The 57,671-nt window shown below is 27.7% G+C and carries 58 protein-coding genes, 2 riboswitches and 1 other annotated feature (2 of these 61 cut by a window edge); of the genes, 57 read left to right on the top strand and 1 reads right to left on the bottom strand.

Annotated features, from left to right (window positions below; genetic code table 11):
• From D3Z33_RS07950 to D3Z33_RS07775, 36 genes are all read left to right on the top strand, one after another.
• Window positions 1-1,255: the 3' portion of a stage V sporulation protein D gene (locus tag D3Z33_RS07950; RefSeq protein ID WP_201750466.1), read on the top strand. Its footprint begins 755 nt before the window's first position; only the last 1,255 of its 2,010 coding nucleotides appear in the window; its start codon lies beyond the left edge, outside the window; its stop codon occupies window positions 1,253-1,255.
• 137 nt (window positions 1,256-1,392) lie between these two features.
• The gene (locus D3Z33_RS07945) at window positions 1,393-2,862 is read left to right on the top strand and encodes a UDP-N-acetylmuramoyl-L-alanyl-D-glutamate--2,6-diaminopimelate ligase (RefSeq protein WP_160197231.1); all 1,470 of its coding nucleotides are present in this window, start codon (window positions 1,393-1,395) and stop codon (window positions 2,860-2,862) included.
• Between the two features lie 28 nt (window positions 2,863-2,890).
• Complete coding sequence (mraY, locus tag D3Z33_RS07940; RefSeq protein WP_201750465.1) at window positions 2,891-3,865, top strand: phospho-N-acetylmuramoyl-pentapeptide-transferase; 975 nt, start codon at window positions 2,891-2,893, stop codon at window positions 3,863-3,865.
• 13 nt (window positions 3,866-3,878) lie between these two features.
• On the top strand, window positions 3,879-5,255 hold the full coding sequence (murD, locus tag D3Z33_RS07935; RefSeq protein ID WP_160197230.1) for a UDP-N-acetylmuramoyl-L-alanine--D-glutamate ligase: 1,377 nt from the start codon (window positions 3,879-3,881) through the stop codon (window positions 5,253-5,255).
• On the top strand, window positions 5,239-6,339 hold the full coding sequence (gene ftsW / locus D3Z33_RS07930; RefSeq protein WP_201750464.1) for a putative lipid II flippase FtsW: 1,101 nt from the start codon (window positions 5,239-5,241) through the stop codon (window positions 6,337-6,339). Before murD ends, ftsW begins: the two co-directional genes overlap by 17 nt.
• A 5-nt stretch (window positions 6,340-6,344) precedes the next feature.
• Entirely contained in the window at window positions 6,345-7,448 is a 1,104-nt protein-coding gene (gene murG, locus D3Z33_RS07925; RefSeq protein WP_160197229.1) for an undecaprenyldiphospho-muramoylpentapeptide beta-N-acetylglucosaminyltransferase, read from the top strand.
• A gap of 80 nt (window positions 7,449-7,528) precedes the next feature.
• Window positions 7,529-8,782 (top strand): UDP-N-acetylglucosamine 1-carboxyvinyltransferase, encoded by a 1,254-nt coding sequence (gene murA / locus D3Z33_RS07920; protein WP_160197228.1) that lies wholly within the window; start codon window positions 7,529-7,531, stop codon window positions 8,780-8,782.
• 57 nt (window positions 8,783-8,839) lie between these two features.
• The gene (locus tag D3Z33_RS07915; protein WP_160197227.1) at window positions 8,840-9,592 is read left to right on the top strand and encodes a cell division protein FtsQ/DivIB; all 753 of its coding nucleotides are present in this window, start codon (window positions 8,840-8,842) and stop codon (window positions 9,590-9,592) included.
• Between the two features lie 16 nt (window positions 9,593-9,608).
• A complete protein-coding gene (locus D3Z33_RS07910) occupies window positions 9,609-10,334 on the top strand; it encodes a DUF881 domain-containing protein (RefSeq protein ID WP_160197226.1) in 726 nt (241 codons plus the stop codon).
• A gap of 18 nt (window positions 10,335-10,352) precedes the next feature.
• Window positions 10,353-11,075, top strand: a complete 723-nt coding sequence (locus D3Z33_RS07905) for a DUF881 domain-containing protein (RefSeq protein ID WP_160197225.1) — start codon at window positions 10,353-10,355, stop codon at window positions 11,073-11,075.
• Between the two features lie 52 nt (window positions 11,076-11,127).
• Window positions 11,128-11,421: a small basic family protein gene (locus D3Z33_RS07900; protein WP_130807399.1), complete on the top strand. Its 294-nt coding sequence runs from the start codon at window positions 11,128-11,130 to the stop codon at window positions 11,419-11,421.
• Between the two features lie 236 nt (window positions 11,422-11,657).
• Window positions 11,658-12,761 (top strand): cell division protein FtsZ, encoded by a 1,104-nt coding sequence (gene ftsZ, locus D3Z33_RS07895; protein ID WP_160197224.1) that lies wholly within the window; start codon window positions 11,658-11,660, stop codon window positions 12,759-12,761.
• Between the two features lie 192 nt (window positions 12,762-12,953).
• Window positions 12,954-13,853, top strand: coding sequence for a sigma-E processing peptidase SpoIIGA (spoIIGA, locus tag D3Z33_RS07890; protein WP_160197223.1), 900 nt, complete (start codon window positions 12,954-12,956; stop codon window positions 13,851-13,853).
• A 36-nt stretch (window positions 13,854-13,889) separates the two neighbouring features.
• Window positions 13,890-14,603, top strand: coding sequence for an RNA polymerase sporulation sigma factor SigE (sigE, locus tag D3Z33_RS07885; RefSeq protein ID WP_160197298.1), 714 nt, complete (start codon window positions 13,890-13,892; stop codon window positions 14,601-14,603).
• Window positions 14,604-14,753: 150 nt separating this feature from the next.
• The gene (sigG, locus tag D3Z33_RS07880) at window positions 14,754-15,527 is read left to right on the top strand and encodes an RNA polymerase sporulation sigma factor SigG (protein ID WP_160197222.1); all 774 of its coding nucleotides are present in this window, start codon (window positions 14,754-14,756) and stop codon (window positions 15,525-15,527) included.
• A gap of 81 nt (window positions 15,528-15,608) precedes the next feature.
• Window positions 15,609-15,875, top strand: coding sequence for a YlmC/YmxH family sporulation protein (locus tag D3Z33_RS07875; RefSeq protein ID WP_130807232.1), 267 nt, complete (start codon window positions 15,609-15,611; stop codon window positions 15,873-15,875).
• Window positions 15,876-15,971: 96 nt separating this feature from the next.
• A riboswitch (glycine riboswitch) is annotated at window positions 15,972-16,077 on the top strand.
• A gap of 3 nt (window positions 16,078-16,080) precedes the next feature.
• Window positions 16,081-16,154, top strand: a riboswitch (glycine riboswitch).
• A gap of 99 nt (window positions 16,155-16,253) precedes the next feature.
• Window positions 16,254-17,360: a glycine cleavage system aminomethyltransferase GcvT gene (gcvT, locus tag D3Z33_RS07870; protein WP_160197221.1), complete on the top strand. Its 1,107-nt coding sequence runs from the start codon at window positions 16,254-16,256 to the stop codon at window positions 17,358-17,360.
• A 20-nt stretch (window positions 17,361-17,380) separates the two neighbouring features.
• Window positions 17,381-17,764: a glycine cleavage system protein GcvH gene (gene gcvH, locus D3Z33_RS07865; protein WP_160197220.1), complete on the top strand. Its 384-nt coding sequence runs from the start codon at window positions 17,381-17,383 to the stop codon at window positions 17,762-17,764.
• A gap of 1 nt (window position 17,765) precedes the next feature.
• Complete coding sequence (gcvPA, locus tag D3Z33_RS07860; RefSeq protein ID WP_160197219.1) at window positions 17,766-19,109, top strand: aminomethyl-transferring glycine dehydrogenase subunit GcvPA; 1,344 nt, start codon at window positions 17,766-17,768, stop codon at window positions 19,107-19,109.
• Window positions 19,109-20,560 (top strand): aminomethyl-transferring glycine dehydrogenase subunit GcvPB, encoded by a 1,452-nt coding sequence (gene gcvPB / locus D3Z33_RS07855; protein WP_160197218.1) that lies wholly within the window; start codon window positions 19,109-19,111, stop codon window positions 20,558-20,560. The genes gcvPA and gcvPB overlap by 1 nt, the downstream gene beginning before the upstream one ends.
• Window positions 20,561-20,576: 16 nt before the next feature.
• Window positions 20,577-21,425, top strand: a complete 849-nt coding sequence (gene folD / locus D3Z33_RS07850; RefSeq protein ID WP_201750463.1) for a bifunctional methylenetetrahydrofolate dehydrogenase/methenyltetrahydrofolate cyclohydrolase FolD — start codon at window positions 20,577-20,579, stop codon at window positions 21,423-21,425.
• Window positions 21,426-21,524: 99 nt separating this feature from the next.
• Entirely contained in the window at window positions 21,525-21,728 is a 204-nt protein-coding gene (locus D3Z33_RS07845) for a hypothetical protein (protein ID WP_130807226.1), read from the top strand.
• A 103-nt stretch (window positions 21,729-21,831) separates the two neighbouring features.
• Window positions 21,832-22,287 carry a transcriptional regulator NrdR gene (nrdR, locus tag D3Z33_RS07840; protein WP_130807225.1) on the top strand — a complete coding sequence of 152 codons (456 nt, stop codon included), beginning with the start codon at window positions 21,832-21,834 and terminating at the stop codon, window positions 22,285-22,287.
• A 36-nt stretch (window positions 22,288-22,323) separates the two neighbouring features.
• Window positions 22,324-23,007, top strand: coding sequence for a response regulator (locus D3Z33_RS07835; protein ID WP_160197217.1), 684 nt, complete (start codon window positions 22,324-22,326; stop codon window positions 23,005-23,007).
• A 10-nt stretch (window positions 23,008-23,017) separates the two neighbouring features.
• A complete protein-coding gene (pnpS, locus tag D3Z33_RS07830; RefSeq protein WP_160197216.1) occupies window positions 23,018-24,778 on the top strand; it encodes a two-component system histidine kinase PnpS in 1,761 nt (586 codons plus the stop codon).
• Between the two features lie 12 nt (window positions 24,779-24,790).
• On the top strand, window positions 24,791-26,197 hold the full coding sequence (locus tag D3Z33_RS07825) for a sigma 54-interacting transcriptional regulator (protein WP_160197215.1): 1,407 nt from the start codon (window positions 24,791-24,793) through the stop codon (window positions 26,195-26,197).
• 186 nt (window positions 26,198-26,383) lie between these two features.
• Entirely contained in the window at window positions 26,384-27,427 is a 1,044-nt protein-coding gene (ord, locus tag D3Z33_RS07820) for a 2,4-diaminopentanoate dehydrogenase (protein ID WP_160197214.1), read from the top strand.
• A gap of 9 nt (window positions 27,428-27,436) precedes the next feature.
• Window positions 27,437-27,745: a 2-amino-4-oxopentanoate thiolase subunit OrtA gene (ortA, locus tag D3Z33_RS07815; protein ID WP_160197213.1), complete on the top strand. Its 309-nt coding sequence runs from the start codon at window positions 27,437-27,439 to the stop codon at window positions 27,743-27,745.
• Window positions 27,738-29,153: a 2-amino-4-oxopentanoate thiolase subunit OrtB gene (gene ortB / locus D3Z33_RS07810; protein ID WP_160197212.1), complete on the top strand. Its 1,416-nt coding sequence runs from the start codon at window positions 27,738-27,740 to the stop codon at window positions 29,151-29,153. The genes ortA and ortB overlap by 8 nt, the downstream gene beginning before the upstream one ends.
• Before the next feature lie 17 nt (window positions 29,154-29,170).
• Window positions 29,171-29,545, top strand: a complete 375-nt coding sequence (locus tag D3Z33_RS07805; RefSeq protein WP_160197211.1) for an ornithine aminomutase subunit alpha — start codon at window positions 29,171-29,173, stop codon at window positions 29,543-29,545.
• Window positions 29,535-31,748, top strand: coding sequence for a D-ornithine 4,5-aminomutase subunit OraE (oraE, locus tag D3Z33_RS07800; protein ID WP_160197210.1), 2,214 nt, complete (start codon window positions 29,535-29,537; stop codon window positions 31,746-31,748). Before D3Z33_RS07805 ends, oraE begins: the two co-directional genes overlap by 11 nt.
• Complete coding sequence (locus D3Z33_RS07795; RefSeq protein ID WP_160197209.1) at window positions 31,738-33,102, top strand: GlmL-related ornithine degradation protein; 1,365 nt, start codon at window positions 31,738-31,740, stop codon at window positions 33,100-33,102. The genes oraE and D3Z33_RS07795 overlap by 11 nt, the downstream gene beginning before the upstream one ends.
• A gap of 12 nt (window positions 33,103-33,114) precedes the next feature.
• Entirely contained in the window at window positions 33,115-34,179 is a 1,065-nt protein-coding gene (orr, locus tag D3Z33_RS07790) for an ornithine racemase Orr (protein WP_160197208.1), read from the top strand.
• Between the two features lie 106 nt (window positions 34,180-34,285).
• The gene (locus D3Z33_RS07785) at window positions 34,286-35,551 is read left to right on the top strand and encodes an AAA family ATPase (RefSeq protein WP_160197207.1); all 1,266 of its coding nucleotides are present in this window, start codon (window positions 34,286-34,288) and stop codon (window positions 35,549-35,551) included.
• A gap of 66 nt (window positions 35,552-35,617) precedes the next feature.
• A complete protein-coding gene (locus D3Z33_RS07780; RefSeq protein ID WP_160197206.1) occupies window positions 35,618-36,709 on the top strand; it encodes a PfkB family carbohydrate kinase in 1,092 nt (363 codons plus the stop codon).
• The gene (locus D3Z33_RS07775; RefSeq protein WP_160197205.1) at window positions 36,703-37,620 is read left to right on the top strand and encodes a pseudouridine-5'-phosphate glycosidase; all 918 of its coding nucleotides are present in this window, start codon (window positions 36,703-36,705) and stop codon (window positions 37,618-37,620) included. Before D3Z33_RS07780 ends, D3Z33_RS07775 begins: the two co-directional genes overlap by 7 nt.
• A 29-nt stretch (window positions 37,621-37,649) precedes the next feature.
• Here D3Z33_RS07775 and gdhA read toward each other — a convergent pair whose 3' ends face one another.
• Window positions 37,650-38,987: an NADP-specific glutamate dehydrogenase gene (gene gdhA / locus D3Z33_RS07770; RefSeq protein ID WP_160197204.1), complete on the bottom strand. Its 1,338-nt coding sequence runs from the start codon at window positions 38,985-38,987 to the stop codon at window positions 37,650-37,652.
• Window positions 38,988-39,187: 200 nt separating this feature from the next.
• Between gdhA and D3Z33_RS07765 the strand changes: the two genes are divergently transcribed.
• The 21 genes from D3Z33_RS07765 to D3Z33_RS07665 form a co-directional block, all read left to right on the top strand.
• On the top strand, window positions 39,188-40,816 hold the full coding sequence (locus tag D3Z33_RS07765) for a sensor histidine kinase (protein WP_160197203.1): 1,629 nt from the start codon (window positions 39,188-39,190) through the stop codon (window positions 40,814-40,816).
• A 92-nt stretch (window positions 40,817-40,908) separates the two neighbouring features.
• A complete protein-coding gene (locus D3Z33_RS07760) occupies window positions 40,909-41,352 on the top strand; it encodes an RrF2 family transcriptional regulator (RefSeq protein WP_160197202.1) in 444 nt (147 codons plus the stop codon).
• Between the two features lie 52 nt (window positions 41,353-41,404).
• Window positions 41,405-42,565 carry a cysteine desulfurase NifS gene (nifS, locus tag D3Z33_RS07755; RefSeq protein WP_160197296.1) on the top strand — a complete coding sequence of 387 codons (1,161 nt, stop codon included), beginning with the start codon at window positions 41,405-41,407 and terminating at the stop codon, window positions 42,563-42,565.
• Window positions 42,562-42,981 (top strand): Fe-S cluster assembly scaffold protein NifU, encoded by a 420-nt coding sequence (nifU, locus tag D3Z33_RS07750; RefSeq protein WP_160197295.1) that lies wholly within the window; start codon window positions 42,562-42,564, stop codon window positions 42,979-42,981. The genes nifS and nifU overlap by 4 nt, the downstream gene beginning before the upstream one ends.
• Before the next feature lie 113 nt (window positions 42,982-43,094).
• Window positions 43,095-43,634 carry a PRC-barrel domain-containing protein gene (locus D3Z33_RS07745; protein ID WP_160197201.1) on the top strand — a complete coding sequence of 180 codons (540 nt, stop codon included), beginning with the start codon at window positions 43,095-43,097 and terminating at the stop codon, window positions 43,632-43,634.
• A 30-nt stretch (window positions 43,635-43,664) separates the two neighbouring features.
• Window positions 43,665-43,805 carry a hypothetical protein gene (locus tag D3Z33_RS07740; protein WP_160197200.1) on the top strand — a complete coding sequence of 47 codons (141 nt, stop codon included), beginning with the start codon at window positions 43,665-43,667 and terminating at the stop codon, window positions 43,803-43,805.
• 51 nt (window positions 43,806-43,856) lie between these two features.
• Complete coding sequence (locus tag D3Z33_RS07735; protein WP_160197199.1) at window positions 43,857-45,029, top strand: AI-2E family transporter; 1,173 nt, start codon at window positions 43,857-43,859, stop codon at window positions 45,027-45,029.
• A gap of 46 nt (window positions 45,030-45,075) precedes the next feature.
• Window positions 45,076-45,271: a binding site (T-box leader), on the top strand.
• A gap of 47 nt (window positions 45,272-45,318) precedes the next feature.
• Window positions 45,319-47,958, top strand: coding sequence for an alanine--tRNA ligase (gene alaS / locus D3Z33_RS07730; RefSeq protein ID WP_160197198.1), 2,640 nt, complete (start codon window positions 45,319-45,321; stop codon window positions 47,956-47,958).
• Window positions 47,959-48,052: 94 nt separating this feature from the next.
• The gene (locus tag D3Z33_RS07725; protein ID WP_160197294.1) at window positions 48,053-48,286 is read left to right on the top strand and encodes an IreB family regulatory phosphoprotein; all 234 of its coding nucleotides are present in this window, start codon (window positions 48,053-48,055) and stop codon (window positions 48,284-48,286) included.
• A 65-nt stretch (window positions 48,287-48,351) separates the two neighbouring features.
• Window positions 48,352-49,338 (top strand): aldo/keto reductase, encoded by a 987-nt coding sequence (locus D3Z33_RS07720; RefSeq protein ID WP_347561232.1) that lies wholly within the window; start codon window positions 48,352-48,354, stop codon window positions 49,336-49,338.
• A gap of 11 nt (window positions 49,339-49,349) precedes the next feature.
• The gene (gene ruvX, locus D3Z33_RS07715) at window positions 49,350-49,775 is read left to right on the top strand and encodes a Holliday junction resolvase RuvX (RefSeq protein ID WP_160197197.1); all 426 of its coding nucleotides are present in this window, start codon (window positions 49,350-49,352) and stop codon (window positions 49,773-49,775) included.
• Window positions 49,776-49,778: 3 nt separating this feature from the next.
• Window positions 49,779-50,018 (top strand): DUF1292 domain-containing protein, encoded by a 240-nt coding sequence (locus tag D3Z33_RS07710; protein WP_160197196.1) that lies wholly within the window; start codon window positions 49,779-49,781, stop codon window positions 50,016-50,018.
• A gap of 109 nt (window positions 50,019-50,127) precedes the next feature.
• On the top strand, window positions 50,128-50,574 hold the full coding sequence (locus D3Z33_RS07705; protein WP_160197195.1) for a Fur family transcriptional regulator: 447 nt from the start codon (window positions 50,128-50,130) through the stop codon (window positions 50,572-50,574).
• A 96-nt stretch (window positions 50,575-50,670) separates the two neighbouring features.
• Window positions 50,671-52,338 (top strand): RNase J family beta-CASP ribonuclease, encoded by a 1,668-nt coding sequence (locus D3Z33_RS07700; protein WP_160197194.1) that lies wholly within the window; start codon window positions 50,671-50,673, stop codon window positions 52,336-52,338.
• A gap of 58 nt (window positions 52,339-52,396) precedes the next feature.
• Entirely contained in the window at window positions 52,397-52,717 is a 321-nt protein-coding gene (locus tag D3Z33_RS07695) for a LysO family transporter (RefSeq protein ID WP_130807200.1), read from the top strand.
• A 1-nt stretch (window position 52,718) separates the two neighbouring features.
• On the top strand, window positions 52,719-53,312 hold the full coding sequence (locus D3Z33_RS07690) for a lysine exporter LysO family protein (protein ID WP_130807199.1): 594 nt from the start codon (window positions 52,719-52,721) through the stop codon (window positions 53,310-53,312).
• Between the two features lie 142 nt (window positions 53,313-53,454).
• A complete protein-coding gene (gene mltG, locus D3Z33_RS07685; protein WP_160197193.1) occupies window positions 53,455-54,480 on the top strand; it encodes an endolytic transglycosylase MltG in 1,026 nt (341 codons plus the stop codon).
• Window positions 54,481-54,553: 73 nt separating this feature from the next.
• Complete coding sequence (locus tag D3Z33_RS07680) at window positions 54,554-55,204, top strand: O-methyltransferase (RefSeq protein ID WP_160197192.1); 651 nt, start codon at window positions 54,554-54,556, stop codon at window positions 55,202-55,204.
• Entirely contained in the window at window positions 55,201-56,430 is a 1,230-nt protein-coding gene (locus D3Z33_RS07675; RefSeq protein ID WP_160197191.1) for a peptidase U32 family protein, read from the top strand. Before D3Z33_RS07680 ends, D3Z33_RS07675 begins: the two co-directional genes overlap by 4 nt.
• 5 nt (window positions 56,431-56,435) lie before the next feature.
• A complete protein-coding gene (udk, locus tag D3Z33_RS07670; protein ID WP_160197190.1) occupies window positions 56,436-57,068 on the top strand; it encodes a uridine kinase in 633 nt (210 codons plus the stop codon).
• A 71-nt stretch (window positions 57,069-57,139) separates the two neighbouring features.
• Window positions 57,140-57,671, top strand: partial view of a peptidoglycan D,D-transpeptidase FtsI family protein gene (locus D3Z33_RS07665; RefSeq protein ID WP_160197189.1) — the beginning only. The gene runs 1,100 nt beyond the window's last position; only the first 532 of its 1,632 coding nucleotides appear in the window; the start codon lies at window positions 57,140-57,142; the stop codon falls past the right edge of the window.

Here is a 57,671-nt window from a genome sequence, read left to right as displayed (position 1 = left end):
TGATCTTCTAGCTATGGCAACAAAGCCTGATTATAACCCTAATAATAGAAATACATTATTATTTAATCCAGATGAGCAATGGAAGCCTTTAGATGAAAAAGAAAGAAAAAAATATACAGATTTACCATGGGACCAAAAATCTCAATTACTGTATGAAAGTTGGAGAAATTTTTCTATTAATGATAATTATGAACCTGGTTCTACATTTAAAATAATTACTGCAGCTGCAGGATTAGAAGAAAAAGTAGTAACACAAAACAGTAAGTTTCATTGTGATGGATATGTTACACAAATTAAAGGTGCAAAGATAAAATGTTGGCGATATTATAATCCACATGGAAGTCAAAATTTTACTGAAGGGGTCCAGAATTCATGCAATGAGGTTTTTGTTAGTGTTGGACTTAAATTAGGAGAAGCAAAAATGCATGAATATATTGAGAAATTTGGATTTGGAGAGAAGACAGGGATTGAATTAACTGGGGAAACATCAGGAATAGTAAGGCCACTTAAATCAATGAAAAAGGTAAATTTAGCAACAATTTCATTTGGTCAAGGAATATCAGTAACTCCTATACAAATGATTTCTGCAATTTCTGCTGTAGCAAATGGTGGTAATTTAATGGAACCAAATATAGTTAAAAGTATTACTGATAATGAAGGAAACCTAATTAAAGAAAAAAAAGAAAATATAGTTAGAAGAGTTATATCAAATCAAACTTCAAAAGAACTTTTAGAGATATTAGAATCAGTAGTATCTAAAGGAAGTGGAAGTAAAGCTTATAAACCTGGATATAAGATAGGGGGAAAAACTGGCACTGCTCAAAAAGTTATTGATGGTAAGTATGCAAATGGGAAATACATTGCTTCATTTGCCGGAATAGCGCCTGTTGATAATCCAAAAGCTGTAGCCTTAGTAGTTATTGATGAACCAAGTGCAGGCGTTTATTATGGTGGACAAATAGCTGCACCTGTGGCTGGAAATATTCTTAAAGAAACTCTTGATTATCTTGATTATGAGCCTAAGTTATCAAAAGAAGAAAAGGAAGAATATGGGGATGTATTAGTTACAGTACCTAATCTAAAAGGACTTACAATAACTGAAGCATCAAAAAGATTAAGAGAATTGGAATTAAAGCATGTTACAGATATTGTTACTCCAAAAAAAGAAGATAAAGTGATAGATCAAATACCTAAATCAGGTACTGAAGTTAAGAAGGAAGAAATTATAGAATTATATTTAAAAAACCCTAAATAACACTAGATAGAAAAGCTTAGACAACTTCAATTATTCATTGTAGAGGTTGTCTTTTTGAAATTTTAGAAAAGTTAATAAGTTAATATTTTAATAGAATAGTATATAAAATTATGTTATTATTATAGGGGTGTATAACATTGAAGCTACAAAAATTAATTGAGGATCTAGACTATATTAATATATCAGGTGATTTGGAAAAACAAATATCAGGAATTGAGCATAATTCAAAAAATATAAAAGAAAATTTTTTGTTTATAGCAATTAAAGGCTTTAAATTGGATGGACATGATTTTATATTTGATGCTTTAAGTAGAGGATCCAAAGTTATTGTCGTAGAAAATAATAATTTTTATAATAAGAGAGATGATATTACTATAATAACAGTTAAAAATTCTAGAATAGCTTTGGCTGTTTTATCTAATGCTTTTTATAATTATCCTTCTACAAGATTAAATATTGTAGGTATAACAGGGACAAATGGTAAAACTTCAACTAGTTATTTTTTAGAGTCTATATTTAAAAATAATCAGTGGAAAACTGGAGTTATAGGAACATTAGGGGTAAAAATAAATGAACAAAATTATAATATAGATAAAACAACTCCTGAAGCTAATAATTTACAACTGTTTTTACATAATATGTTAGAAAAAGATATTAATCATTGTATAATGGAAGTGTCTTCTCATTCATTATCACTTAATAGAGTTCATAAGATTCAATTTGATATTGGTATATTTACAAATTTAAGTGAGGAGCATTTAGATTTTCATAAATCATTAGATGAATATATGAATTCAAAAATAAAATTATTTTATATGACTGATAAAATCAATATTATAAATTCTGATGATGAATTTGGAAAGAAGATGATTTCTAAATTAAAAGATTTAAAAACCAGAATTATAACATATGGAATAAATTCTGGAGATATACAAGCTAAGAATATAATTCAAATGACCAAAAACATAAGTTTTGATTTAGTTACAAGTTTAGGAAATATAAATATTAAATTAAATACTCCTGGGATATTTAATATATATAATGCATTAGCAGCTATAAGTTGTTCTATTGCATTGGGAATTGATTTAAAGACTATAAAACAGGGATTAGAAAAACTTGAAAATGTTAAAGGGAGATTTCAGGTTATTAAATCAGATGAAGATTTTGATGTTATAATAGATTTTGCTCATTCACCTGATGGATTTAAAAATGTATTAAAAACTGTTAATGAATTTGCAAAGGCTAGAATTATAACTGTATTTGGATGTGGAGGAGATAGAGACAAATCAAAAAGACCTAAAATGGGAGAAATAGCAGCTAAATATTCGGATATATGTATACTTACAAGTGATAATTCTAGGAGTGAAGACACACAAGTAATTATAGAGCAAATAATACAAGGTATAGAAGAAAGTTCTTATGAATATTTTAAAATACCCGATAGAAAAAAGGCTATAAAAAAGGCTATAGAAATAGCAAGACCATATGATATTGTCATGATTTTAGGTAAAGGTCATGAAACATATCAAATAATAAATCAGAAAAAAATTGAATTTGATGAATATAAAATAGTTAAAGATATTCTAGATAGCTATAGGCAAAAATAATATATTATATACATGAGAGGAGAACGTAATGTTAGATTATATAGATATAATTAGAATTATAGGAATTTCATTTATTATAGCATTGTTACTAGGACCACTTAGTATACCATTGCTTAGAAAATTAAATGTTGGTCAAAGTATTAGAGAAGAAGGTCCAAAAAGTCATATTAAAAAAAGTGGTACTCCAACAATGGGAGGAATAATATTTTTAGTAGCAGCAATAGTAACATCATTAACTTCAGGTATTATTAATAAAGATATATCTCTATTAATATTTTCTACATTGGGATTTGGAGCAATAGGATTTATAGATGATTTCATTAAAGTTGTATTGAAGAGAAATTTGGGGTTAAGAGCATATCAAAAGCTATTAGCACAAATTTTAATAGCTGTCATTTTAGTGATATATCAAACTAAAACTGCGTCTCAAGGAACAGAGATAATTGTACCATTTTTAAATAATTTTTATTTGGATTTAGGTGTTCTTTATTTACCTTTCATAATATTTGTAGTTGTTGGGACTGTAAATAGTGTGAATTTAACAGATGGATTAGATGGGCTTGCTACAGGGATTACATTAATAGTATTGTCATTTTTTAGTTTAGTTGCTTTAAAAATGGGATATGGAGCTGTTACAGTATTTTCAGCAGCACTTGCTGGAGGATGTCTTGGTTTTTTAAAATACAACTCATATCCTGCTAGAGTTTTTATGGGAGACACAGGATCTCTTGCACTTGGAGGTGCAATAGCAGCTATATCAATTATTTTAAAATTACCTTTAATATTACCTATTGTTGGTGGAGTATATTTTGCAGAGACACTATCAGTTATTTTACAAGTTTTAAGTTTTAAGCTTACAGGAAAAAGGTTGTTTAAAATGAGTCCTCTTCATCATCATTTTGAGTTATCTGGTTGGAAAGAAACTAAGGTAGTTACTGTATTCTGGGGTGTAACAGTTTTATTATCATTATTTAGTCTATTATCACTTAAATATTATATATAGATGGAGGATTTAAATGAATATTGAAAATAAAAATGTATTAATATTAGGTTTAGGTATAAGTGGCGTGTCTACTGCAAAAGCATTAGATAAATTAAAAGCTAATATAATTATTAATGATTCTAAAAATAAAAATGAACTTGAACAATATATTGATAATTTAAAAAATATTGATATTGATTATAAATTAGGCCATAATAATCTAAATTTAAAGGATATTGATTTAATAATAAAAAGTCCAGGAATAAAGAATTCAGTACCTATAATTCAAGATGCAATTCAAAAGAATATTGAGGTAGTTACAGATATTGAAGTAGGATATAGATTATTTAAGAATAAATTTATTGCTATAACTGGAACTAATGGCAAAACAACAACAACAACTTTAGTAGGAAAAATTTTTAAAGAAGCAAATATTACTGCCCATATAACAGGTAATATAGGAGTGGGCATATTGTGGGAATTGGTTAATTCAAAAGAAGAAGATTATTTTATTATAGAAGCTAGTAGCTTTCAATTAGAGAACACTTATTCATTTAAACCAAATATTAGTGCCATAATAAATTTTAATCCAGATCATTTAGATTGGCATGGAAATTATATGAATTATAAAAATTCAAAAATAAAAGTTCTTAGAAACCAAGATGAAAAAGATTTTACAATATTAAATTATGATGATTTAGAAGTTAAGAAATTAGCAGATAGTACAAAAGCTAAAGTCATATATTTTAGTCAAAAACAAAAACTAAATAGAGGAATTTTTATAAATTGTGGACATATAGTTTATAGTGACGGTATTAAAAGTATCAATATAATTAAATTAGATGACATAAAAGTTCCTGGTAAACACAATATTGAAAATATAATGACTTCTATAGGTATATGTCTTGCAGCTAATATAGATATAAATAATATAAAAAAATCTATTTCAGATTTTCAAGGCGTATCACATAGATTGGAATTTGTTGATGAAATTAATGGAGTGAGATATTATAATGATTCAAAAGCTACAAATGTTGATGCTTCTATACAGGCAATCAATGCTATAAAAAAAGATATAATATTGATTGCAGGTGGATATAATAAGGACTCCTCATATGATGAACTTATAAAAGTTTCAAAAGGAAAAATTGATAATTTAATATTGTTAGGACAAACTGCAAATGAAATAAAGAAAGTTGCTGAAAAATATGATATAGAAAACATTTATATGGTTAATAATATGAAAGAAGCAGTTTATAAAGCATACAATTTAGCAAGCTCAAATAGTACTATTTTATTATCTCCTGCTTGTGCTAGTTGGGATATGTATAATAATTATGAAGAAAGAGGAGATGAATTCAAAAATATGGTTAAAAGTATAAGGAGGAACCATAATGGCCAAAAAGGCTAGTGATTTTACATTAATGATTACTACAATTGTTTTAGTTTTTATAGGAATAATAATGGTATTTAGCTCTAGTTATCCTGATGCTTATTATAAATTAAACAATCCTTATCATTTTCTTGTGAAGCAATTAATCTTTGCTATTTTAGGGTTATTTGTAATGATTTTTTTTATGAATTTTAAATATACTCGATTAGCTAAATTATCTAAAATTATATTTTTAGGTGCTATAGTTTTAGATGCACTTTTATTTACCCCATTAGGTAAAGAAATAGGAGGAGCAACTAGATGGGTAGTTATATTTGGAAATACCATTATGCCATCAGATGCTATAAAATTTGCCTCCATAATATTAATGGCTACTTTTTTAGCAAAGAAAAAAGATGATATAAGAAAATTTTGGAAAGGACTCGTACCTGCATTATTAATTATAGGGTTTTCAGCTGCACTTATAATAATACAACCAGACTTGAGTACTAGTGCAACTCTTGCTACTACGTTAGTAGCAATGTTATTTGTTTCTGGAGCAAAGATGAGTCATTTGTCAGGAATAGGTGCTATTGGAGTAGTAGGACTTTTCTTTGCGATAAAGGGTGAAGCATATAGACTTAGAAGAATGACTGTATTTTTGCATCCTTTTGATGATCCAACTGATGCAGGATGGCAAGTTATTCAATCCTTATATGCATTAGGCTCAGGAGGATTATTTGGTGCTGGTCTCGGGAAAAGCAAGCAAAAATTCTTTTATCTATCTGAACCATATAATGATTTTATATTTTCTATTATAGGTGAAGAACTTGGATTTATTGGTAGTGTAATAGTTATTATTTTATTTTTGATAATCATTTGGAGAGGAATTAAAATTGCTTTATCCGCTAAAGACTTATTTGGGTGTTATTTAGCATCAGGAATTACTGCGCTTATTGCAATTCAAACTTTAATTCATATAGGTGTAGTCACAAGTTCTCTGCCTCCAACAGGGATACCACTACCATTTGTAAGTGCGGGAGGGACTTCACTTATGATGTTTATGGCATGTATTGGAATACTTTTAAATATATCTAGACATGTCTCATTAGATAGGAGTTGAAATTAATGAAATTTTTAATTACAGGCGGAGGTACAGGAGGTCATATTTCTCCTGCTCTAGCTATTGCAAAAAAAATAAAAAAAGAAAAACCAGATTCTGAGATATTATATGTAGGTACTCATAATAGTATGGAGTCTGAATTAGTGCCTAGAGAAGGATTTAAATTTAAGGGAATAAGAGTAAAGGGATTTGAAAGGAGATTATCCTTTGATACAATTAAGTCTGTAAAAGAATTATTATATGGGCTAAATGATGCAAGAAAAATTGTAAAGGATTTTAGTCCTGATATTGTAATTGGAACAGGTGGATATGTGTGTGGTCCAGTAGTATTAATTGCATCATTAAAAAAAATACCTACTCTTATCCATGAACAAAATGCTTTACCAGGTGCTACTAATAGAATATTATCTGGTTTTGTAGATAAAATAGCTGCAAGTTTTGAAGAAAGTAAAAAGTATTTTAAAAATGAAGATAAGGTTACAATTACAGGTAATCCTGTTAAAATAGATTTTTTTGAAGTGGATAAAGAAGAGGCATATAAAAATCTGAAAATAGATAGAAATAAGGACTTTGTGATTTCACTAGGTGGTAGTGGAGGGCAAAAAAGTTTAAATGAATCAATAATTAGTTTAATAGAAAAGAATTTAGAGAATGAAAATTTACAATTATTTCATATAACAGGTAAAAATCATTATGATAAGTTTATTCATAAATTAAAAAGTAGAGGAATAAGTAAGTTACCACCTCATATAAATGTAGTTCCATTTTTTTATGACATGCCTAGTGGATTTAAAATAGCTGATCTAGTTATTACTAGTGCGGGAGCAATAACTCTTGCTGAGATAACTGCACTTGGATTACCAAGTATAATAATACCTAAAGGTTACACTACAGGTAATCATCAGGAGTATAATGCTAGAGCTATAGAAAAGGCTGGTGCAGGAATTACAATATTAGACAAAGATGTATCAGGAGAAAAATTAAATGATGAAATGCTTTCTTTACTAAAAAATAAAGAAAGGTTAATTCAAATGAGTATGAACAGTAAAAAACTAGGCAAAAAAGATTCAGTTGATAAAATATATAACCTAATATTACAACTTATATAGTATAGTCACACCTCCTTAGATAAAGCATAAAATGTAATATAGTTTACATATAACTATTTTCATTTCATGGAGGTGCCCAAATGTCTAAGTATGTAATAGAAGGGAGTAACAAATTATCAGGTGAAATTACTGTAAGAGGAGCAAAAAATTCAGTTTTACCTATACTTGCTGCTTCAATTTTAAATAATAATATTAATATAATTTTTAATATACCAGAAATAAGTGATTTAAAAGTTATGGTTAAAATTTTAAAAGCTATAGGTTGTAAAGTTAATGCTGTTGATAATATTGTTACTGTAGATTCAAGAAATTTAGATAAAGTAAGAATACCAGAGGAATTAGTTAGAGAGATGCGTTCTTCTATAATACTAATGGGAGCAATGCTTTCTAGGTGTGGTGAAGTTGAAGTTTCATATCCTGGAGGATGTGAAATTGGAGTTAGACCAATTGATTTTCATCTTAAAGCATTAAAAGAATTAGGTGCTGAAATAGAAGAATCTCACGGCTTTATATATTGTAAAGGTAAAAGTTTAAAAGGAGCAGATATTCAATTAGATTATCCTAGTGTAGGAGCAACAGAAAATATAATGTTAGCTAGCATTAGAGCCCAAGGAACTACAATTATAAGAAATGCCGCAAGAGAACCTGAAATAATTGATCTTCAAAATTTTTTAAATTCAATTGGTGGTAGAATATATGGTGCTGGAACAAGTATAATAAGGATAGATGGTGTAAACAACCTAAATAGTGTTGAACATACTATTATACCAGATAGAATAGTTGCTGGTACATATATGGTGGCATCAGCAATTACTAAAGGTGAAATAATTTTAAAAAATATTCAGGTTGATCATATACAATCTATAATTGCTAAATTAAGAGAGACAGGATGTTCTATTTATAATAATTGTACTACACTTAAAATTATTGGTCCTAGAATAATAAATCCTATTGAATCCTTACAAACTTTACCATATCCTGGATTTCCAACAGATATGCAAGCCCAGATAATGGCATTATTAACACTGTCAAGTGGAACAAGTGTAATATCTGAAACGATATTTGAAAATAGATTTAAACATGTTCCAGAACTTGTGAGAATGGGAGCAAATATTAGAACTTTAGGAAATGTAGCTGTCATAAAAGGAGTTAAGCAATTAACAGGTGCCAAAGTAACTGCAAAAGACTTAAGAGGTGGAGCATCATTATTGTTAGCAGGACTTGCAGCAGAAGGCGCTACTATAATAGATAATATATCACATATAGATAGAGGATATGAGAGACTGGAAGAAAACTTAAAATCAATAGGTGCTAATATAAGAAGAATAAAATAAGCAGCTTAAGGCTGCTTATAAGAATTGTAGCAAAATGTACAAGCTATGGAGGAAATTATGGAAAAGAAATACAAAGTTGATAAAAAAATAAAGAAAAAAAGAATATTAATTATGACCATGATAATATTATTGTTAATATCATTACTTTTTTTTATACTTTTTACTCAAACTACTTTATTTCATGTGAAAAATATTAATATAAAAGGAAAAAATGAACTTGAAGATGAGAAAATAATACTTGCTTCAGGAATTATTAAAGGAGAAAATATCTTTAAGATCAATAAAAAAACTATAGTAGAAAATTTAACAGATCATCCTTATATTAAAACTGCAAATATAGATATGAAACTTCCAGATACATTTGTTATAAATATACAAGAAAGAAAAGAAGTTATAGTATATAATAATAATGGTAATTATATATATATTGATAATGAAGGTTTCGTACTTAATACATTATCTAAGTTGAAAAATAAAAATATACCTTTATTAGAAACTACTCACTCTATAGAATATGAATTAAATAAAAAAATTAATTTTAAAAATAATAATTATATTTCTAAAATATTAAAACTATTAAATAATTATAATAAAGAACAGTATTCATACAAAATATCAAAAATAATTGAACAAGATAAAAATACTACTCTGGTCTTAAATTCTGGAATTAATGTTGCGTTAGATGGGTTAAATGATATAAAATATAAATTAGAATTCATTGAAAAAATAGTAAAAGATTTAGAGGATAAAGGTATATCTGTAAAACAAATTAAATTTGATAAAGGTAAAAATCCTATAGTTATTAAATAATGCCAGGAGGTAACAAATGAAAAATTTAGTATCAAAGTCTTTAATAGTTACTGTATGTGTGATTTTGGGAATAATAATTGCTATACAATATAAAACAGTAAGTAATTTAGTTGGCCCTGATTTTGTACCAAGTCAGAAAAATAAAGAATTAGTAAATGAGCTTTCAAAAGTACAAGAAGAAAAAGATGCATTAATGAATGAGCTTACTAATTTAGAGAATAGAGTTCAAAAGTATGAATCTGAAGTGTCTGAAGAAAGTGACTATGTAGAAGAGCTTTCAAAAGAGCTTTCTAAATATAAAATGTTTGCAGGTTATACAGAAGTAGAAGGGAAAGGTATTGAGATTATTATAAATAATCCAGATTCAGAAGATGCTTATGGATATCCAATTTCAATAGTTGAAGATTATGAATATTTACTTGATATAATAAGTTATTTAAATGTAACTGGCTCAGAAGCTATAGCAATAAATGATTTAAGATATACATCATTTTCAGAGATGTTAGTAGCAGGTGATCATTTAAATATTAATAACAAACCTATTGGAGTTCCTATAGTTATTAAATCTATTGGTCCAAGTGATGATTTAAAAACTGCTCTAGAAATTAATGGAGGTATAATTGATTTATTAGAAAGCTATGGATATAAGGTTGAAATAAATAAAAAAGATAGTATAAAAATACCTAGATATACTGAAATAAAAGAATTTAAATATGCAAACCCTATAACTGAAGAAGAATAGACCTAGGAGGGTCTTTATATGAATAAGTATATAATAAGAGTGATAATATTTTTGTTATGTTTAGCTTTAGGTATAATAATTCCTCAACAAATAAGAAATAATACAGGAGATAATTCATTTGTGACTTTAAGTACTATAAAGCAGACACAAAATAAATTAGAAAAAACTAAAAGTGAAGTTATTGATATAAAAAAGATTATAAAAGAACAAGAAAAAAAGCTTGAAAAAATTGAAACAGCAAATAATACAACAGAGATTATTTCACTACTTGAAAGTGATATTGAGAGATTTAAAAGCTTGGGAGGGTTTAAGGATTTATCTGGTCCTGGAATAGTTATAAAAATACAAGATAGTGCAGAAGATTTTGTTATAGGTCAGAGTGATACAAGTGGTATCGTACATGATGCTGACATACAGAATATTTTAAATGATTTAAAGGTTGCTGGAGCTGAAGCTATAGATATTGGAGGACAAAGAGTAATATTAAATTCCCCAGTTAGATGTGGAGGACCAGTTATAAGAGTCAATAAGAAAAATCTAGTATCTCCTTTTATAATAAAAGCCATAGGTGATCCAAATAAATTATATTCTGCTATAAATGCTCAAGGAACATATGGAAGATATTTAAATGATGCTAGGGATTTACAAATAGAAAGTGAAGAAAGAGACCTTATTGTTATACCTAAATATAATGATAAGTTGGAAGTAAAATATATGAATCCTATAGAAGAAGGTGAATAATTTGTTAATTGCGTTAATTGGTATTATATTAGGAGTAGTAATAGGATTATATATGCCTGTTACTTTCTCATTAAGCTACTCAACATATATGTCTGTAGCTATACTTGCATGTATGGATTCAGTTTTTGGAGGAGTAAGGGCATCTCTTGAAAATAAATTTAACTCAGGGATATTTATTTCTGGTTTTATTGGGAATGCTATTTTAGCAGCATTGCTTGCATATATTGGTGATAAATTAGGAGTTCCCTTATATTATGCAGCAATATTTGCATTTGGAATTAGGCTTTTTAATAATTTTGCTATTATAAGAAGGTTTTTTTTCAACAAACAGCATTTGAACGATTAATAAAATGCTGATATAATATTGTTTATGTTCTAAATTTAATATTTAAAGATACTAAAATTATTGATTATAATGTAAAATAATATGATAAAATAATTATAATATTAAAATTATATTTTAAAGTTAAGAAGGATATAAGAATCCTATGTCGAATATAATTCTAATGAGATTTATCTTATAATAAGAGATGATTATAAAAGAAACGATAAAATGATAAAATGTAATAAGGGGGTTAAATTGTGTTTGAATTTGATGTAGATATGGAACAATTCGCTCAAATAAAAGTAGTAGGTGTAGGCGGCGGTGGAAATAATGCTGTAAATAGAATGATAGATGAAGGTGTTAAAGGAGTAAATTTTATTGCTGTTAATACAGATAGACAAGCTCTTCATTCTTCTCAAGCTGATATAAAAATTCAAATAGGCGAAAAGTTAACAAGAGGTTTGGGTGCTGGAGCTAATCCTGAAATAGGAAAAAAGGCTGCTGAAGAAAGTAGAAATGAAATACAAGAAGCATTAGAAGGTGCAGATATGGTATTTATAACTGCAGGAATGGGAGGAGGAACAGGTACAGGTGCTGCACCTGTAGTAGCTGAAGTAGCAAAAGAAATGGAAATACTTACAGTTGGTGTTGTAACTAAACCATTTATGTTTGAAGGAGGAAGAAGAAGTTCACATGCAGCTAAAGGTATAGAAGAATTACAAACTAAAGTAGATACTTTAGTTACTATTCCTAATGATAGATTGTTACAAATAGTAGAGAAAAAGACATCTATAATGGATGCATTTAAAATAGCAGATGATGTTTTAAGACAAGGTATTCAAGGGATATCTGATTTAATAGCTGTACCTGGACTTGTAAACCTTGATTTTGCTGATGTTACAACAATTATGTTAGATCAAGGATTAGCTCATATGGGTATTGGTAGAGCAAATGGTGAAAACAGAGCTACTGAAGCTGCAAAACAAGCAATACATAGTCCGCTATTAGAAACTTCTATTGAAGGTGCTAATGGAGTACTACTTAATATTACTGGAGGATCAAATCTTGGTTTATTTGAGGTGAATGAGGCAGCAGATCTTATTAAACAAAATGTAGATCCAGATGCAAATATAATTTTTGGTGCAGTTGTAGATGAAACTCTTAAAGATGATATTCAAATTACTGTTATTGCAACAGGCTTTAATAATAATCCTAAAGAGAATTCATCACAAAATCCTTTTAAAAATACTTCTGATAAAAATGATCAACATACACAAATTAACAAAGATAATAATGAAAAAAATGATTTGAAAGATGAACTAGATATACCAACTTTTTTAAGAAGAAGAACAAATAGATAATATAAAATAGAATTTTTAAAAGACTCATTTCGAATGACGAAATGGGTCTTTTTTCGACTTCAGACTTTGACATAATTTTAGATTAAACTTCTGTATAATAGGAATATATTGTACTATAAATGCATAAAAGTTTATAAGAAGATTTAATATAGTTTTATGCATAGATAAAATACATTTTAAGGGGGGCTAAATTTGTACATCTATGCTGAATATTTATTAATAGAAAATTTTATAATCAATTATATAATATTATATGTCACAAAAAGATTTACAAGAACAGATACTAATAATATAAGAATTATATTATCTGCATTACTAGGTGCTTTATATACATTAATAGTATTCATTCCCAAATTACATTTTATGGGCAATTTTATTGGGAAAATATGTATTTCTATAATTTTGATAATTTTAGCATTTAATCCTTTTAAACTTAAAAAGTTTTTAAAATTATTTGCTACATTTTATACAGTATCATTTGTATTTGCAGGTGGTTCATTTGCTCTTTTTTATTTAACTAATTCTAAAGTATATTTTGGAGAAGGCATATTTTATATAAAAAGTATAAATAATTTTAAGCCATCTATATTGATAGTTGGAATAATCATATCTTATATATTTTATAAAATAGCATCACAATATATTTATAGTAAAATAAGTAAAGAAAATATGTATGTAAGCTTTATAGTTAAATTACAAGATAAGACAGCAAGATTAAAAGGACTTGTAGATACTGGTAATTCACTAATAGATCCAATAACAAATATACCAGTTATTGTGGTTGAATTTTCAGCAATAAGTGAATTATTACCTAGTTCAATACGGGATATATTTACAATATATAGTGAAGATGATTTAAGTATAATATCAAGAGTAATATCTAATAGCAATGAACTTATTAAATTTAGACTTATACCATTTAAGTCAGTGGGCAAAGAAAATGGAATGTTACTGGGTTTTAAACCAGATAGAATAATCATTGAAAATGATGAAGACAAGCAAGTATCAGAAATTGTAATAGGAATTTATAATAGTCATTTGACAAATAATAATGATTATGTGGCCCTATTACATCCTGAAATAATTAACTAACTGGAGGCGTAAAAATTGAAAAAATTATTAACAATAATGAAATTAAAGATTAAAATTTTATATATTAAATGTTTAAAAATGCTAAATTTATATGAAGAAGAAAGTATATTTTATATAGGTGGAAGTGAAATTCTTCCTCCTCCACTAGAACCAGAAGAAGAAAAGTATTTAATATCTAAAATTGAAAATGATGAAAGTATAAAAACAATATTAATAGAGAGAAATTTAAGATTGGTTGTATACATATCAAGAAAATTTGAAAATACTGGTATAGGGATAGAAGATTTAATATCTATAGGTTCTATTGGACTTATAAAAGCTGTAAATACATTTAAACCAGATAAAAACATCAAATTAGCTACATATGCTTCAAAATGTATAGAAAATGAAATATTAATGTACCTAAGAAAAAACAATAAAACTAAAACTGAAATATCTTTTGATGAACCTTTGAATACGGATTGGGATGGAAATGAATTATTATTATCTGATATTTTAGGTACGGACAGTGATATAATTTTTAAATTATTAGAAGAGGAAATAGATAAAGAATTATTAATGGAAGCTATGGAGTCTTTATCTGAAAGAGAAAGAAAAATAATGGAGCTGAGATTTGGAATTAAAAAGACAGGTGAAGAAAAAACTCAAAAAGAAGTAGCAGATATTTTAGGAATATCACAATCTTATATTTCTAGACTTGAGAAACGTATAGTAAGAAGGTTACAAAAGGAAATAAGTAAAATGGTATAGCATACAAATGTATGCTATTTTTTTTTTAGGAAATAATAAATTAAAATATTTTATATGAAAAAATAACCAATTTACTTTTGTATAAAATATAAAGCTAAGGTAATAATTTATATTGAAAGGGGTAGATCATCTAGAAGGGAATGAACATAAATGTACATTAACAAAGTAGAAATTTGTGGAGTAAATACATCAGAGTTGCCCGTATTAACTAATAAAGAAATGAGGAAATTATTTGATAGAATTCATAAAGGAGATATGAAAGCTAGAGAAGAATTTATCCAAGGAAATTTAAGACTAGTTTTAAGTGTTATAAAAAGGTTTAACAAAAGAGGAGAAAATGTTGACGATTTATTTCAAGTAGGCTGTATAGGATTAATAAAAGCAATAGACAATTTTGACTTAAAACATAATGTGAAATTCTCAACTTATGCTGTACCTATGATAATAGGTGAAATTAGGCGATATTTAAGGGATAACAATTCTATTAGAGTTAGTAGATCACTTAGAGATATAGCATATAAAGCGTTACAAGCAAGAGAGCAATTGATAAAAAAGAATTCAAAAGAACCTACAATAACAGAAATATCTGATGAATTGAATTTACCTAAAGAAGATGTTGTATTTGCATTAGATGCTATTCAGGATCCAATATCCTTATTTGAACCTATTTATCATGATAATGGAGATGCAATATATGTAATGGATCAAGTAAGTGATGAAAAAAGTGAAGATGAACTATGGTTAGAAGAAATAGCACTAAGAGAAGGTATAAGAAAATTAAATGATAGGGAAAAGCTAATATTAAACTTGAGATTCTATGAAGGTAAAACTCAAATGGAAGTTGCAGAAGAAATAGGTATTTCTCAAGCTCAGGTTTCTAGATTAGAGAAAACTGCTTTAAATCATATGAAAAAATTAGTATAGATTCTATACTAATTTTTTTTATTATGCATAATTTAAGACAAGTTAATATAAATATATTATAAAAGGATAAGAGGTGATAATATGATTAAAGCATCGGAATTAACAGAAAAAGAAATAATAAATGTTGTTGATGGTTCAAAATTGGGTATGATAAATGATATAGAAATTGATTTGGAAAATGCAAAAATAAAAGCTATAATAATGCCCAAAGCTGGTGGAATAATGAGTCTTTTTACTAAGTATAATAATGTAGTTATTGATTGGGAGGATATAGTTAGGATAGGAAATGAAGTTATATTAGTAAACATAGATTCACAAAAATATAAAGATTTAAATGATAATATATAATTATTAAGAAAATTATAAATAATAAGTTAAAATAATAACTATTGTTGTAATAATTGCTCAAATATATTATTATGTAATTAATAATATAATACTCAGATGAGAATAACGAGAGATATCTTTAAATAGATAGCCGATGGAGCAATATATAAAATTCGCCATAATTTTTATAGAAACTCTCAGGTAAAAGGATCGTTATTTGATGAAACTCTGGAGAGATCGCTTTAGCGACGCCGAAGGAGAAATACATTAATATGTAAAGCTCTCAGGCTAGATACAGAGAAATATAAGGCATATATTTTGTATGTTTTTATATTTCTTTTTTTAATGTCCCTTAATGAAAACCTTTTCAAGGGGGAAAAATATTTAAGGAGTGATATGATGGTAGATTCAAAAAAAACAGCTTTATATGATTCTCATCTAAGGTTAAACGGAAAAATGACAGATTATTATGGATGGAAATTACCTGTAGAATTTGAAGGTCTTACTTTGGAGCATGAAGCAGTTAGAAGTGATGCAGGAATTTTCGATGTTTCTCATATGGGAGAAATTGAAATAAAAGGAGATGATGCAAAAGACTTTGTAGGTTATTTAGTAACAAACGATATAACAACACTTAAGAACAATCAAATTCTTTACACATTTTTTCTCTATCCAGATGGTGGAGTAGTAGATGATTTACTTGTTTATAAATTTTCTGACACCCATTATTTTTTAGTAGTAAATGCAAGTAATTTAGAAAAGGATTATGAATGGATAAAAGAAAACAGAAAAGATTATCATGTGGAAATTAATGATTTATCAGACAAATATTCTGAAATAGCTATTCAAGGACCTAAGGCTGAACAAATATTACAAAAAATTACTGACAAAAATTTATCTGATATTAAATTTTTCTATCTTGATAGAAATGTATTTGTTGATGGAAAAAAAGCTATAGTATCAAGAACTGGTTACACAGGGGAAGATGGTTTTGAAATATATTTAGCGAATAATGATATTGTAGAAGTTTGGGAAAAATTATTAGAAGTTGGCAAAGAAGAAGGAATAAAACCAGCAGGACTTGGTTCAAGAGATACCCTTCGTTTTGAAGCTAATTTGCCTTTATATGGAAATGAGTTATCTAAAGATATAACTCCATTAGAAGCAGGATTAGGATTTTTTGTTAAATTAAATAAAGAGTCTGATTTTATAGGGAAAGAAGCTTTAAAGAAACAAAAAGAAGAGGGATTAAAAAGAAAAATAGTAGGGTTTGAAATGATAGATAAAGGCATACCAAGAAGTGGTTATGAAGTATATAAGGATGATAAAAAAATTGGTTTTGTTACAACAGGTTATCATTCACCTACATTAAAGAAAAATATTGGTAAAGCAATGGTTGATATTGATTATGCAGATCTTGGAACAGAATTTGATATCAAAATTAGAAAAAGATTTGCAAAAGTTAAAGTTGTTAATACAAAATTTTTAAAACAAAATAAAAAATAAAAATTTAAGGAGGAATTTTAATGAAAACAGTAGAAGGTTTATATTATTCAAGTGATCATGAGTGGGTAAAGGTAGAAGGTAATAAGGCGTTAATAGGTATAACAGACCATGCACAACATAATTTAGGTGAAATAGTTTATGTGGAATTACCAGAAGTAGATGATGAGTTAGAAAAGGAAGAATCTTTTGGAGTAGTAGAATCTGTTAAAACTGCATCAGATATCTATATGCCAGTATCTGGAACTGTAATTGAAGTAAATGAAGAGTTAGAAGACTCTCCAGAACTTGTAAATGAAGATGCTTTTGGAAGTTGGTTTATAAAAGTGGAAATGGCAGATAACGCTAAATTAGATGATTTAATGGATAAAGAAGATTATGAAAAATTCTGTGCAGAGGAGGAATAATATGCATAGATATATACCTAATACTAAACAAGATAGAGATGAGATGTTAGATGTAATAGGTGCTAATTCTATTGATGATTTATTTAAGGATATTCCAAAGTCTTTAAGACTAGATAGAGATTTAAAAATAGATGATTCATTATCTGAATTAGAAATAAGAAATCATATGAAAAAGCTTGGAAATAAAAATCAAACTATTGATGACTTAACTTGTTTTTTAGGAGCAGGCATGTATGATCATTATATACCATCTTTAATAGGTCATATAGCATCTAGAGGGGAATTTTTAACGTCTTATACTCCTTATCAAGCTGAAATAAGCCAAGGAACACTTAGGGTGATTTTTGAATATCAGACTCTTATATCTAATCTTACTGGCATGGATGTTTCAAATGCTTCTATGTATGATGGCCCTACTGCATGTGCTGAAGCAGGTCTTGTAGCAGCAGATGTAACTAGAAAAAATAAAGTAATCATTTCAAAAACAGTTCATCCTGAAGTAAGGAAAGTTGTAAAAACTTATATGAAATTTAGAGATATTGAACTAATAGAAGTTGATATGAAAGATGGAGTAACAGATGTAGATAAATTAAAAGAAGTTGCTGATGACAATACAGCGGGTATAATAGTACAGAATCCAAACTTTTTTGGAATTATCGAGAATTTGAAAGAGATTGAAGAAATCACTCATAATACTAAAAAAGCTAAGTTTATAACTTATGTTGACCCTATTTCATTAGGTGTTTTAAAATCTCCAGGTGATTTAGGTGCTGATATTGTAGTAGGAGAAGGTCAAAGCTTAGGTAATAAATTGAATTTTGGTGGTCCTACACTAGGGTTTATGGCAGTTAAGCAGAAATTAGCAAGAAAAATACCTGGAAGAATAGTAGGAGAAACAGTTGACAAGGATAATAAAAGATCATTTGTTCTTACTTTACAAGCTCGTGAACAACATATAAGAAGATATAAAGCTATATCAAATATATGTTCAAATCAAGGGCTAAATGCTTTAATGTCAGCAATATATTTAGTTACAATGGGTAAAGAAGGATTAAAAGAAGTTGCAATTCAATCTTTACAAAAAGCTCATTATGCATTTGATAAAATAACTGAAAGTGGTAAATTTAAACCAGTATTTAATAAACCATTTTTTAAAGAGTTTGCTGTTAAAAGTGATATAAAAGTTAATGAAGTAAATGAAAAGTTACTAGAAAATAAAATTCTTGGTGGTTATGATTTAGGTAAGGATTATAATGATATTGATAATTCAATATTGTTTGCAGTAACTGAAAAGAGAACTAAAGAAGAGATAGATAAATTAGTTTCCGTATTGGAGGTGCTATAATGAAAAATTATGATAAATTAATTTTTGAACTATCAAAAAAAGGTAGAAAGGCATATAGCCTTCCAAAAAATGATGTATTGGAAAAAGAAATAGAACAACTTATTCCAAAAGAATATTTAAGTGATAAAGATTTGGAACTTCCAGAAGTATCCGAATTAGATGTTGTAAGACATTATACTAATTTATCACAATTAAATTATAGTATTGATACAGGATTTTATCCATTAGGCTCCTGTACTATGAAATATAATCCAAAAATAAATGAAGATATGGCAAATATGGATAGTTTAACAAATATTCATCCTTATCAATCAGAAGATACTGTTCAAGGATCACTTGAGTTAATGTATAATCTATCTAATCATTTAGCTGAAATATCTGGAATGGATAGAGTTACTCTACAGCCAGCTGCTGGAGCTCATGGCGAATTAACAGGTATTATGCTTATAAAAGCATATCATAATGCAAATAATGATAATCATAGAACAAAAATAATAGTTCCAGATTCTGCTCATGGAACAAATCCTGCTACTGCTGCAATGGCAGGTTATGATATTGTAGAAGTAAAATCTTCAAATGAAGGCTTAGTAGATGTTGAAAATTTAAAGAAGATTTTAGATGATAAAGTGGCTGGACTTATGCTTACAAATCCAAATACATTAGGATTATTTGAAAAAGATATGAAAGAAATAGCAGGGCTTGTTCATGAAGCAGGAGGGCTTTTATATTATGATGGTGCAAATATGAATGCTATAATGGGAAGAGTAAGGCCAGGTGATATGGGATTTGACGTTATGCATTTTAATCTTCACAAAACTTTTTCAACTCCTCATGGAGGTGGAGGTCCAGGTAGTGGAGCTGTTGGAATAAAGGAACATTTAGCTAAATTCTTACCTGTACCTGTAGTGGAAAAGAAGAATGATAAATTTGTTTTAGATTATGATAGAAAAGAATCTATAGGAAAAGTAAAAGGGTTTTATGGTAATTATGCTGTTAATCTAAGGGCGTATACTTATATACTTGCTCTTGGAGGCAATGGATTAAAGAAAGTAAGTGAAACTGCAGTATTAAATGCAAATTATATGATGAATAAACTAAAAGAACATTATAACTTACCAATAAAAACAGTATGTAAACATGAGTTTGTATTAGCTGGTTTAAAAGAAGATAGTCTAGAAGTTAATACAATGGATGTAGCTAAAAGATTATTAGATTATGGTTATCATCCTCCTACTGTTTATTTCCCATTAATAGTTAAAGAAGCATTAATGATAGAACCTACAGAAACAGAGAGCAAAGAAACCTTAGATAACTTTATAGATGCTATGATTAAAATAGCAAAAGAAGCAGAAAGTAATCCTGAACTTCTAAAAGAAGCTCCTCATAATGCTCCAGTTAGAAGAGTGGATGAAGTTAGAGCAGCAAGAAATTTAAAATTAAAATGGAATTAAATTAGGTGGTGTTAATTTGCAAATTATAAATGGAAGAGAAGTTTCAAATAATATAAGAGAAGACTTACAGATTAAAATAAATGAACTTAAAGAAAAGGGGATTGTTCCAGGCCTTTCAGTAATAATAGTTGGAGAGAATCCTGCATCTCAATCCTATGTAAGAAGTAAAGATAAAGCATGTAAAAAATTAGGAATGAAATCTGAAGTTCACTCCTTAGATAAAGATGTTTCAGAGAGTGAATTATTAGATTTGATTGAGAAATTAAATAATGATGACACCATACATGGAATATTAGTACAATTACCATTACCTGCACATATAGATGAAAAAAAAGTAATTGAGAAAATATCTATTGAAAAAGATGTAGATGGATTTCATCCTATAAATGCAGGGAAATTACTTGTAGGAGAAGACACATTCATCCCTTGTACTCCTCATGGGATAATTAAACTTATAGAAAGTAATGACATTGATGTTGAAGGAAAAAGAGTAGTTGTACTAGGTAGAAGTAATATTGTAGGAAAACCAATTTCATTATTATTGTTACAAAAAAATGCTACAGTTACAATATGTCATTCTAGAACTAAAAACTTGAAAGAAATTACTAAAGAAGCAGATATACTTGTAGCTGCTATAGGAAAAGCAAATTTTGTAAAGCGTGACATGGTTAAAAAAGGTGCTACAGTTATAGATGTAGGTATCAATAGAGTAGATGGTAAATTAGCTGGAGATGTAGACTTTGAAGATGTAAAAGAAACTGTAGGTCATATTACACCAGTACCAGGTGGAGTTGGACCAATGACTATAACAATGTTAATTTACAATACTGTAAAATCAGCAATGAAAGTAAAAGGAGGAAAATAGATGAATTTTCCATATGGAAAAGAGCCAATAGTAGCATTGAAAGATATAATAAAACAATCAATAGAACAAAGGAAAAAAGACGCTTGTGATACTTGAAACATGGCAAGTGTACTTGCAAGCGCCTGGGGCGTTAAAGAGGAAGTAGAAGCTGAAAATTCTGAAGAAGTTAGAAAAACTTTTAAAGAAATTGAAGGCAAGAATATCAACCTCGATACTGGAGAAGAAGTTGAAATTTTAAAAGGTGATGTTAGAGAGAGAAAAGGAAAACATACATTAATTTTCAGATATAAATTAAATATTTAAATAATAAATCTCAGGGCTGCCTGAGATTTATTATTGTCTATTAGACAAAATAACTTATATAAATTATAATATATTTAGAATATAAATGTTTGGAGTGAATTATATGATATGCCCTTATTGCGAATATTATGAGACTAAAGTTGTAGATTCTAGACCTACAGAAGAAGGACATGCTATAAGAAGACGTAGAGAGTGTTCTAAATGTAATAAAAGATTTACAACTTATGAAAAAATTGAAGAAATACCTATTGTAGTGATTAAAAAAGATGGAACTAGACAACCATATAATAGAAATAAAGTTTTAAATGGTATTATTAGAGCCTGTGAAAAAAGACCTGTGTCTGTTGAGCAAATGGAAAAAATAGTAAATGACATTGAGAAATCTATTAGTAATTCTATGGAAAAAGAGATATCCACTACAAAAATAGGTCAAATGATTATGGAAAAGTTAAAGGATAAAGATGAAGTAGCTTATGTACGATTTGCTTCAGTATATAGACAGTTTAAAGATATTAATACTTTTATGGATGAATTAAAAAAATTACTTGATGAAAAGTAATTTTCATTCTAATAATTTAGAAGGTAGGTAAAGAAAATGAGTTATAAAAAAATATTAGTAGTAGATGATGAAGAACATATAGTGGAGCTGCTAAAATATAATTTAGAAAATAATAGTTATAATGTTATTACTGCATTTGATGGAGAAGAAGCATACAATAAAGCAATAGAGGAAAGTCCTGATTTGATTCTCCTAGATATTATGTTACCATTGCTAGATGGAGTTGAAGTATGTAAAAAATTAAAAAAGAATAAAACATCTGAAAATATTCCTATAATTATGTTAACTGCTAAATCAGAAGAAACTGATAAAGTTTTAGGGTTAGAGATAGGAGCAGATGATTATATGACAAAACCTTTCAATATTAGAGAATTAATTGCTAGAATAAAGGCTGTATTAAGAAGAACTAACAATAGTACGGAATCTAGCAAAGATATATTGAAAGTAGATAATATTATTATTGATATAGAAAGTTATGAAGTTAAGGTAGATAATGAAATTATAGATTTAACTTTTAAAGAATTTGAACTTTTAAAATTATTATCAGAAAATAGAGGAAAAGTTTTATCAAGAAACTTTTTGCTTGATAAAATATGGGGATATGATTTTTATGGAGAAACTAGAACTGTAGATGTTCATATAAGGCATTTAAGGAAAAAATTAAATCTTAAAGAGGATGTTATTGAAACCATAAGAGGTGTAGGCTATAAAATTAAATAAGGAGATATAAATGAAAAGAAGAGTATTTATAATTTTTTCTATATTAATTTTAATTGGAGTAATAGCTACTGGATCTTTATCAATAAGTTTAGTGAGAAAAAATTATATTGATAATATAGAAAAAAGAATGATATCTAACGCAAAGCTTATTAATTCATTTTTAAAGAATAATCTTAATGATTATATTGACTTAAATGAAATATCAGAAAAATATGCACAAGAAATAGATAGCAGGATAACAATTATAGACAAAAATGGAAATGTTGTAGGAGATTCTCATGCAAATATAGAAGATCTTAAAAGTCATATAAATAGACCCGAAATAAAAAAAGCTTTAAATGGCACGATAGGTATTAGTCAAAGATATAGTAATTCTCTTAATACTGAAATGTATTATGTATCTATTCCTTTCGAACAAGAAAATTCAAATATTGCTGCTATAAGATTATCTCTTCCTTTAAAATACATTAATAAATACACAAAAAAAATATATATGAATATTATAATTTCAGCATTTACTGGTCTTTTTATAGCTATAATATTAGCCATAAGATATATTAATAAATTAACTTATCCCATAGAACAATTTACTAAAGTAACAAGAAATATTAGTAAAGGAAATTATGGTGAAAAAGTTAGGATTAATAATGATGATGAACTAGGGATATTAGCAGAAAGCTTTAATATTATGAGTATAGAATTAAGTGAAAAGATAGAAGAACTTAAAAATAGTAATACAAACTTAAGAGCAATACTCAAGAGTATGTTAAATGGTGTTATTGCATTAGATACAAATAATAATATTATGTATATAAATCCATCAGCTGAAAAAATGTTTTCTATAAAAAATGAATTGGTTAGGAATCAAAGTTTATTTGAAGTCATTCAAAATACAAAATTAAATAGTGATTTAGAAGATTTACTGTATAAAGATAATAAAGAAAGTATAGAAATTTATATTAATCATCCTTTAACTAATATTTTAAAAGTATATACAAGTCCAATAACATACCAAGATAATCCAAATAGAAAAATAGGTACACTTATAATATTGGAAGATATAACTGAGATGAGAAAACTTGAAACTATGAGAAAAGATTTTGTAGCTAATGTTAGTCACGAATTAAAAACTCCTCTCACTTCTATAAAAGGATTTATAGAAACATTAAAATCAGGAGCAGTAGAGGATGAAAATTTAAGAAATAAGTTTTTAAATATTATTGATGAAGAAACTTATAGATTAAATAATCTAATTGAAGATTTATTAATACTTACAGATATAGAAAATAGTAAGAATAAAATAAAGCATGAAATTATCAATCCTAATATATCTATAAATGAAGTTATACAATTTCTAACTGAACTAGCAGTTGAAAAGAATATTACAATTATAGATAAAGTAAATGGTAATTTACCAGATATATATGGAAATAGAGGTTGGTTTAAGCAGATGCTTATAAATTTAATTGATAATGCTATAAAATATACTAAACCAAATGGACAGATAACAATAACTGCATATAATGTAAGTGATCAATTAATTATTTCAATAAAAGATACTGGGATAGGAATAGAAAAAGAATATTTAGATAGATTATTTGAAAGGTTTTTTAGAGTTGATAAAGCACGCTCAAAAAAGATTGCTGGTACAGGTTTAGGTCTTGCTATAGTAAAGCATATTGTAATTCAATTTAATGGAGATATAAAGGTTAAAAGTGAAATGGGTAAAGGTACTGAATTTAAGATAATATTACCTATTAGAAATAAATAAGAAGGTGATAAAGTGGATCTAAATTATATAATTTTGAAAAATATTTTAGAGTATTTAGATGAAGGTATTCATGTTATAGATATTGAAGGTAAAACTATATTATATAATAAATCTATGGAAAAAATAGAAGGAATTGAGCCTGAGAATATTCTTGGAAAACAATTATTAGAGTTATTTCCTTCTTTAGATGAAAAAACTAGTACTTTACTTACCGTTATAAAAAACGGGAGGCCAATTGTAAATAGGAGTCAGACATATTTAAATTATAAAGGTAAAAAAATATCTTCTGTTAATACAACAATTCCCTTATTTAATGATAATGATTTAATAGGAGCAGTAGAAATTGGAAAAGATATAACTAAGATAAAGAAGTTATCAGAAGAATTGATTGAACTAAGAAATAAGTTATCTAACAGAGAAAAATTAAAATCTGAAGATAAAATAAAAAAATATACATTTGATCATATTATAGGTAAATCAGAATCTATTAAAAAGGCTATAAGAATAGCAAAAAAAGCATCAAACTCATCTTCTAGTGTTTTAATATATGGTGAAACTGGAACTGGAAAAGAATTATTTTCTCAGAGTATTCATTATTCTGGGATAAGAAGCAATAAACCTTTTATTGCCCAGAATTGTGCAGCACTTCCAGAACAACTTTTAGAAGGCTTATTATTTGGAACAGTAAAAGGTGGTTTTACAGGTGCAATTGATAGACCAGGGCTTTTTGAACAAGCAAATGGAGGGACTCTTCTTCTTGATGAGATCGACTCTATGGGACTGATATTACAATCTAAATTATTAAGAGTATTACAGGAAGGTTATATTAGAAGAGTTGGAGGACTTAATGATATACCCATTGATGTTAAAATTATTGCTACAACTAACCAAACACCTTTAGAATCAATAAAGAGTGGGAATTTAAGAAAAGATTTATATTTTAGATTAAATGTAATATATATTGATATCCCTCCATTAAAAAAAAGAATTGGAGACTTAAAATTATTAATAAATGAATTCATAAAAAAATTTAATTTTAAACTAGAGAAAGATGTATGGATGATATCCCGGGAAGTTATGGACTTGTTTAATAATTATAGTTGGCCTGGGAATATAAGGGAATTAGAAAATATGATTGAAGGTGCAATGAATTTTGTGGAAAATGATGAACATGTACTTCATATTGAACATTTTCCTGATTATATAAGTGATTTTAAAAATATCAGGAAGAGAGAGTCTAAAAATGATTTTGATATAGAAATAAAAAATTCTCTGCAAAAGACAATTAATGATATTGAGAAAAAAATAATAGAAAGAGAATTAACTCAAAATAATCATAATATATCTCAAACAGCAAGAAATTTAAATATTAAAAGACAAACATTACAACATAAAATAAAAAGATATAACCTAAAATAAAATGCCCATATTTTTGCATGAATCATGCAAAAATATGGGCATTTTCATGTCTTGTATATATATTCACAAATTTTATGAAATTTAAATGATTGAAATATAGCCAATAGATATAATATTTAGAAATTTCTATTTTGGCAAGATATTTGCATAAGTATATAGGTGTAAAATAATATGGAGGTGTAACAGATGGAAAAAATTAAAGTGATTATATGGGGATTTGGTGCCATGGGAAGTGGAATGGCAAAAATGTTATTAAAGAAAAAAGGTGTCGAAATAGTAGGTGTATGTGATAGAAACGAAAAGAGAGTTGGGAAAAGCATATTTGAAGTGCTAGGTGTTGAAAATAAAAATCATAATGAAGTAATAATTAATTCAGATATTGAATCAGTTATGAGTACAAAACCTGATATAGCTTTAGTTGCTACTGATTCTTTTACAGAGAAAACGTTTCCTAAATTAAAGCAATTATTAGAAAATAAAATTAATGTAATTTCCACTGCTGAAGAGATGGCATATCCTAAAGCTCAAAATCCAGAATTATCTAAAAAGCTAGATGAAATAGCTAAAGAGAATAACGTTTCTGTGTTAGGGACAGGTATTAATCCAGGATTAATAATGGATTTACTAGTAGTGTGTCTTACAGGGTGTATGACAGATGTTGAACACATTGAAGCAGAAAGAGTTAATAGTCTTTCTCCATTTGGTTCAGCTGTAATGGAGGAACAAGGAGTAGGTATAACAGTTGATGAATTTGAAAAAGGTGTTAAGGATGGAACGTTAGCAGGGCATGTAGGATTTAAAGAATCAATTAATATGATAGGCGATGCAATTGGATGGCCTGTTGAAAAATTTGAACAACAAATGAAGCCAATTGTTACTAATGTAGATAGACAATCTCCATATGGATTTGCAAAAGCTGGTAATGTTGCAGGTGTTAATATGACGGGTCAAGGCTATGTTGATGGAGAGGTAAAAATTGATATGAAGCATCCTCAACAAATAGAACCAGAAATGGAAGGAACTCATACTGGGGATTATATAAGAATTAAAGGAACGCCAGAAGTTAATATGTCTATAAAACCAGAAGTTGAAGGTGGACTTGGAACTATAGCCATGTGTGTAAATATGATTCCACATGTTATAAATGCTCCATCAGGTCTTAAGACAATGATAGATTTACCAGTTCCAAGAGCAATAATGGGAGATATAAGAGAATTAATAAGAAAGTAGGGATATGTGATGGCAAAAAAAGGTGATTGGGTAAGGATATATAATATAGTCTTAAAATCAAGTGAGAGAGCCCCACAAGTACCTGATGATACAAAAAAAGTACCACTTGAAATGTGGGACAAGGGATTTTTGATAAATGAAAATGCTGAAATAGGAGATCAAGTAGAAGTTGAAACATATATAGGAAGAAGAATAAAAGGACAATTACTAGAAATTGATCCATATTATACTCATAGTTATGGAAAGTCTGTTCCTGAATTACTCTATATTGGAAGGCAATTAAGAGGTATTTTAGAAGGTGGTGAAGATAATGAATAAAGATATGAGCTATAAATCAGTAATGGAAAGAAAAAATGAAATAATGAAAAAAGCTGTAGGGATAGATTACGAAGCTTTTGAAACTAAAGGAATACGTTTCGATTACAATGATATGATGCATAAAACTGGATATGACTTATCTGAAATTCAGAGAACACAAAAAGAAACAGGAATTGGAAATACACCACTTTTAGAATTAAAAAATATCACTAAACTTGCAAGAAAATTTGCACCTGAAGGAAAAGGGGCTAGAATATTTATAAAAGATGAAGCTTCAAATCCATCAGGTAGTTATAAAGCAAGACGAGCAGCTACTAGTGTATATCATGCTAAGAAAAATGGCTATAAAGGTGTTATAGCAGCAACAAGTGGTAATTATGGTGCAGCTGTTGCAAGTCAAGCAGCTATGCTTGGACTTAAATGTATAATAGTTCAAGAGTGTTATGATTCTAGGGGAGTAGGTCAGCCAGAGATAGTAGAAAAGGCTAGGAAATGTGAAGCATATGGAGCAGAAGTATTACAATTAACTGTAGGTCCAGAATTGTTCTATACATTCTTAAAATTGCTTGAAGAAACAGGATATTTTAATGCTTCATTATATACACCATTTGGTATAGCCGGTGTAGAAACATTAGGGTATGAAATTGCTATGCAATTTAGGGAATTAGAAGGAAGAGATCCTGATGTTGTAGTTGCAACAAATGCAGGAGGCGGAAATCTTACAGGAACAGCAAGAGGACTTATAAAAGCAGGAGCTGATAATGTTGAAATTATAGGGGCAAGTGTAAATTTAAAAGGTCTTCACATGGCTAGTGATACACAATTTAATAAAAAATCATTCACTACAGGACATACAGGATTTGGTATTCCATTTGCAACATGGCCTGATAGATCTGATGTACCTCGTTCTGCTGCAAGACCTTTAAGATATATGGATAGATATGTAACAGTTAATCAAGGAGAAGTATTCTATATTACAGAAGCATTAGCTCAAGTTGAGGGTCTTGAAAGAGGACCAGCTGGAAATACCTCTTTAGCTGCAGCATTTTCTATAGCACAAGAATTAGATGAAGATAAAATTATAGTAGTACAAGAAACTGAATATACAGGAGCAGGAAAACATATTCAGCCTCAACTATCTTTTGCAAAGGATAATGGAGTAGATATAAAAATAGGTGATCCTAAGGATGAAGTCGCAGGTGAAAATATAATCTTACCAAAGGATCCAAGCTTTATAAAAGTTGATGATTTGGACTTAGAAAAAATTAAAAAGTCTTATATCAAAAATTGCTTAAAAAATAATGAAGATATTGAAATTACAGAAAAAGATATAGAGTTTTTAGCTGAAGATACAAAGTCAAGTAAAGAATTTGTAATAAGTATGATTGAAAAATTAAAAGATAACTAATTACGGAGGTGTAGTAAATGAAAAGAGAAGATGATTTCAAACAAAGAAGAAAGCATTTAGAAAATTTATCTGAAAAAGAATTAGAAAATAAATTTTGGGAGTTAGCAGAAAAAATAATGGATCCAATAGTAGAATTAGCAGAAAAAAATACTACTCCATCAATAGAGAGATCGGTAATAATGAGAATGGGGTTTTCTAGTATAGAGTCAAAGGCAATAGTTGAAGGAGTAATGGATAGAGGTCTTATGGGAAAAGGAGCAGGAAATGTAATATATAAGCTATCAAAAGATCAGGATTTAGGTATAAGGGAAACAGGTCTTAAGTTATTAGATGGTGAATTATGGGATAGAGCAATAGAAGTATTCAACGGAGGTGAAAGTCATGAATCTTAAACCAAATGAAAGATTAGATATAAAAGAATTACTAAAAGATTTAGATAAATATAGGCCACGAAGAAGAGGATGGCAGTGGAGAAAAGGAACTGGAGAAAAAAGAAAAATAGGACAATTTGAATATTATGATACAGCAGAAAATCTAGATAAGAGTCAATCTTTACCATCTGCTCATTATTTTAATGATATAGATCCACAACCTACAAATGTAATTACTACAGAAATAGCTTCTGGTAGATTTGAAGATGATATTAGAAGAATGCGTATGGCAGCGTGGCATGGTGCAGATCACTTAATGGTAATTAGAACTGCAGGACAAAGTCATTTTGATGGCTTAATTGAAGGAACACCACAAGGTATAGGCGGAATACCAATTACTAGAAAACAAGTTAGAGCACAAAGAAAAGCTTTAGATATAATAGAAGATGAAGTTGGAAGACCAATAAACTACCATTCTTATGTAAGTGGTGTAGCAGGACCTGAAATAGCAGTTATGTTTGCAGAAGAAGGTGTAAATGGTGCCCATCAGGATCCACAATACAATGTTCTTTATAGAAATATAAATATGATTAGATCATTTGTAGATGCTGCAAATGCAAAAAAAGTAATGGCGTGGGCTGGAATAGTTCAAATAGATGGAGCTCATAATGCAAATGCTACTGCAAGAGAAGCATGGAAAGTTATGCCAGAACTAATGGTTCAACATGCATTAAATTCAATTTTTTCTGTGAAAGCAGGAATGAAAAAAGAAGATATTGCATTATCAACAGTTCCTCCAACTGCTCCACCAGCGCCAAGTATGAGGCTTGACTTACCATATGCTGTTGCGTTAAGAGAGTTATTTAGAGAATATAAGATGAGAGCTCAACAAAACACAAAATATATGGGATCTTCTACAAGAGAGGCAACTGTAACTCATACTTTAAATTTATTAATATCAAAATTAACACGTGCTGAGATACAATCTACAATTACTCCTGATGAGGGCAGAAATGTACCGTGGCACATATATAATATAGAAGGAACAGATACAGCAAAACAAGCTCTTGTAGGTATGGATGGCTTGATGGAGATGATAGAGCTTAAAAGAGATAAAGGTGAATTGGCTGATAAAGTAAGGGAATTAAAAGAAAGAGCTATATTATTTATGGAAGAAATATTAGAAGTAGGTGGATATTTTAAAGCTGTAGAAGAAGGTTTCTTTGTAGATTCTGGAGAATATCCTGAAAGAAATGGAGATGGAATTGCAAGAAAAATGGATGGAGGAATCGGAAGAGGTACTATATTTGAGAGAGATGAAGATTATATGGCACCAGTAACTGCATTCTTTGGGTATAATAATATAGAGCAGTATAATGAAGATGCAAAAGATGATCCTTCAAAATTAATTGATGGAGATACATTTAAAGATCCTGATAAAATAATCTATATAGATGAACTAGATGAAAATGATAATGTTAATTTAAGACTTGCTGAAACAGAAGAATTAAGAGAGTCATCTAAAATTAAACCAGAGATGGAATGGAAAGGTGATGGAATAGTACAAACTACTTTATTTTTACCTGTAGATGAAAGAACTGCTGAATTTGCAGCTATAGAAGTAGGGAAAAAGATGGGCTTACTTGATGTTGAAATGATTCATAAAGAAGTTATGCAACAAGCAGAAGGTACAAGAGTAGAAATAAAAGGTAGAGTGCCATTTGCTATTGATTTAGATGAATTAGTAATCCCTCCAAAGCCTCAGGTTATGACTGAAGATGAAATAAGGGAAGAAATCAACAATAACCCAATGACAATAGTTGCAGGTACAGTTGGTGAAGATGAACACTCTGTAGGACTTAGAGAAATCATTGACATAAAACATGGTGGAATAGAAAAATATGGAATAGATGTACACTATCTTGGAACTTCAGTTCCTGTAGAAAAACTTGTAGATGCAGCTATAGAATTAAATGCAGATGCAATACTTGCTTCTACAATTATTAGTCATGATGATGTTCATTATAAAAACATGAAAAATATTCATGATTTAGCAATAGAAAAAGGTATACGTGATAAATTAGTAATACTTGCAGGAGGTACACAAGTAACACCAGAAATTGCTGAAAAGAATGGAATGGATGCAGGTTTTGGTAGAGGTACTAAAGGAATTCATGTAGCTACAGCCTTAGTAAAAGAGAGAAGGAAAAAAAATGAAAATTAATGTTTTAGTTGCTGAAATAGGAAGTACTACTACAGTGATAAATGCATTTAATGGAATATTCAGCTCCCAGCCCAAATTTATTGGGCAGGGGCAAGCTGCAACAACAGTGGATGAAGGTGATGTAAATATTGGTCTTAATAATGCAATTGAAAATTTAAAAGGAAATTTAAATATAGAGACCATAGAATATGATAAATTAGTTGCAACTAGCTCAGCAGCTGGAGGACTTCGTATGACAGTTCATGGACTTGTATATGATATGACTGTAAGAGCTGCAAAAGAAGCGGCACTTGGAGCTGGAGCAAATATTCATCAAGTAACTGCTGGAAAGATTAGAAGAACAGATATAAATAAATTAAAAGAAATAAAACCTAATATAATATTAATTGCAGGCGGAGTAGATTATGGAGAACGTGATACTTCAATATATAATGCTGAAAAGATTGCAGATTTAAAATTTGATGTTCCTGTTATATATGCTGGGAACATAGAAAATCAAGAAGAAATAAAATTAATATTTGAAGATTATCCTGGTAAATTATATATTGTAGAAAATGTTTATCCGAAAATTGACAAATTAAACATTGAACCTACAAGGAAAGTAATTCAAGATGTATTTGAAGAGCATATTATTCATGCACCAGGAATGAAAAAAGTAAAAGAAATGGTAAATGGTCACATAATGCCAACACCTGGAGCAGTAATGACCGCTTCTAAACTTTTAAAAGAAGATATAGGAGATCTTATTACACTAGATGTTGGAGGAGCAACTACTGACTTGCATTCTGTTACAGAAGGTAGTGAAGAGGTAAATAGAATTTTAATTAGTCCTGAGCCTTTAGCTAAAAGAACAGTAGAAGGTGATTTAGGTGTATATGTAAATATGAAAAATATTGTAGATAGAATAGGTAAAGATACTTTATCTAACAAGCTCTCAATATCTACTGAAGAATTAGATGACTTAATTGAAAACCATAAACCTATACCTACTAAGGACTTAGAGAAAAAGTTTGTAGAAGAACTTACAAAAGAAGCAGTTATTACTTCAGTAAAAAGACATGCTGGTAAATTTAGAGCTCTATATGGTGCATCTGGCAAAAAAACTGTTGCTGAAGGTAAAGACTTAACTAATATAAAATATATTATTGGTACTGGTGGTGCTTTAACAAGACTTCCTAATAGAGTTGAAATAATGAAATCTATAGCTAAAAGTAATAAAGGGGATGATTTATTCCCAACTAGTGAGGCTTCAGTTTTGGTTGACAATAATTATATTATGGCATCTTTAGGAGTGCTATCTACTGAATATAGTGAAGCTGCACTTAAACTTTTAAAACAGAGTTTAGAAATTTAGTAGGAGGAAAATATGAATTATCCAAGTTTAATAATAGATAGTAAAAAATTAAAAGAGAATGTTGAAGTTCTTATGAAAATTTGTAAAAAATACGGCATAAATGCTGGAGGAGTTACTAAAGTTTTTTCTGGAGATATAAGGTTATCAGAGATATTTGTACAAGGTGGAGTAAGCTTTCTAGCAGATTCTAGGATAGAAAATTTAATAGGTCTTGAAAAGTTTAATTTACCAAAGATAATGTTAAGACTTCCTATGATTTCTGAAGCAAAAAAGGTTGTAAGATATGCTGATATATCTCTTAACTCTGAACTTTCAACCATAAAAGAATTATCTCGTGAAGGAGAAAAACAAAATAAGGTTCATGATATTATTTTAATGGTAGATTTAGGAGATTTAAGAGAAGGTATATTTGAAGAAACAGAGATATATGAGGTAATAACAGAGATAATTAGGTTAAAAGGAGTAAGATTAATTGGATTAGGCACTAATTTGACTTGTTATGGAGGAGTTATACCTAGGAGAGATAATCTTTGTAAATTAGCTGAAATAAAAGAAAAGATAGAAAAAGAATTTGAAGTACAGATTGAAATATTATCTGGTGGAAATTCATCTTCATTATATCTTTTAGAAACAGATGATATGCCTGATGAAATTAATCAGTTAAGATTAGGAGAATCATTAATTTTAGGAAGAGAAACTGCTTTTGGACATCAAATTACTGGAACTCATAATGATGTGTTTGAACTTGAGGCTGAAATAATTGAATTGAAAAGTAAACCTTCAATACCAATAGGTGAAATAGGTATGGATGCTTTTGGCAGAAAACCATCTTTTATAGATAAAGGTAATAGGAAAAGAGCTATATGTGCAATAGGAAAGCAAGATATAGATGTTGAAGATTTATTTCCTAAAGATGAAAATATCGCTATAATTGGTCAAAGTAGTGATCATTTAATTATAGATGTTACTGATAGTATATCAATGTATAAAACAGGTGATATAATAAAATTTGGGCTTAATTATGGTGGCATTTTAAAACTTATGACTTCTAGTTATGTATCTAAAAATATAATTTAAGATATATATTGAAAGCTATATAACTGGTGATATAATATAATATAGAATAAATTTAAAGGATATAAGAAATTTCTTATATCCTTAATTTTTTTGGAAAGGTGATAAAGTGAAACCATTAGCAGATATTATAAGACCTAAAAAAATAGAAGAAGTTATAGGTCAAACTCATATATTAGGAAATAATAAGTTACTAAAGAATATAATTCAATCAAAACATATACCAAATATGATTTTTTATGGTCCTCCTGGAACTGGAAAAACCACTGTTGCAAATATCATAGCAGAATCTACAAATAAAAAATTATATAAATTAAATGCTACTAATGCATCTGTAAAAGATATTAAAATGATAACAGAGGAAATAGATACTTTTCTAGCAAATAAAGGAATTTTACTATATTTAGATGAAATTCAGAACTTTAATAAAAAGCAGCAACAATCCTTACTTAAATTTATAGAAAGTGGAGAAATTACTCTTATATCTAGCACTACAGAAAATCCGTATTTTACAATATTTAATGCAATTATAAGTAGATCTACAGTATTTGAATTTAAGAAATTAAATAATGATGAAATTGTAGAAGGTTTAAAAAGAGGTATAGTTATTTCAGAAGAGAAAATAGTGAAAAAAAATATAAAATACGATGAGAAGGCTCTATATTATATTGCAAATATGTCAAATGGAGATTTAAGAAGAGGATTAAATGATTTAGAATCAGCAATATATTATTGTTTAAATAAAAAAGAAATTTATATTAATTTAGATGTTGCTAAAGAATGTACTCAAACTTCTGGTTTTAATTATGATAAATTTGGAGATAATCATTATGATACCCTTAGTGCCTTTCAAAAATCAATTAGAGGTAGTGATGCTGATGCAGCAATTCATTATTTGGCTCGCCTTATAAAGGCTGGTGATTTAATATCTATATGTAGAAGGTTACTAGTTATTGCATCAGAAGATATAGGATTAGCTTATCCAAATGCAATCACTATTACAAATAGTTGTGTAGAAGCTGCATATAAATTAGGATTACCTGAAGCTAGAATACCATTATCTCAAGCAACCATATTATTATCAAATTCTCCTAAATCAAATTCAGCATATATTTCTATAGATAAAGCATTAGAAGATTTAGATAAAGGTAATATTGGTGAAATTCCAAAACATTTAAAAGATAGTCATTATAAAGGTGCGAAAAGCATGGAGAGAGGATTACAGTATAAATATCCTCATAATTATAAAAATCATTATGTTAGTCAAGAATATTTACCTGATGATTTAAAAGGAAGAAAATATTATAAAGCTGCAGATAATAAATTAGAAAATAAATATAGTGAATATCAAAATAAAATTAGAAAAAATACTTGATAAAAGCTTTTAAATAATATACAATGTAAGCATAAGCTTATAATATAAACTTAAGTTGGTGATGAAATGACAGGTAGAGAACGAGAAATTTTAAAACTTATAAGTGAAAATCCTCTTATAAGCCAAAAGGAACTTGCAGATATATTAAATATAAAACGTTCTTCTGTAGCGGTTCATATTGGTAATTTGATAAAGAAAGGTATAATAAAAGGTAAGGGTTATATACTCAATAATCAAGAAATAATAGTAATTGGTGGAAGCAATATAGATATACAAGGATTTAGTAATGAGAAGCTAATTAGAAATGACTCAAATCCAGGTAAAATTGAGCTTTCTGTTGGTGGGGTTGCAAGAAATATTGCTGAAAATTTATCTTTATTAAAAGAAAATGTTAATCTAATTTCTGCAATTGGTGATGATATTTATGGAAAAAAAGTATTAAATGAACTTAAATTCTCAAATATAGTTACAGATAATATGTTAATTTCTAAAAAACATTCTACATCTACGTATTTATCAATATTAGACAATGATGGAGATATGGATGTTGCAATATCAGCAATGGATATTTTTAATGAAATAACATCTGAATTTTTAAGGGAAAAATCTGGAATCATAAACATGTCTAAATGTATAGTATTGGATACAAATTTAACTAAAGAGACTATAGATTATATTACAAATAATTATAGCCATAAAGATATATTTATAGATACAGTGTCTACTACTAAAGCATTAAAAATAAAAGATATCATAGGTAAGTTTCATACAATTAAACCTAATAAATATGAAGCTGAAATTCTTAGTGGAATAAAAATAAAAAGCAAAAATGACTTGGAAAAGGTAGCAAATTACTTCTTAAATAAGGGTGTAAAAAATATTATTATTACACTTGGTAAAGAAGGAGTATTTTATAAAAATGAAAATACATCTGGTCATATCAAAAGTCCAGAAATAGATATAATTAATGCTACTGGAGCTGGAGATTCTTTTATGGCATCACTTATATATGGATATTTAAACGATTTTTCTTTAGAAGAAAGAGTAATATTTTCAATTGGTGCATCAATTATTACAATGAAAAGCTATAATACTGTAAGTAGAGATATGTCTATAAATAATATAAAAAATATAATAGAGGAGATGAATATATGTTAAAAGAATATATTGAAATAAAAGATGAGGTTAAAAAGGCTTTAGATGAAAATAAACCAGTAGTTTCACTTGAATCAACTATAATTTCCCATGGAATGCCATACCCTCAAAATGTTGAAACGGCAAGAAAAGTTGAAAAACTTGTTAGAGAAAATGGAAGTATTCCAGCTACAATTGCAATATTAGATGGGAAAATTAAAGTCGGATTAAATGATGATGAATTGGAATATTTAGGGAAAGCAAAAGATGTTGTTAAGACTAGTAGAAGAGATTTACCTTTTATATTATCTAAGAAATTAAACGGAGCAACTACTGTGGCATCTACTATGATAATCAGTGAAATGGTAGGAATTAAAGTATTTGCAACTGGTGGAATAGGAGGAGTTCATAGAAATGCGCAGGAAACATTTGATATATCTGCTGATTTAATGGAGCTTGCAAATACAAATGTAGCTGTAGTATGTGCTGGTGCAAAATCTATTCTTGATATAGGATTAACTTTAGAATATTTAGAAACTCATGGTGTACCAGTAGTTGGATTTGGAACTGATGAATTTCCAGCATTTTATACTAGAAAAAGTGGATTTGGAGTAGATTATAAAGTAGAAAATACAAAAGAGTTAGCAGAAGCTATAAATATGAAATGGAAATTGAATTTAAATGGTGGTATTGTAATAGGTAATCCAATTCCAACAGAATATGAAATGGATAGTGATATGATAAATAATGTTATAGAAAATTCAGTAAAAGAAGCAGAAGAAAATAATATCAAAGGAAAAGAAGCTACTCCATATTTATTATCTAAAATAAAAGATGTAACTAAAGGGAAAAGTTTAGAAGCAAATATTAAATTAGTATATAACAATGCTATTGTAGGATCAAAACTGGCATATGATTTATTAAATTCTAAATAAGCAATAAAAAGCCTCTGCAGAGGCTTTTTTTATATTACTCCTTGAGAAAGCATTGCTTCAGCTACTTTTATAAAACCAGCGATATTTGCTCCTGCTATATAGTTAGTTTTTGAACTATATTTCATAGCAGATTTACTAGTAAGTTCAAAAATATTTTCCATAATTTCTTTTAATTTTTCATCTACTTCTTCAAATGACCAAGATAATCTAATACTATTTTGACTCATTTCAAGTGCTGAAGTTGAAACTCCTCCAGCATTTGCAGCTTTAGCTGGTGCAACTAATATATTGTTTTTTAAAAATAGTTCGAGAGCTTGATTTGTACAAGGCATATTAGCACCTTCACCTATAAACTTAACTTGATTTTCAATTAATTTTTCAGCTTCTTCTATACCTATATCATTTTGAGTTGCACAAGGTAAAGCTAAATCACATTTCACATTCCAAATATCTCTCTGATTTCCATAGTATTCAGCATTAGGATTATAATTTGTATATTCACTTATTCTTTGTCTTTTAATTTCTTTTATTGTTTTAATTGTATCTATATTTATACCTTTTTCATCATATATATATCCTTTTGAATCACACATAGCAATTACTTTAGCTCCCAATTGTTGAGCTTTTTCACAAGCATAAATTGCAACATTACCTGCTCCTGAAATTATAACTTTTTTACCTTCTAATGAATGACCATTTTGTTCTAACATTTTTTTAACAAAATATATAAGTCCGTAACCAGTTGCTTCTTTTCTTACTAAGGAACCACCATATGTAAGTCCTTTTCCAGTAAATACACCTGCTTCGTAACCATTTTTTAATTTTTTATACTGACCAAATAAATATCCTATTTCTCTTTTTCCTACTCCAATGTCTCCTGCTGGTACATCTATATCAGCTCCAATGTGTCTAAAGAGTTCATTCATAAAAGATTGACAAAATCGCATTATTTCTCCATCAGATTTGCCCTTAGGATCAAAGTCAGCACCACCTTTTCCTCCTCCTATGGGTAAACCAGAAAGAGAGTTTTTAAATATTTGTTCAAATCCTAAGAATTTAACTATTCCTGAATAAACTGAAGGGTGAAATCTTATTCCACCTTTATATGGACCTATGGCACTATTAAATTGTATCCTAAACCCTCTATTTACTCTTACTTTGCCGTTATCATCTACCCATGGCACCCTAAAAATTATTTGTCTTTCGGGCTCTACTAATCTTTCTAATATTCCTGTATTTCTATACCTTTCATTTTTTTCAAGTACAGGAGTAATTGAATTTAATACTTCTTCTACTGCTTGATAGAATTCAGGTTCATTAGGATTTCTTTTTTTTACATCACTTAGAACATTTTTTATAATCTCCATTTTATCAACTCCTTTTATATCTTATACCCTTATATATGTTAAAATATAAAAATATATTAATAAGCTTATAAAATTGTTTTTTATAGTGAAATTTGATATAATTTTATTGCTATAATATGACAAAATAACTAAAGATTCGATACAAAAACTTTATAAAGCTGTATTTCCTGGGGAATACAGCTTGGGGAGAAGTGAATTCAATGGGATTTCTTAAGGAATTAATAAATAGTAAAATAATTAGGAAAAGACTGATAATAATAATAGTACTTTTAATTTTTATACCATTAATTTTAAATATGATATTTCTATACCATCAAAATGTAGAATTATTGAAAGAAGAAAGAGTTAGAGCATTAGAACAAACATTATATAAATCGTCTCAAACTATAAGTTATGAATTTAAATCTTTGCAAGATACAATACATGAAATAGCAAATAACAATTCTTCTAATGCATCTTTATACAGGTATAATAGTTTAGAAGAGAAATATAAAGTTAGATTAGATGCTTATTTACATAATATTTTAGTTGAGTCTAAAAATAAAAATAAAAATATTGAATCTTTATTTTTTTTAAGTAATTCAGGAGAAATATTTTCAAGTGAAGACGAAAAAATAGAAATTGATAAATTCTTAGATAAGGATATACTAGAAGATTTTTCTAAAAATAATAATCAGCAAAAATGGATGTATAATAAAAAAAATGATTTGATTGTTATAAATAAATTGTCATATGTTTTACCAGAAGCAATTATTGAAAAAAATGGATTACAGGGAAGAAATAAAGTTACTCAAACTGGGTTATTGTTAGGAATTATTAAAACTGATCAAATACGTTCATTATATAATGATATTCCAATGATAGATTTGAAGGATATAGTTATATATGATAATAATGAAAAGATTGCATATAATAGGAAAGTTGATTATAAATTTACTAAAGAAATAGATAGTATAGTATCTTCATCTTCAAATATAAAAACAAAGGAATTTAATTTTGATAATGAAAAATTATTACTAGGTGCTTCAAAAATTGAAGGTACTAATGGATTGTATTTAACAATAATTCAATCATTAGCTCCTATATCAAAAAAATCGAAAATATTTTTAATAGATAATTTTATATTATTAATATTTGCAGGTTTATTATTGGCTTTATGGATAATTAGTGAATTATTGTTTTTTTCTAAACTAATATCTGATAAAGAGATTACTAATTATAAATTAAATATTGCAGAAGATACAAACACTAAACTTAGAATGTACAAACATGATTTTTTTAATCAACTCCAGATAATACAAGGACTAGTAGAGATGAAAGAAAATAATAAAGCAAAACAATATATAAAGGGTATAGTAAAAGAAGGTACTTTAATAACTAAAGAATATAAAATTGGGATACCTGAAATTGAAGCTGTAATTTATTCTGCTGTGAATAAAGCAAAGAAAAATAATATTGATGTAGATATCGATGTAGAAAAATTACCTGATAATATAAATATAGATATATATGATTTATCAAAAATATTGACAAATTTATTGAAGAACTCTATAGAAGCATTAAAAAATACTGATGAAACTTATAAATTATTAAAGATTGAAATTAAAGAACAACTAGGTAATTATATTTTTTGTATATATAATAATAAGCCTTTGATACAAGAAAGTATAAAAGATAAAATTTTTGATAAAAATTATTCTACAAATGCAAAAAAAGGAAGAGGTTTAGGATTATATATAGTAAAAAAACTTGTTGAAAAAAATAATGGTAATGTAGAATTAATGATTAAAGATGGAAATTATTTTATTGTGAAATTTCCTATTGAATAGATTATTCGATATAATATTGACAATGATATTAGGTTATATTATACTATTACTATAATACCAACCTATATAGTAGGAATTGAAAGGGTGATAATATGAAATTATCCACAAAAGGTAGATATGGCTTAAAAGCAATGTTTGAATTAGCTTTACATTTTGGAAAAGGACCTCTTCCTCTTAAGGATATTGCAGAAAAACAAAATATATCTGAACACTATTTGGAGCAACTAATTGCAACATTAAAAAAAGATAGCTTAGTAAATAGTGTACGTGGAGCCCAAGGGGGGTATCTATTAGCAAAAGAACCAAAAAATATAACTGTTGGAGATATAATAAGGTCACTAGAAGGAAGTATTGCGCCTTCAGACTGTGTAATAGAAGGTGAAGCTGTAGATTGTCCCAAAGGAGAATATTGTGTAACTAGAGGAGTATGGATGAAAATTAGAGATAGCATTAATGATGTAATAGACTCTTTAACACTTCAAGACATGGTAGATGAACAAAAAAATATAGATGGTAACTATATGTATTATATCTAATTATGAATTTTATGATAAATGAGGAGATGATGAATTGAATAGAGAAGTATATATGGATAACGCTGCTACTACTCCTGTAAAAAAAGAAGTTTTAGATAGCATGATACCTTATTTTAAAGAATTTTATGGAAATCCTTCAAGTATATACAAAAAAGGTAGAGAAGCAAAAAAAGCATTAGATGAATCTAGAGAAAAAGTTGCAAAAATATTGGGTGCGAGTTCTAGAGAAATATATTTTACTAGTGGTGGTTCTGAATCAGATAATTGGGCAATAAAAGGGGTAGCATTCGGAAATAAAGATAAAGGAAATCATATTATTACTACTAAAATAGAGCATCATGCTGTTCTTCATACATGTGAATATTTAGAAAGAAATGGATTTGATGTTACTTATTTAGATGTAGATGAATATGGTATGATTAATTTAGAAGATTTAAAAAATGCAATAACAGATAAGACTATATTGATAAGTGTAATATATGCCAATAATGAAGTGGGTACAATTCAACCAATATCAGAAATTGGTAAAATAGCAAAGCAAAACAATATATATTTTCACACAGATGCAGTTCAAGCAATAGGAAATATAGAAATTGATGTAGAGGATTTAAATATAGATTTATTATCTTTATCAGCACATAAACTTTATGGTCCAAAAGGTGTAGGAGCATTATATATAAGAAAGAGTGTGAAACTTCATCCATATATACATGGAGGAGCTCAAGAAAGAAATAGAAGAGCAGGTACTGAAAGTATACCAAATATTGTAGGACTTACAAAAGCATTAGAAATTGCATATGAAAATTTAGAATCTCATAATGAAAAACTAATATTATTAAGAGATAAATTAATAAAAAATATAATGGATAATATAAGTCATGTGAAATTAAATGGTCATCCTGAAAAAAGGCTACCTGGTAATGTAAATGTATCTTTAAAATTCATTGAGGGCGAAGCATTACTTTTGAGTTTGGATATGGTAGGAATTGCAGCATCTAGTGGCTCTGCATGTACTTCTGGCTCTCTTGATCCTTCACATGTGCTTCTTGCTATGGGTTTACCACATGAAATAGCGCATGGGTCATTAAGACTTTCATTAGGGGATTTTAATGAAGAAGATGAAATAGATTATGTTGTAGAAAATCTTAAAAAAATAGTAGATAGATTAAGAGCTATGTCACCGTTATATGATAAATTAGAGGAGGACAAATAATGTATTCAGAAAAGGTTATGGACCATTTTACTAATCCTAGGAATGTAGGAGAGATTAAAGATGCAGATGGTATAGGTGAAGTAGGAAATGCTAAATGTGGAGATATTATGAGAATGTATCTTAAAATAGATGATGATAAAATAATTGATATAAAATTTAAAACTTTTGGATGTGGTTCTGCAATAGCATCATCAAGTATGGCAACAGAACTTATAAAAGGTAAAACAATAGAAGATGCTTTGAAAATAACTAATAAAGCGGTTGCTGAGGCTTTAGATGGACTACCTCCAGTAAAAATGCATTGTTCAGTACTTGCTGAAGAAGCTATAAAAGCTGCTTTAAAAGATTATTCTGAAAAAAGTGGCGTAGAAATAGAAGCATTAAAGGATTTTGAACCAAAAGAAGATCATCATTAAGCTACTGTTATCAGTAGCTTTTTTTATAAAATAAAATAATAAAAAAAGGTTTTAAAAGGAATAATAAGTATATAAATAATAATATAAAATACATACTAAAGCGAGGTGTAATATTGAAAAGCACCAAAGAAATAATGAGATTAAGTGTAATTGATAATACTACAGGAGAAAAAATAGCTAATATAAAAGATGTAATTTTCTCTAAAAAAAAACTTAAGATATTAGCACTTTTAGTTTCAGATGAAGGCATATTTAAAGAAGGAAAAATAATAAGATATAAAAATATATTTAACCTTGGAAAAGATTTTATAGCAATTGAGAAAAAAGATACGATAGAAAAATTGAAAGATTTCCCTGAGATAGAAAAGGCTACCAAAGAAGATATTGAATTTATTGGATTAAAAGTAATAATAAAAGACGGAGAAATTTTAGGTTATATAAATGATATAATATTTAACAAAAAAAATGGTAATTTAGTAGGTTTTGTTCTTACTGATGGAATACTACAAGATATTTTTGAAGGTAGAAATATTATACCATGTATGAATAATATGAAAATAATTGAAAATACTTTAATATTAGATAAGAAATTTAAGGATGAATATGAAAAAAATAAAATTTATTACAAAAAACTTCTTGACTTAGATTTATGATTTAGCACAAACTAATATTGAGGTGATAATATGAATAGAAGATTAGTGAATGGTATAATTGCAGGTTCTATCTTATCTGCTGTAGGCATGTATGCATCAGCTAAGATGAATCCTAGACAAAAAAGAAAAATGATGAAAAATACCAGACAAATGTTTATGAATATGTTCTAAATAAATCAGGGCAGCTCTAGCTGCCTTGATAGATATAGGGGGAATATGAATATGAATTTTAATTTTATTTTAAATGTTTTAAAAGAAGCATCAATTATAGTTTTATTATCTCTTTCAGCTTATTTTTTAATTAGATTTGGTAATAAATATTTAGATGAAAAAGATGGTATACATATAAGTAAAAAGCGAATTGCGGGATTAAGTTTATTATTATTATTTATAATTTTATTTTATTTTATATTAAATATTAGTGGACTTAGAAGTATATTATTTACAGTATTTATATCTATAGCACTTGCGTATATTATAAATCCTATAGTTAATTTTTTAGAAAAAAAGAAAGTAAAGAGGGGGTTTGGTATATTATTAGTTTATTTAATAATTTTGGCAATTATATATATGATTTCAGTGTTAATTTTTCCAGCGATATTTAAAGAAGTTAAAAATTTAATTGAATTATTACCAAAATACTCAGATGATGTTAGTGATTTTGTAAATAATATATATAATAATTTCTATAAAAATATTGATGATTTACCATTTGGATTAAATCAAATAAAAAGTAGCATAGAAGATAATATATCAAGGTTTCAAAGTGTTTTAGTAAATACTGCAAAAGGAACTATGGATTTTATAATTAATTTTTTCTCTAAAGTTTTAAATGTTGTATTAATTCCTATAGTTGTATTTTATTTGGTTAAGGATAAAGAGTATTTTAAAAAGAATATTGTATTAACTATACCAAATAAATATAGACCTAATATTGTAAGCCTATCTCGTGAAATAGATTATTCTTTAGGTAACTTCATTAGAGGTCAATTAATTATAGCAATATTTGTAGGTACATTAACTGCAATAGGATTACTTATATTAGATGTGAATTATGCATTTACAATAGGGCTTATTGCAGGAGTTACTAATATTATACCATATTTTGGACCAATAATAGGTGGAGGTCTTGCAATGTTATTTGCACTATTAGATACTCCAATTAAAGCATTATGGGTTTTAATTTTATTTATAATTATACAACAAGCTGAAGGGAATATTTTACAACCTAAGATAATGGGAGATAAAGTAGGGCTTCATCCAGTTGTAATAATTATAGCTTTACTTGTAGCAGGAAATTTATTTGGTATTATTGGGATGCTACTAGCAATACCGATAACAACTACTTTGAAAATCATTTTATCCCATACTATTCAGAAAATAAGTAGTATGTAATGTTGACAAACATATTAATAATTCTTATAATTAATATAAAAACATATTGATAGCTATGATAGAGAAAAGTATATATATAATTATCTTTAGAGAGAGTATGTTTGGTGAAAATACTTGATAAGAATATATAGAAGCTACTCTTAAGCTTAATTCTTTAAAAAAGAATTCGGATAAAACCGTTATAAATCCAAGAGTAAACTATTTTTAAATAGGGTGGTACCACGGCAAAGCTCGTCCCTAAATGCGGACAGAGTCTTTGTCTTTTTTATTTAAGAAAGGGAGAGATTAGATGGAAAAATATAATTTACATGAGATTAGAAAAAAATACTTAGATTTCTTTGAAAATAAAGGACACTTAGTAACCAATAGTTTTTCACTTGTGCCAAAGGATGATAAAAATTTACTTTTAATAATTGCTGGAATGGCACCTTTAAAACCATATTTTCTTGGCACTAAAAAACCTCCAAAAAACAGAATGGCTACATGTCAAAAATGTGTACGAACAAGTGACATAGAAAATGTTGGTAAGACAGATAGGCACGGCACTTTTTTTGAAATGTTAGGTAACTTTTCATTTGGTGATTATTTTAAAAGAGAAGCAATAAATTGGGCTTGGGAGTTTATGACAAAACAACTGAATATATCAAAGGAAAAACTTTGGGTATCAGTATATTTAGACGATGATGAAGCATACAATATTTGGAATAATGAAATAGGTGTTTCTAAAAATAAAATAGTGAGATTAGGAAAAGAGGATAATTTTTGGGAACTTGAAGTAGGACCTTGTGGTCCATCTTCAGAAATCTATATAGATAGAGGAGAAAAATATAGTTGTGGAGATGAAAACTGCAAACCAGGTTGTGAATGTGATAGGTTTGTAGAAGTTTGGAACTTAGTATTTTCACAATTCGATAAAGATGAACTAGGAAACTATTCAGAACTTCTTAATCCAAATATAGATACAGGTATGGGGCTTGAAAGAATAACAGCTGTTTTAAATGATGCAGATAATATTTTTGAGATAGAACCGATTAGAACTATAATAAAAGAAATAGAAAAAATTACAAACAAAAAATATAAAAACAATAATAAAGATGATGTATCAATTAGAGTAATAACTGATCATATACGTGCAATATGTTTCTTAGTATCTGATGGAGTAATACCAAGTAATGAAGGAAGAGGTTATGTTTTAAGAAGACTTATCAGACGTGCATCTAGACATGGTAAGTTATTAGGTATAAAAAATAGCTTTTTATCTAATTTGTCAGATGTTGTAATAGAAAATTGGAAAGAATTTTATAGTAATTTAGAAGATAAAAGATTACAAATCAAAAAAATTATAAAGATTGAAGAAGATAAGTTTGAAGAAACAATAGATCAAGGTATTGAAATATTAAAAAATTATATTGATGATATGAAAAATAATAATGAAACAATTCTAAATGGATATAAGGCATTCAAACTTTATGATACTTATGGTTTTCCATTAGATTTAACTAAAGAAATTTTAGAAGATGAAAAATTAGATGTAGACGAAGAACAGTTTAATTTAGAGATGGAAAATCAAAAAAATAGAGCAAGAAGTGCAAGAGATAAAGATAACAAAAACAATTGGGACAGTGATGCTGATTTTAATTTTAAAATTAATACAAAAACCAGATTTGAAGGTTATGAAAAATTATCAACTGAATCAAAAGTCATAGCCATTATAAAGGGCAGTCAATCAATAGATACTTTAAGTCAAAATGAAGAAGGGTATGTATTATTAGAAAATAGTCCTTTTTATGCAGAAAGTGGAGGTCAAGTAGGAGATAAAGGAATATTTAAAAATGATAAGTTTAAGGCATATGTAATAGATACTCAGAAGAAGAATGATAAGTTACTACATTTAGTTAATGTAGGACATGGACATCTTAAAATTGGAGATAGCTTAGAAGCACATGTAGATAGAAATAGAAGACTAGATATAGCAAGAAATCATTCTGCAACACATTTACTTCACAAAGCATTGAAAAATACTTTAGGACAACATGTAAATCAGGCTGGTTCTCTTGTTACAGATGATAGACTTAGATTTGACTTTACTCATTTTGAATCTTTAACTAAAGATGAATTAAATAAAATAGAAAGAGAAGTCAATGAAAAGATTTGGAATTCATTAGGTGTAGAAGTAGTAGAAACTTCTATTAATAAGGCAAAAGATATGGGAGCAACTGCATTATTTGATGAAAAATATGGTGAAAAAGTAAGAGTAGTAAAAATGGATGATTATACAATTGAATTATGTGGAGGAACTCATGTTAATAATATTAGTCAAATAGGTATGTTTAAAATATTAACAGAATCAGGAATAGCATCAGGTGTTAGAAGAATTGAAGCAATAACTGGAAGGAAAGCATACGAATTTAATTTGTCACTTAACGATAAACTAAATACTCTATCAGATGTTTTGAAAACTAATAAAGATAATTTAATAGATAAGGCTCATGATATAATGGATGAAGTAAGAAACTTACAAAAACAAATAGATAGTCTTAATTCTAAACTTGCAAATTCAAAATTAGATAATATTTTAGAAAATGTTTATAATATAAATGGTGTAAATGTAGTAACAAAGAAAATAGACGGTATTGATATTGATGGCTTAAGACAATTAGGAGATAAAATTAAAGAAAAATTAGACAAAGCAGTAATAGTCTTATCTACTGAAAAAAATGGAAAAGTGAATTTTATAGCTACTGCTACTGAAGATGCAGTTAAATCTGGTATTCATTGTGGCAATATAATAAGAGAAGTTGCAAAGATAACCGGAGGAGGTGGAGGTGGAAGACCTAATATGGCTCAAGCTGGAGGAAATGAATCTTCTAAAATTGAAGAAGCTTTAGATTTAGTTAAATCATTAGTAGAATCTCAGTTAAATAAATAAATCTCATTGAAGTAAGAGTATTATTGATATATAATAATAATATAAGATTGTTATAAAAAGAGGGGTGTTTTTTGTGAGTGATATAAATGAGACAATGAAATTTAATGTGTCAGAAGATGATAAGAATAAAGCAGAGGATATTTTAGTATATGTATATCATGCCTTAGAAGAAAAAGGTTATAATCCTATAAATCAAATGATAGGTTATATTTTATCTGGAGATCCTACTTATATAACAAGCCATAACAATGCTAGAAGTAAAATTAGAAAAATGGAAAGAGATGATTTATTAGAAGAGTTATTGAAAAGTTATTTAAAGAATAAATAATATTATAAAAATAGCGGTATTTGATAAATCAAATACCGCTTTATTTTTTATAAATATATTATATTTTGGAAATATATGATACAATAAAGATAGGTGAAAATATGGAAACGGTTAAGTTAGGAAATACTAATATAGAGGTATCTAGATTATGTTTTGGATCGCTTACTATTAGTCCTCTTCAAAGAAATTTTTCATATGAAAAAGGTGCAGAACTTATTAAATATGGGTTTGATAAAGGGATTAATTTTTTAGATACTGCAGAATTATATAATAATTATGGACATATAAATAAATTTTTGGAGAAAATAAATAGAAAAGAATTTGTTATATCTACAAAATCTTATTCCTATTCTAAAGATACAGCAAAAAAAAGTTTAGATAAGGCTTTAAGAGAATTAAATACAGATTACATAGATTTATTTTTGTTACATGAGCAAGAAAGTGAACATACTATTAAAGGACATTTTGAAGCAATAGAGTATTTTTTAAAAGCTAAGGAAAAAGGACTTATAAGAGCAATAGGAATTTCAACTCATAGAGTTGAAGGAGTTTTAGCTGCACTTAAATATGATGAAATAGAAGTAGTTCATCCAATAATAAATAAATTAGGTATTGGAATTCAAGATGGAACAACTTTAGATATGATAAAAGCAATTAAAAAATGTCATAATGCTGGTAAAGGTATATATGGAATGAAACCTTTAGGTGGTGGACACTTACTAAATAACGTTGAAGAGGCATTTAATTTTGTACAAGATATAAAAGAAATAAATTCTATAGCAATAGGACTTCAATCTAGAGCTGAAATAGATGCAAATATAAACTTATTAAATAAAAGATATATTGATAGTAATTTAAAAGCTAAAATAAGAAATACTAATAGGAAACTTCATATAGCTGAATGGTGTATTGGATGTGGAAAATGTGTAAGTGCATGTAAACACAATGCATTAAGTATAAAGAATAGTAAATCAATTGTAGATTTAAATAAATGTGTATTATGTGGTTATTGTGGGAAATATTGTAGTGAATTTTGTATAAAAATAATTTAAGGAATGATTAAATGGGAAGGTTATTAGGTCTAGATGTAGGTGATAAAACTGTTGGAGTTGCTGTAAGTGATCCATTGGGTTTTACTGCTCAAGGTATAAAAACTATTAAAAGAACAAATATAAAAAAAGATTTGCAAGAAATTGTAGAAATAATAAATGAAAAGCATGTATCAAAAATAGTTATAGGGCTTCCAAAAAATATGAATAATACTTTAGGGCCTCAAGGAGAAAAAGTAAAAAAATTTGCAGAAAAATTAAAAAAATATATTGATATAGATATAGTCTATCAAGATGAAAGGTTATCTACAGTTTCTGCCACAAAAACTCTCATAGAAGCAGATGTTTCTAGAAAAAAAAGAAAGAATGTTGTAGATAAATTAGCTGCAATATATATATTACAGACTTATTTGGATACAATAAGTAGAAAGGAGAAATAAGAAATGGAAAAATTTAAGTTTTTAGATGAAAATGGTGTTGAGCATAATTTTGAAATCGTTGATTTCTTTGAAGTTGATGATGATGAGTATGCTGTAATACAGCCAGATGATATAGAAGAATCACTTTTATTAAAAGTAGGTTATGATGAAAATGGAGAATCTTTTTTATCTGAGATTGAAAGCCAAAAAGAATTTGATGAAGTAAGTACTTTATATTTAGAGCTTTTAGATGAAAAAGAATAGTAAAGCATAACTAATATTATTATCAATTGAGTATTAATATTAGTTGATATTGACATTCAACTAATAAAGATATATGATTATAGTATATTTAAGGGAAACGGGTGATTAAATGGAATCATTATTTGAAGTGTTGAGAACAAAATTAAAAGAAAAAGGATACAAACTTACTACTCAAAGAAGAGTAATATATGATGTATTTGTAGAGAATACAGGTAGCCATCTTAGTCCGGAAGAAGTATATGATATGGTTAAGGATAAATATCCAGAAGTAGGTCTTGCTACTGTATATAGAACTTTACAACTATTAGATGAGTTAGAAGTCGTTAGAAAAATAAATTTTAATGATGGTTGTAATAGATATGAACTTAATACTAACACTAATGATCATCAACATCATCATTTAATATGTTTAGAATGTGGAGAGGTTTTTGAAGTTGAAATTGATTTATTAGATAATCTTGAAGAAAAAATCGAAAATGAAAGTAAATTTAAAATAGTAGATCACAATGTGAAATTTTTTGGATACTGTGAATCATGTAATGAAAAGAGAAGTTAAATATTTAAGTAGCATTGATTTCCATATAAGAGTAATTTTATTAAATGTCAAAGGATCGATACAATAGATAGTAGATTTGTTAAGGAGAGTGATAAGGTGGGAAAACAACAAACACCTAAAGTTAAGATAATCCCATTAGGCGGATTATATGAAATTGGAAAAAATATAACAGTTATTGAATATAAGAATGATATTATAGTAGTAGATTGTGGAATAATATTTCCAGAAGATGAAATGTTAGGTATAGATGTAGTAATTCCTGATATAACATATTTAGAAAGAAATAAAGATAAAATAAGAGCTATTGTATTGACTCACGGACATGAAGATCATATAGGAGCATTACCATATGTATTACAAAAAGTAAGTACACCTGTTTATGGAACAAAATTAACATTAGGATTAGTAGAAAATAAACTTAATGAAAAAGGTATAAAAAATGCAAACTTAAATATTGTAAAAGCAGGTCAAAAGACAAAACTTGGTTCTATGGTTGTAGAATATATAAGAGTTAATCATAGTATTCCAGATGCAGTTGCATTAGCTATTCATACACCTGAAGGTGCTATAGTTCACACAGGGGATTTTAAAATTGATTATACACCTATAAATGGTAAAATGATGGATTTAAATAGATTTGCTGACTTAGGTAGCAGAGGGGTATTAGCTTTACTTGCAGATAGTACAAATGTAGAGAGAACCGGATCTACAATGAGTGAGAAAACAGTTGGTAATACTTTTAATGATATATTTATGGATGCTGAAGGTAGAATAATTGTAGCAACTTTTGCATCAAATGTTCACAGAATTCAGCAGATTGTTAATGCTGCTGTTATGTTTGATAGAAAGATTGTTGTATCAGGTAGGAGCATGATAAATGTAGTTAAGGTTTCTACTGAACTTGGGTATTTAGATATTCCAGAAGGAACAATTATTGATATAAATGATATGAATAAATACCCAGATAATAAAATAACTATTATAACTACTGGTAGTCAAGGAGAGCCTATGGCTGCATTATCAAGACTTGCTTTTTCTGACCATAGAAAAATGGAATTAATTCCTGGTGATTTAGTAATTATATCTGCTACACCAATACCTGGAAATGAAAAAACAGTAGCTAGAGTTATAAATCAATTATTTAAAAAAGGAGCAAACGTAATATATGAGGCATTAGCAGATGTACATGTATCTGGTCATGCCTGCAAAGAAGAATTGAAATTGATACATTCATTAATAAAACCTAAGTATTTTATACCGGTTCATGGTGAGTATAGACATTTAAAACAACATGCCCAGTTAGCTGAAGATTTAGGACTTGATAGAGATAATATATTTATACTTGAGAATGGTTCAGTATTAGAGGTTTGTAGGTCGGATGCTAAACTTAATGGAAATGTACCTTCAGGTCATATATTAGTTGATGGTCTAGGAGTAGGAGATGTTGGTAACATAGTTTTAAGAGATAGAAAACATCTTTCTGAAGATGGATTAATAGTTGTGGTTGTAACTATTAAGAAAGAAGATGGCAAGGTTGTTTCAGGGCCAGATTTAGTTTCTAGAGGATTTGTATATGTAAGGGAATCTGAAGATCTTATGGTAGAAGCAAAAAATGTAGTTAGAAATGTTTTATTAGATTGTGAAAAAAATCAAATCACAGATTGGTCTACCCTTAAATCTAGGGTAAGGGATTCTTTAAGAAATTATTTATATCAGAAAATAAAGAGAAATCCTATGATATTACCAATAATAATGGAAATATAAATTTTACAGTCACAGCTTCTGCTGTGGCTGTAAATTTAGATAAATTGGGGGGAGTGTTATGACTTTAAGACTTATTCTATATCTATCAATAATATTGGTAGGTGCATATATAGGATATAAAGATTTTGTACATAAGAATATTTTAGACAAGTTAATCTCAATACAATCAATTTCTATTTTAATATTATTGTTTGTAATGGGAATAAAAATTGGAGGCGACAAAGAAGTAATTTCTTCATTTTTTACACTAGGATATCAAGCTTTTATTTTTTCTGTTTTTTCAATTGCACTAAGTGTTGGTTTTGTAATGATAATAAGACGCTTTATTTTTAATAAGAATGATATGACTGATGAAGAAGAAAAAGAGGGGGAAGTTTGATATGAGTATTAAGGTTATATTATCTGTAATTGGGGGTATATTAGTTGGTTTTTTTCTTGAACCTGATTTTATAATAAATCATTCTGATATCATTATAGATATAGGCTTATGTATACTTTTATTTTTTGTAGGTATAGACATAGGAATAAATATAGACGTACTTACAAAAATAAAAAAAATTGGATTCAAAATTTTATTAATACCTTTTATGATTATATTAGGAAGTGTCTTTGGAGCTATAATAGCAGGATTCTTATTAGGATTTCCAGTAAATGAATCAGGAGCTGTAGGAGCAGGTCTTGGATGGTATACATTATCATCTATGATGCTTGCAAACTATTCTCCAGAGCTTAGTACATTATCATTTTTATCTAATGTAGTAAGGGAGATATTGGCTTTAATATTGATACCAATAGTAGCTAAATATATAGGTGATTTAGAAGCAATAGCACCATCTGGTGCAACTGCAATGGATACTACTTTGCCTATTATTGCAAAAGCTACTAATCCAAAGACTGCTATAATTTCATTTGTAACAGGAGTTATACTTTCAACATCAGTACCAATTTTAGTACCATTTATGATTAGTTTATAAAGAAATATTAAAATAAATGTATTATGCTCAAAGAAAAGCGAAAATCAGTACTGATTTTCGCTTTTCTTTAAATATCTTGTAAAAAAGATATTTAAATTATATAATTAAATTAATATAATAGAAATTATTGAGGGGTAGATTAATGAATAAAATGGTTAAAGTTTTAATAATTAGTGTAGTACTATTAATAATTGTTTTAGGAGGATTGAAGTATTATTATGAGTTAAATACTCGACCAGTGTCATCTGATGGAGAACAAAAGAGTGTAAAAGTTGAAATACAATCTGGAAGTACTACTAGTGATATAGCTAAAATATTAAAAGAAAATAATTTAATAAGAGATAAGAATGTATTTAGAATAGTATCTCGTATAAAAGGTACAGAGGGAAAACTTAAAGCTGGATTTTATGAATTTGATTCTAGCATGACTCCTGAAGAAATTCTAAATAAGTTAGTTGTAGGAGGAAAAGATGGAGAGACAATTAAATTCACAATTCCAGAAGGTTTTACTATTGAAGAAATAGCAGAAAAATTAGCAAATGAAAATATTATCAATAAAGATAAATTTATAGATTTAACTTATGATATTGAAAAGTTTTCAAAAGAATATAAATTTTTAAATGACATACCTGAAAAGATGAATATGGAAGGTTATTTATATCCAAATACTTATCAAATATATAAAGACTCAACAGAGTATGAAATTATCAAAAGAATGTTAGATGAATTTAACAATAAATATAATGAAATAATAAAAAATAAAGAAATTCCATTAGATTTAAGTGTTTATGAATTAATAACATTAGCTTCATTAGTAGAACGAGAAGCAAAAGTAGATAAGGATAGAAATTTAGTTTCATCTGTTATTTATAATAGATTAAAAATAGACATGCCATTGCAAATTGATGCTACTATACAATATGCATTAGAAAATAGAAAAGAAAAGCTAACATATGATGATTTAGAGGTAGATTCTATTTATAATACATATAAGAACAAAGGTTTACCAGTTGGACCTATATGTTCACCAGGAATAGAATCTATAAATGCTAGTTTAAATCCAGAAAATACTGATTATATATTTTATGTATTAAAAAAGGATGGAAGTGGAGAACACTTTTTTACAGATGATTACAATGAATTTTTAAAAGTTAAAAATGGAAAATAATTTAATTTTATTTGCTAATAATACGTGGTATAATAGACCACGTATTATTAGTGTGAATTGAGGAGAGATTTATTTGAGTAATATAAACAAAGATTATATAGAAGATTATATAAGAAGTGTATTACCAAAAAGAGACAGTTTTTTGGTTCAGTTAGAAGAATTTGCCCAAGAGAATAATATACCTATAATTCATCCAGAAGTTGCCGAATTTATGAGAGTTATTTTAAAAATAAAAGATTCTAAAAATATATTAGAGATAGGTACGGCAATAGGATATTCATCTATAGTAATGAGTAATAGTATAAAAGAAGGAAATATTATAACTATAGAAAGACAAGAAAATATGGTTAAACTTGCAAATGAAAATATTGAAAAGTCAGGAATAAAAAATATAGAAGTAAAGCATGGTGAAGCAAAAGACATACTACCTAAGTTAAATAAAAAGTTTGACTTTATATTTATAGATGCAGCTAAAGGAAAGTATATGGAGTTTTTACCTTATTGTATAAATATGCTTGAAGATAAAGGTATAATCTTGTCTGACAATGTTCTTTTTAAAGGTATGGTAGCAAATGATGATTTAGTTGTTAGAAGAAAAAAGACAATAGTAAGAAGAATGAGAGAATATTTAGATGATATATCTAATCATTCAGAACTTACAACAAGTATTATACCAATTGGAGATGGGGTTGCTTTATCATATAAGGAGAGTGAAAATAGATGAAAGATATTGAATTATTAGCACCAGCAGGAGATTTAGAAAAATTAAAAATGGCAATAAATTATGGTGCTGATGCAGTATACCTAGGAGGAGAAGAATTTGGTCTTAGAGCTAAAGCTAAAAACTTTTCTATAGATGAGATAAAATCTGGAGTACAGTATGCACATGAAAGAGATAAAAAAGTATATATAACACTAAATATTATTCCGCATAATGAGGATTTAGAAGGTTTAGAAAAATATATATTAGATTTAGAAAAAGCAAATGTAGATGCTTTTATAGTAGCTGATCCTGGAGTTTTTTCAATTGTAAAGAAAGTTGTACCTAACATGGAAATACATTTGAGTACACAGGCTAATACAACTAATTATAGTACAGCTAATTTTTGGCATCAGCAAGGAGTAAAAAGAATTGTAGTTGCAAGAGAATTGTCTCTTGAAGAAATAGAAAATATAAAAAATAATACTCTAGATACTCTAGATATAGAAGCTTTTGTTCATGGTGCAATGTGTATTTCTTATTCTGGAAGGTGCTTACTTAGTAATTATATGGTAGGGAGAGATGCTAATAGAGGTGAATGTGCACAAGCATGTCGTTGGAAATATAACTTAGTCGAAGAAAAAAGACCAGGAGAATATTATCCAGTTTATGAGGATGATAAAGGTACTTATATATTTAATTCAAAAGATTTATGTATGATAGAACATCTTCCAAAGCTTATAGATTCAGGCGTAAAAAGTCTTAAAATAGAAGGACGTATGAAGAGTTCATACTATGTAGCTACAGTTATAAGGTCATATAGGATGGCAATTGATGCTTATTTAAAAGATACTAAAAATTATAAGTACAATAAAGAATGGTTAAATGAAATTAAAAAAGCAAGTTACAGGGATTTTACAACAGGGTTTTATTTTGATAAACCTAATAGTGAGGATCAATTATATGGATCTAGTTCTTATATAAGAAACTATGATTTTATAGGTTTGATTTTAGATTATGATAAAGAAAATAAGCTTGCAACTGTTGAACAAAGAAACAGAGTATTTAAAAATGATAAAATTGAAATTTTTGGTCCTAATAAAGGTTTTTATAATCAAGAAATCACTGAAATGTTTGATGAAGAAGGCAAAGAAATTGATGTAGCACCACGTGCAAAACAAATATTTAAAATAAAGGTTAATAAGCCCGTAGAAAAATGGGATATGATAAGAAAAGCTAGAGAGGAATGATACATTTGAATAGACCTATATTAATAGGAATAACTGGTGGAACTGGTTCAGGCAAAAGTACAGTAGCACAGGCAATATTTAATTCACTTCCTAAAGAAAATATTTTAATAATAGAGCAAGACTCATATTATAAGGATCAAAGCCATTTAAATTTTAATGAAAGAACAAAAACTAATTATGACCATCCATTAGCATTTGATAATGATCTTTTTATAGAGCATTTACGAAGTCTAATGAATAAAAACACAATTGAGAAACCTATTTATGATTTTGAAAAACATAATAGAAAAGAGACTACTATAAGAGTTGAAAGTAGAGATATTATTATTGTAGAAGGGATAATGATATTAGAAGATGAAAGAATTAGAGATTTATTAGATATTAAAATATTTGTTGATACCGATTCAGATGTAAGAGTTATAAGACGAATATTAAGAGATATTACAGATAGGGGAAGAACTCTTGAATCTGTGATTGATCAGTATTTAACTACAGTAAGACCAGCTCATTTACAATTTATTGAACCGAGTAAGAGATATGCAGATATAATAATACCAGAAGGTGGTTATAATAAGGTGGCAATTGATTTAATGGTTACAAAAGTAAAATCAATTGTTTCTGAAAAGCAAAATAAGTAAAAAGTTAAAAAAAATATTATACCTCCATGATGTTTTGGAAATACTATAATAAAACATCATGGAGGTATTTTATGACTAAAACAAATAAGAGATTGTCGTTATTTTTTAAAATATTTTTAATTATTTTTGTAGCATATATAATTAGGTTATCTTGGATACAGCTATTTACAGGACCAAAATTAAAACAAAAAGCCGAACAACAGAGAGATTATGAGTTAACTACATCTCAAGGAGGTACAATTTTTGATAGAAATATGGTTCCTCTTACTAATAAAGGTACTCAGAAATATATATATACTTCGTTAAAAACAATTAAAGACAATAAAGATTATCAATTATATTTATTAGATAAAATAAAGTTGTCAGAAGAAGAATTGGATAAATATATTTCAAATACTAAAAATAATATGTTGAAGATACCAGCTAAAGATAATATTAATAATGTTAAAAATGGTATTATAGTAGACGAAACTAAAGAATATAGTGAAAATAATTTACTAACTCATGTTATAGGTTATGTAAATGAAAATGGAGTTGGAATTGGAATAAAAAAGGAATATGATTCTTTACTTTCTAAATCAAACAATACAAAATTAAAAGTAA

Origin of the sequence: Senegalia massiliensis, assembly GCF_009911265.1 — a bacterium.
In the GTDB taxonomy this organism is placed as follows: Bacteria; Bacillota; Clostridia; order Tissierellales; family SIT17; genus Anaeromonas; species Anaeromonas massiliensis_A.
This window is presented reverse-complemented; position numbering and strand designations above follow the sequence as displayed.

Bases quoted from the DNA above. Each gene is read 5' to 3' on its own strand.
- gcvH (WP_160197220.1), top strand. From the start codon at position 17,381: ATGAAAACAGTAGAAGGTTTATATTATTCAAGTGATCATGAGTGGGTA.
- D3Z33_RS07875 (WP_130807232.1), top strand. From the start codon at position 15,609: ATGATTAAAGCATCGGAATTAACAGAAAAAGAAATAATAAATGTTGTT.
- D3Z33_RS07710 (WP_160197196.1), top strand. From the start codon at position 49,779: ATGGAAAAATTTAAGTTTTTAGATGAAAATGGTGTTGAGCATAATTTT.
- D3Z33_RS07915 (WP_160197227.1), top strand. From the start codon at position 8,840: ATGGAAAAGAAATACAAAGTTGATAAAAAAATAAAGAAAAAAAGAATA.
- D3Z33_RS07805 (WP_160197211.1), top strand. From the start codon at position 29,171: ATGAAAAGAGAAGATGATTTCAAACAAAGAAGAAAGCATTTAGAAAAT.
- orr (WP_160197208.1), top strand. From the start codon at position 33,115: ATGAATTATCCAAGTTTAATAATAGATAGTAAAAAATTAAAAGAGAAT.
- ftsW (WP_201750464.1), top strand. From the start codon at position 5,239: ATGGCCAAAAAGGCTAGTGATTTTACATTAATGATTACTACAATTGTT.
- D3Z33_RS07695 (WP_130807200.1), top strand. From the start codon at position 52,397: ATGACTTTAAGACTTATTCTATATCTATCAATAATATTGGTAGGTGCA.
- D3Z33_RS07905 (WP_160197225.1), top strand. From the start codon at position 10,353: ATGAATAAGTATATAATAAGAGTGATAATATTTTTGTTATGTTTAGCT.
- gcvT (WP_160197221.1), top strand. From the start codon at position 16,254: ATGGTAGATTCAAAAAAAACAGCTTTATATGATTCTCATCTAAGGTTA.
- alaS (WP_160197198.1), top strand. From the start codon at position 45,319: ATGGAAAAATATAATTTACATGAGATTAGAAAAAAATACTTAGATTTC.
- ortA (WP_160197213.1), top strand. From the start codon at position 27,437: ATGGCAAAAAAAGGTGATTGGGTAAGGATATATAATATAGTCTTAAAA.
- mraY (WP_201750465.1), top strand. From the start codon at position 2,891: ATGTTAGATTATATAGATATAATTAGAATTATAGGAATTTCATTTATT.
- mltG (WP_160197193.1), top strand. From the start codon at position 53,455: ATGAATAAAATGGTTAAAGTTTTAATAATTAGTGTAGTACTATTAATA.
- D3Z33_RS07725 (WP_160197294.1), top strand. From the start codon at position 48,053: ATGAAATTTAATGTGTCAGAAGATGATAAGAATAAAGCAGAGGATATT.
- murA (WP_160197228.1), top strand. From the start codon at position 7,529: ATGTCTAAGTATGTAATAGAAGGGAGTAACAAATTATCAGGTGAAATT.
- D3Z33_RS07795 (WP_160197209.1), top strand. From the start codon at position 31,738: ATGAAAATTAATGTTTTAGTTGCTGAAATAGGAAGTACTACTACAGTG.
- ord (WP_160197214.1), top strand. From the start codon at position 26,384: ATGGAAAAAATTAAAGTGATTATATGGGGATTTGGTGCCATGGGAAGT.
- ruvX (WP_160197197.1), top strand. From the start codon at position 49,350: ATGGGAAGGTTATTAGGTCTAGATGTAGGTGATAAAACTGTTGGAGTT.
- D3Z33_RS07775 (WP_160197205.1), top strand. From the start codon at position 36,703: ATGTTAAAAGAATATATTGAAATAAAAGATGAGGTTAAAAAGGCTTTA.
- sigE (WP_160197298.1), top strand. From the start codon at position 13,890: ATGAAATTAAAGATTAAAATTTTATATATTAAATGTTTAAAAATGCTA.
- ortB (WP_160197212.1), top strand. From the start codon at position 27,738: ATGAATAAAGATATGAGCTATAAATCAGTAATGGAAAGAAAAAATGAA.
- D3Z33_RS07845 (WP_130807226.1), top strand. From the start codon at position 21,525: ATGGCAAGTGTACTTGCAAGCGCCTGGGGCGTTAAAGAGGAAGTAGAA.
- oraE (WP_160197210.1), top strand. From the start codon at position 29,535: ATGAATCTTAAACCAAATGAAAGATTAGATATAAAAGAATTACTAAAA.
- D3Z33_RS07705 (WP_160197195.1), top strand. From the start codon at position 50,128: ATGGAATCATTATTTGAAGTGTTGAGAACAAAATTAAAAGAAAAAGGA.
- D3Z33_RS07760 (WP_160197202.1), top strand. From the start codon at position 40,909: ATGAAATTATCCACAAAAGGTAGATATGGCTTAAAAGCAATGTTTGAA.
- D3Z33_RS07780 (WP_160197206.1), top strand. From the start codon at position 35,618: ATGACAGGTAGAGAACGAGAAATTTTAAAACTTATAAGTGAAAATCCT.
- pnpS (WP_160197216.1), top strand. From the start codon at position 23,018: ATGAAAAGAAGAGTATTTATAATTTTTTCTATATTAATTTTAATTGGA.
- gcvPA (WP_160197219.1), top strand. From the start codon at position 17,766: ATGCATAGATATATACCTAATACTAAACAAGATAGAGATGAGATGTTA.
- gdhA (WP_160197204.1), bottom strand. From the start codon at position 38,987: ATGGAGATTATAAAAAATGTTCTAAGTGATGTAAAAAAAAGAAATCCT.
- D3Z33_RS07900 (WP_130807399.1), top strand. From the start codon at position 11,128: ATGCCTGTTACTTTCTCATTAAGCTACTCAACATATATGTCTGTAGCT.
- D3Z33_RS07765 (WP_160197203.1), top strand. From the start codon at position 39,188: ATGGGATTTCTTAAGGAATTAATAAATAGTAAAATAATTAGGAAAAGA.
- D3Z33_RS07835 (WP_160197217.1), top strand. From the start codon at position 22,324: ATGAGTTATAAAAAAATATTAGTAGTAGATGATGAAGAACATATAGTG.
- D3Z33_RS07735 (WP_160197199.1), top strand. From the start codon at position 43,857: ATGAATTTTAATTTTATTTTAAATGTTTTAAAAGAAGCATCAATTATA.
- sigG (WP_160197222.1), top strand. From the start codon at position 14,754: ATGTACATTAACAAAGTAGAAATTTGTGGAGTAAATACATCAGAGTTG.
- D3Z33_RS07910 (WP_160197226.1), top strand. From the start codon at position 9,609: ATGAAAAATTTAGTATCAAAGTCTTTAATAGTTACTGTATGTGTGATT.
- gcvPB (WP_160197218.1), top strand. From the start codon at position 19,109: ATGAAAAATTATGATAAATTAATTTTTGAACTATCAAAAAAAGGTAGA.
- D3Z33_RS07690 (WP_130807199.1), top strand. From the start codon at position 52,719: ATGAGTATTAAGGTTATATTATCTGTAATTGGGGGTATATTAGTTGGT.
- nrdR (WP_130807225.1), top strand. From the start codon at position 21,832: ATGATATGCCCTTATTGCGAATATTATGAGACTAAAGTTGTAGATTCT.
- nifS (WP_160197296.1), top strand. From the start codon at position 41,405: ATGGATAACGCTGCTACTACTCCTGTAAAAAAAGAAGTTTTAGATAGC.
- murD (WP_160197230.1), top strand. From the start codon at position 3,879: ATGAATATTGAAAATAAAAATGTATTAATATTAGGTTTAGGTATAAGT.
- murG (WP_160197229.1), top strand. From the start codon at position 6,345: ATGAAATTTTTAATTACAGGCGGAGGTACAGGAGGTCATATTTCTCCT.
- D3Z33_RS07740 (WP_160197200.1), top strand. From the start codon at position 43,665: ATGAATAGAAGATTAGTGAATGGTATAATTGCAGGTTCTATCTTATCT.
- D3Z33_RS07675 (WP_160197191.1), top strand. From the start codon at position 55,201: ATGAAAGATATTGAATTATTAGCACCAGCAGGAGATTTAGAAAAATTA.